Genomic DNA, 57671 nt, shown 5'->3' with positions numbered 1-57671 from the left:
TCGGCGGATTGCCCGCACCGCTGTTCCAGCCCTGGTTGAACGGCAAGAACCACGAGGTCTTGCCGGTGAGATGCGGGCAAAACCGCACCTCGGCATCGTCCACCGCCATGTGCGCCACGCAGCGCCCCAACTGGAACAGCAACTCGGCTGGATTGCGGTCGGTCTGGTACTGGGTGATGGCGTCGGCCACGGTTTGCTTGGTCAGCGAGTTCTTCAACTCGAAGGTCAGCACCGGCAGGCCGTTAATGAAGATGGCCATGTCCAGCGAACGCTGCGATTCGTCATTGCTGTAGCGCAACTGGCGGGTGACGCTGAAAATGTTCTTGCCAAAGTTCTCGGCGGCACTGACGTTGCCCGGCGTCGGCAGCAGCTTGTACAGATCGACGTGAACCGGGCCGTGGCCCACGCCCTTGCGCAGCACATCCACCACGCCGCGCTTGGCGATCTCGCCCTGGATGCGGTGCAGGAACTGCGTGCGCTTGATGCCCTCGCTGGCCAGCTCCAGTGTTTCGACCGCCTTGGGCTGGGTGGCCTGCAGAAACGCCAGCAACTGCACCACATCCACCGCCACGTCGCGGTTGTAGTCCGCCGCCCGGCCAAGCACGTAGCCGCCGGGTGCGTACACGGCCTGTGCATCTGCCGCCGTGTTGGTCGCGACTGACGGGTGCTCGCTGATACCCGCCAAATGGCGCACGATCAACTGCTCCAGCGCTCTTTCGCTGGTGTCGGTGGGTTTCATTCGGTGGCTCCCTTTGTCTCGTTCGGCAACAGGCCTCGCACTGCGCGTTCGCGCGCCAGCTCCACCGCGCGATGCAACTGGGCCTGCAATACCTGCATATCCGGGATGTGCGCCAGGTATTCCGCCACGCGGATATTGGACGCTTCCATGTCCAGCAATTTCACCTGCTCGGCGTCCTTGCTGGCGCACAAAATCAGGCCGATGGGCGGCTCCTCGCCCGCCGCGCGGTCGTACTGGTCGAGCCAGCGCAGGTACAGCTCCATCTGCCCCTTGTGCGCGGGCTGAAACTTCTCCAGCTTCAACTCCACCGCGACCAGGCGTTTGAGATGACGGTGATAGAACAGCAGGTCAAGGTAGAAGTCGTCCGCGCCGACGCTGATGCGCTTTTGCCGCGCCACGAAGGTGAAGCCCACGCCCAGCTCCAGCAGGAAGCGCTCCATCTCACGCAGGATGGCGTCTTCCAGATCGCGCTCGCTGAAGTCGTGCGGCAGGCCCAGGAAGTCCAGCATGTAGGGGTCGCGGAACACCAGCTCGGGCGTCATCTGGCCGCCGTCGCGAAGGTGGCTGATTTCCGCCTTCACCACGGCTTCGGGCTGCTTGGCGATGGCCGTGCGCAGGTACAACTGGCTGCCGATGCGCTCGCGTAGAGTGCGCACGCTCCAGCGCTCCACGCGGCATAGCTCGGCGTAGTATTCGCGCTCCAACGGCTGCTTGAGCGGCAAAATTTCGATGAAGTGGCTCCAGCTCAATTGTTGCGACAGCGTCGCAACAATTGCCTCGTCCGGGAACGCCTCTGAGAACTTGATCATGCGCGCCAGATTGCGTGCACTGAAGCCGCGCCCGTAATCACGCACCAATTTTGCCGACAGTGTCGGCAAAATCTCCTCGCCGTACTCGGCGCGACCGTTGCGCAGCACCTCGTGGCGGATACGCTGGCCTACATGCCAGTGCAGCACCGTCAGCGTGGCATTGGCGGTCTGCGCGACGTGCTGGCGGGCGGACTCGATCAGGCCGCGCAGTTCGGTGAGCAGGCTGCCTCCAGCCAAGGCGGGCTCAGTGTTCTTCGCCATCCTCGTCCTCCCCGTCGGTATCCATGTCTTCGTCGCCACCCAGTGCGGCCAAGTCTTCCTCGGCCACCCCATCATCCGGGCCCGGCACCCAGCCGCGCACGTCCACTTGGCCGGTGACGACATCGGCAATCTGCCGGTCGCGGTATTCGCGGATCAGTTTGATTTCTTCCTCTGCACGAGCGATGGCCTCGTCGAGTGGCTGGCACTCGTCGTCGATCCGCTTGCAGATGACCTTTTGTTCTTCGACAGGTGGCAGCGCAATGACAGCGTTCTTTACATCGTGCTTGCCGAGTGCGAAGCGCGTGACGCCTGTAGCGAGAACGTGAAATTGCTGCGCAATCCGCGCCGAGCCAATGGCGCGAAACAGGAACTCGCCTAGGACACGATCCGGTTCCGGTCGTAGCAAGCCGAGGTGATAGGCACACACCACGCCGGGCAAGCTTTTCGGCACCCACGCTGGTACGGCAATGTCGTTCGGTGTCTCAGAGTCCTTAGTGATGATGACGTCGCCAGCTTTCAGCGTGAGGCGGGCAATTTCCGCCGAAGTCGCTGTAGCGCGCATCAGATCCATATCGCCAGTAATGCGGTCGTTCTTGTAGACATCGGTGTAGTTGCACAGGCGAATCGGCGTTTCGTCATCGTGAGAATGTTTGTCCACGCCGCTAAAACGCACGTCTGCGATGTGCTTGAGAAATGCGACTTCCCAATGCTTTGGCACATCCCCCAGCCACTCGATGCCGGACGGCTTCAACGCGACCGAGGCATCGAGGCCGCGCGTGACGGCGTGGTCGATGATGCGCAGCTTCTGTTCGGTGAGCAGGCGGATGAGATCGCGCTTGGCCTTGATGAGCCGGGCGATGTGGCCGTCCTGCACGCGCAGGTAGGCGACGATCTGGTCTTGCTCGGGGCGGGGTGGAACCAAGGACGGCATTTGCTTGAACTCGTCCCAATAGAGCCGGTTGCGATCAGCCACGATGCCGCGTGAGAACTTGTTCACTTCGCGCATGTAAGCATCGGTGCGGAACAAGTAGCTGTAGTAGGCGCTGTTGGCCTCCTCGAAGGGTTTGACCACCACGTAGGCGGGGCTGACCAACCCGTCAACCGGGGCGGGACCGAGTGCGCCTTGCCACATCCGCATCATGTTGTAGGCGATGTCACCCTTGGCGGCGCGCTTGTACTTCTCCTTCTGGCTCATCACCTGTTTGCGCTTGAGGTTTTCCATGTCACGCACACGCACGCCCGTACGCAGGGACACCTCCAGAATCGGCAGCTCGGGGAAGCCGGTCTGCACCCGGTGCGCGAACAAACGACCGTTGCGCAGCACACTCCAGCCCTGTGGCACCTTGGGAGCCCAAGGCAATCCCGACTCTTGGTACGCGGGATACCTTGCCTGCACTCCCATCACGCCGCCCCCACGATCTTGTGCAGCAGACCGTCGGTCTGCTCTTCCAGCTTCAGAATGTCGGCACGAATCTGCTCCAGCGTGCGCAGCGGGGTCGGCTTGTAGAAGTAGCGGGCGAACGAGATCTCGTAGCCGATCTTGGTGGCGTCCATCGCGATCCACGCATCCGGCGCGTGGGGCAGCACCTCGCGCACAAAGAAGGCCTCGATGCCGCCGGCTTCCTTGAGCGGCACCTGTTCGGTGTCGCGCAGGTCGGTGTCGGCCTCGTACTCGACCATGAAGCGATCCTTGCCCACGGTCTGCAGGTACGCCCCGTCGTAGCCGGGTTCGAAATGGTCGCCCGCCTTGAGCTTGCTGCGCTTGGCAATGACCGGCGGTGCCGACTCGTCGCGCCAGCTCACCGCCTTGTAAATGGCCTTCTTTTCGGGCGCGCCCAGCTTCTTGCCGTGCGCCTTCATCGTGGCGTCAAAGCGCGTGCGGAATTCGTTGTGGTCGTCAAACACGCCTTCGCCCAGTTCCTGCTGCGCCAGCTTGGCCGTTTCCAGCAGGGACTTGTCGCGCAGCCAGGTCGCGGGGTCGAGCAGCTTCTTACGCCGCTTCTCCGGCACGGCCTTCTTGGTGATCTTGGCGTCTTCGTCATCCGACTCATCATCGGCATCGTCGTCGCCATCGTCACCTTTCAGCCACGCTTCGATTTCGGGCTTGAGCTTGGCGAATTCGGTGTACAGCTTGTCGCCGTGCTTGGCGTACATCTCGCTGCGCAGCGCCTCGTCACCGGTGGCAAAGCGCAGGCTTTCGATGGCGTTGCGTTTGAGTTGGCTCTTGAGGCGCAGCGGGCGATCAACTGTGATCTTCCAGTAGCCGAAGTCGGCGTTGTCGAACCACTTGCACTCAGGTGTTGCCTTCGCGGCCTCGGCATCGGTGGGCGGCTCGTCGAGGTAGTGCTTGAGGATGCGGTCAATATCCGCATCCGCCAGTTCGCAGTTCTTCTTGCCGAGGTTGCGCCGCATCGGCTGGAACCACTGCGAGGCGTCGATCAGTTGCACCTTGCCCCTGCGATGCGCGGCCTTCTTGTTGGCCAGCACCCAGATGTAGGTGGCGATGCCAGTGTTGTAGAAGATGTTGAGCGGCAGGGCGATGATGGCTTCGAGCCAGTCGTTCTCCAGCACCCAGCGGCGGATGTTGCTCTCGCCCTGGCCCGCGTCGCCGGTAAACAGCGCCGAGCCGTTATGCACCAGCGCGATGCGACTGCCCAGCGGCGTGTTGTGCTTCATCTTCTGCAGCTTGTTCACCAGGAACATCAACTGCCCGTCGCTGGAACGGGTGATGAGCTTGAATTCGGCATAGCCGCCGTGGTTGACGATGAAGCGCGGGTCGCTGAATTCCTTCTTGCCGCCCATCCGGTCGAGATCGGTCTTCCAGCTCTTGCCGTAGGGCGGGTTGGAGATCATGAAGTCGAACTCGCGTGAGCGGAACTGATCGGCCGACAGCGTGGACTTGTCCGCGCCGCCGACGATGTTCTCGGCCTCGTCGCCTTCGCCCTTGAGCAGCAAGTCGGCCTTGCAGATGGCGTAGGTTTCGGGGTTGATTTCCTGCCCGAACAGGTGAATCGAGACTTCCTTGTCGTGGCTCGCGGCCAGTTCCTGAAGCGCCTCGTCCGCCACGGTGAGCATGCCGCCAGTGCCGCAACTGCCGTCATACAGCAGGTAGGTGCCGGACTGGATCTGGTCGGCCACCGGCAGGAACAGCAGCTTGGCCATGAGGTTGACCACGTCGCGCGGGGTGAAGTGTTCGCCAGCCTCTTCGTTGTTCTCTTCGTTGAAGCGGCGGATCAACTCCTCGAACACGGTGCCCATGCCGTGGTTGTCAAGTGCGGGCAGCTTGATGCGGCCATCGGCATCCTTGACTGGCAAGGGCGAGATGTTGACCTCGGGGTCGAGGAAGTCGTTGATTAGATGGCCGAGGATGTCAGCCTCAACCATCGTCTGGATTTGGTCACGAAACTTGAATTTCGCCAGGATGTCCTGAACGTTGGGCGAGAAGCCGTTCAGGTAATCAACGAAGTTGTCGCGCAAACGCTGCCCCTGCCCACTGGCGGTGAGCGTCGCGAGGGTGAACTCTGACGTGTTGTAGAAGGCCTGCCCCGCCGCCATCCGCAGCGCTCCGTCCTGTTCGGCCACCTTGTGCGTGTCGAGAAACCTCTTGCGCTCCAGCACCGCCTGCTTGGTGGATTCCAGCACGGCGTCGAGCCGCCGCAGCACGGTAAAGGGGAGGATCACGTCACGGTACTTGCCGCGCACGTACACGTCGCGCAGGCGGTCGTCAGCAATGTTCCAGATGAAGTCGGCGACCCACTTCAGGTTGCTTTGGTCTTGTTGTTTTACGGGTTTCATCAAACCTGCCCTTGCATCGCTGTTGTGGTGTCAGCCGTTTTGCTGACTGAATCGGTTGGTGGCACGGCAAGGTTCCAGTGCTTTTCGAGCACACCGACGAGGCGCTTCTGCCGATCAATCAGCAGTGCCGGTGTCCACGTGTTTTCTGACCGAACTTCCTGCGTCAGCACGAAGGGTGATGCGGTGCCCTTGCCTCTGAAGTAGGCGTCCTTCTTCTTGGCAAAGTCGTAGTTGCTGGCGGACGAGTTCTTGTTCCTGTCCAGCGGAACCAGGTTGGCGAGGCGGTGCATCCAGCCATCGCGCTCGTCCTTGTCGGGGAACCACTGGAGCCAGTCCGAACCGTCGGACGGTGTTTGTGGCAGGACGTGTTCCAACGACACGGCATTCTGGAACTGCACGCCGGGGGCGCGCACCAAGGATTCAAGGCGCAAGACCAGCGCCATGCGTGCCTTGGGCAGATCGTCATAGATGTCCCCATCGAGTGCCGCGATGAACTTGCGCTTTTGCGCGTCAGTCAGAGCCAGCGTGGTGAGATCGGCCAAATCTCCCTTGAAAGTCTCCGGTTCGACTTCCTTGGTGAGCGCGGCGTAGGTTTCGATGCGCTCGTTGATGCCTACCTTGGTGACCAGCAGGAAATAGGTGAGGCGTTCCAGTGACGCGAAGAATTCCGCGAGCAGCGCGGGCTTTTGCCGGAAGCGCTTGAAATACACCAGCGCCGGGGGCACCCAGTCCTTGAAGTCCACGCGGCTGAGCCAGGACAGGTGCTGGTTGATCGTCTCGGCGTGCTCGGTGGCTTCGAAGTCTGCATCGCGCACGAAGTCCCACACTTCGGCGTAGGGCTTGATGACCTTGTCGACCAAGTCGATGGGAGCCTTGTACTCGGTGACGTGCTCCTGGAATTCCTTGACCAGCGTGGCCCGCTGCTTCTGCTTGGCGTAAATGGTGCGGATGTGGCCGAACAGGTCGCCAAAGGCGTCGCGGCCCAGGGCAGTCTCGATGCGGCTCCACTCTTTGGCGTAGGCACGGCTCTTGACGTCGCCTGCCGTAGTGCGGATCAGGCCCAGCACCTGCGCCTTGATGATGTCGATGGGCGCGAGATCGAGCCCCCGGTTGTTGAGCACCGAAAAGATGCGGTACGCGGCTTCGAGGTCGGGCGTGGAGATGACGACCAGCGAGCAGTCGTTGGCGAGAAACTGCCACAGCGCGATCAAATCGGCGGGCGGCAGCGCCTTGGCCTTGCCGAGCAGCAGCGTGGCGTTTTCGCGGTAGCGCAGGCGGCTGTCCTCCAGCTTGGAGGTGCTGTCGACCAGCTGCGCGATGCCACCCGGCTCTTGAACGTTGACGCGGAAGAAGGCGGCATCTTCTTCACGGGCGGTCAGGCGGTATTCGTTCTTCTCGCCGAGGCTGACCTTGCCCTTCTTGTAGAGGAAGTCGGTGATGTCGTCGGCTGCGTGCGGCATGGCCTCACGCAGCACGGCGAACAGCATCGTCAACGTGGACAGACGCTGCTGGCCATCGACCACCGACGACTTCGGCTCCCGGTCGTTCTTGATCAGAACGATGCTGCCGAGGAAATATTGACTGGTCGCGCCGGAGATACGGGCGTCCTGCATGGCCGAGATCAGATCGTCGAACAACTCGCCCGCCTGCTCGGTTGTCCAGGCGTAAGGGCGCTGGTAGTCCGGGATCTCGAACTGGTAGCTGCCTTCGAAAATTTCGCGGATCAGCTTGTCGTGCGCTTCAAGTGTTTTGGCCATTGCGCTTGTTCTTTCCTATCGTTTCTTGGGGCTGCTCGGCGCTTGGTAGCCGGGAGCCAGCTTGGCGTTCTCTACGCCGTACAGCGCCAACGGGTCGCTGAGCCACAGCCGGTACTCGGGGCCGCGCAGGCTATGGTCGGGGGAGCAGTCCACACTCCATTTGCGCAGGATGTAGCCAGCCGTAGCGGCACGCAGCTTCATGTGCAACACGCCGCCTTGCATGCAGTAGTCCATTTCGGTGATTTCTGGCCGGGGCTGATCCGGGTGAGGAACCAGCTCCAGCTCGACGATCCGGGTCCACTGAATGTCCTGATCGCTCATCTCGTGGGGCGCCACGGGCTGCCCCTTGCGCACCACCGGGCGCTTGATGCGGGTGATGACGAAATCCCGGAACTCCTGCGATTTGCGGTCGAAGGCGCGGACGTGCCAGCGCAGGCCGTTGTCGATCAGCGCGAACGGGACGATCTCCCGCACGGTGCGGCCGCTGGAGATGGAGTGGTACTCGATGCCGAGCGGGCATTCGTAGTGGATGGCACGGGTCACGCTCGCCAGGATGTTCAGGTCAGGGTGGGTGAGCCGGGACGGGCTTTCGCTGGCCACCCAGGCTTTGATGTGCATCGGTTCACCGTCGCCAAAACCCTGCGTCAGCCACGACAACACCCGCTCGGGCGGGAAATCGAAGATTGGCTGGAAGCTCGGGCCGAGGACGTAGAACTTGCCTTTGCCGTCGTAGTCGATGTTGCCCGGAGCCAAGTCCTTGTACAGCGCCAGGTCCCTGGACGCAGCAGCGGACTGGATACCAAACCGCGCGACCAAATCCTGGCGGCGCATCTCCCCAATGAAGCGCACGCGCAACTCCACGAACGCGAGCCGGTCGCGCTGTGGCTGGGTTAGATCGGCAAGCTGTTCGTGGGGCATCCTGGTTGGCTCGTTCGGGTTAGCGAATGCTTATGCAGATTTCCGCCGAAAGTATATGGTCTGTGTAGAAAGACGTCTATAAATCTAAGTTGATTTGTTAGTGCGCTGCATTATGATAACCATTTTTGAGGCGCAAATGAGTGATCTCGCATGGACGAGTAGGTGATGAGTCCAGCGGAGCGCACCAGGAACGCCGTGGAATAGCGTGCATCCAGCAGGCTTCTGCGGACGAAAGCTGGTGCGAATAGAGCCTTGATAGGGAACAGGAGCACGGCCCATGGAACTGCGACACCTTCGCTGCTTTGTGGCTCTCGCAGAGGAGCTGCACTTCACTCGGGCCGCCGAGCGCCTTCATATCGAACAGCCACCATTGTCCCGCGCCATCAAGGAGCTTGAGGACGACCTGGGCGCGGTGCTCTTCGTGCGCAACCGCCGAGGTACGGTGCTTACCGAGGCTGGCGCGACTTTCCTGCAAGACGTGCGCAGGGTGTTCGCCGCGCTGAAACAGGCTCAGGAGAATGTCCGGGCGGTCGCGGCGGGGCTGAGCGGAAGCCTTCGCATCGCCGTGTCCGACGGCGCCATCGATCCCCGGCTGTCAGCCCTCCTGGCCCGTTGCCGTGAGGAAGAGCCGGAGATCGAGATTCGCCTGTCCGAAGTGCCGCTGGCCGAGCAGTTGCGCGGGTTGCGCTCGGGCGATTTCTCGATCGGGTTCGCGCACACGGCGGAGGTCGGCGATGACATCCTGACCGAGCCGCTCTGGCACGACTCGCTGGCGGTCGCGGTGCCCGCCAGACACCCATTGCTTTCACACAAGGCCGTTCCGCTGCATCAGCTTGCGAGCTACCCACTGGTCTTATGCGATCCGCAGATATGCGAAGGCTGCTACCGCGAACTGGTGCGGCTCCTGCGGCCGCTAGAGCGTGAGCCCGACGTTGTCGAGCATGTGTCTTCGCTGGACATGATGCTTACCCTGGTCGGTGCGGGCTACGGGGTAGGCTTCATCACGGCAACCAGGGTCGCGGCGAGCCCGCGCCCCGATGTGGTGATCCGTCCCCTGGCTATGGATTCCGCGATCATCACGACCTACTTGCTGCGACCTACCAGCGAGAGCATGCCGGTGTCGGTGGAGCGGTTCATCGCGCGCCTGCGCGAGCACTCGGGCGATTGATCGGGCAGTTCTTCGCAGGGAAAGTCTCGCCAATGATGTTCACTGGTGGTAAAATTTCGAGATACTTATGCTCGTCGCAACCCGTGAGAAGGCAAGCGTCATGAATGTTGGACAAGCCATTCGACTGTGCCGAACGCAACGGGGGGACTCTCAAAGCACCATTGCGAACCGAGCCAATTGTTCCGTGTCGTACTTGTCGATGCTTGAGAACAATAAGCGCGACCCGACACTTTCGACGGTCACCAGGATCGCCGAGGCATTGCATGTGCCTGTCGGCCTGCTGTTCGTTCTGGCTGCCGACTCGAATGAGCTGGGTGCGATCGACGAGCACGTCGCCGATCAATTGATGCAGTCTGCGCTGGCATCACTGGAAACATCGGCCAACATGACAGCGCAGGTGGGAGGTCACTATGGCTAATGCCGAACAACTCAAGGCGTTGGTGAAATCCCATATCGAGCGGGATGATCAGCACTTCTATTCTGTCGCCATGCAGGTCGCGGCCCGTGAAGCGAAGGTCGGTCACGGCAAGCTTGCCGAAGAACTGCGCGACATGATCGACGCGGCGAAAGCCCGTGTCTCACCGAATGGCACCGAGGGTAAGCTGGTGCCGTTGGCCCGTCCGCGCGGTGAGCTAGCGAACTTGCTGACGGTTTCCTATCCGAAGAATCGTCTGTCGGACATGGTGCTCGATGCGGAGATGGTCGAACAGCTTGGCCGCATCATGAAAGAGCAGAAGCACCATTTGCGCATCCGCGAGCATGGCCTGTCGCCGAGACGCAAGCTGCTGCTGGTCGGCCCGCCGGGTACCGGCAAGACGATGACGGCCTCCGTACTGGCTGGTGAGCTTGGTATCCCGTTGTTTGCCGTTCGACTGGATGCCTTGATCACCAAGTTCATGGGCGAGACCGCCGCCAAGTTGCGCCAAATATTCGATGCCATCAATGATGTGAGAGGCGTTTACTTCTTTGACGAGTTCGACGCCATCGGCTCACAAAGAGGACTGGCCAACGATGTGGGAGAGATTCGGCGAGTACTGAACAGCTTTCTGCAAATGATTGAGAGCGACCAATCCCATAGTTTGATCGTCGCGGCGACGAACCATGCGGAGATCCTTGACTACGCACTGTTTCGCCGGTTTGATGACGTGATCGAGTATCGGCTTCCAAGCGCGCCGCAGGCTGCCAAGCTGATCCAGTCGCGACTCGGGAAGTTCGCGCCCAAGCCCTTTCCACTCAAGGCCATCACAGCCAAGGCGGACGGGTTGAGTTACGCGGAGATCAGACGCGCTGTGGATGAATCCATCAAAGAGGCAGTGATGCACGACGAGGAGCGCGTGAAGGCAGATGTGCTGAAACGCGCTTTCGATGAGCGCCGCAAATTCAGCCTCAGTATGAACAATAAGAAGGTCGCGCCGAACCATGCCGGATCAACCGCAAGCTAAACGCCCGCATTTCATTCTTCGAGATACATCCCAAGCCGTCGAATTCAAAGCGCACTCTGCTGGAGGTGGATCGACACGCAACGTGCCGACCTTGCCCCGGCAGCAGCACGGGGCATCCCTTCGCGGCCAGGTTGAAAACTTGAAGCCCGTAGCAGCAGAAGCGGCTCAAGGTCAGCGAGACCTGCAACTGGAAAGCGGATTGGGCTTACAAATCCAGTTTTCCAGCCAGCCTGATGTCGAGTTGGCGTTCGAGAGCTTGGCGAACGAAACCAAGAAGATTGAACTTCTCAGTGTTCGCCGCGAGGGCAATCAAACCTTCGCTAATGTCTTCGTCCCTGATGGAAAGCTGGCGCATTTTGAAAAATACATCTCCGACTATCTGGAGGAGAAGAAGGATAGTCGCGGTCAAGCACGCGATCACAGGAAGCTGTTGGATGCAATCGAATCCATTCGAGCAGCAGAAATCAGGGCTCTGTGGACTGACGTCCCCGAACTACTGCCTGACGATCTCGCTACCGCCTTCTGGTGGGAGGTATGGCTTCCGGTTCGAGGGGCGGGACAGCGGCAAGTCGTTGTAGGGGACTTCAAGAAGCTCGCCCGCTTGGCAGAATGTGTCGTCAGCGACAAACAGGTCAACTTCCCCGAGCGCACTGTGCTGCTGATGTACGGATCGCAGCAGCAGCTTTCTCGGTCAGTAATGACGCTGAATTGTGTTGCCGAACTTCGCTATGCCAAGGAAACCGCCGAATTCTTCGATGGCATGGATGTGGGTGAGCAACGTGAATGGGCGGACGATTTGCTGCGTCGCGCCCAGTTGCCGCCGTCGGATGATGCAGCCCCCCGCGTATGTTTATTGGACTCCGGCGTGACGCGCACGCATCCGCTGCTGGAGCCTCTGATGGATGCGGGAGACCTGCATACGGTGGAGCCGGCATGGGGCGTGGAAGACGAGGCGAATCACGGCACAGGGCTGGCTGGCCTGGCGGCCTATGGCGATCTCACAGATATCCTTTCATCTGCTGACTCGATCAGCGTTCCGCATCGGTTGGAGTCGGTCAAGCTGGTGCCTACGGAAGGCGCCAACGAAGGCGATGCGCGTCACCATGCTTATCTTTTTACCGAAGGTGTCGCACGCCCTGAAATTTCAGCCCCGAATCGGACGCGCGTGTTTGCATCAGCAGTGACGGCTTCGGACTACCGTGATCGTGGCCGTCCTTCGTCATGGTCTGCTGCCGTCGATGGTCTTGCAGCAGATACCGATGGGGCGGGTGACAGTCCACGTCTGTTCGTGCTGTCCGCAGGCAACACGCGCGATCCCAATGCATGGGCCGGGTATCCCGATAGCCTCGCCACCAATCTTGTCCATGACCCCGGCCAGGCATGGAATGCCATCACGGTAGGGGCGTGCACTGACAAGATCGACACGGAAGGCCATCCTTCCTTGAATCACGTCGCAGAAGCCGGTGGCCTTAGCCCCTTTACCACAACGACCCGGACATGGGACCGAGCGTGGCCCTTGAAACCCGAAGTGGTGCTAGAAGGAGGCAATGCAGCCAAGGATGAGCTGGGTGCGGTAGGCATGGCCAGTCTGAACTTGCTGACGCCCCATAACCAGCCGCTGGATCGCTTGTTCACCACCAGCAACGCCACCAGTGCCGCATCTGCATTGTGTGCGGGAATGGCAGCTCAGATCATGGCAGCCTATCCGAACCTCCGGCCGGAAACCGTGCGTGCGTTGCTGGTGCATTCGGCACAATGGAGCGAGAGCATGCGCGGGATGTTCTTGCCCGCAGTGCCGAACAAGGACGATTATGTTCACCTGATTCGTCATTGCGGCTGGGGAGTCCCGGACTTGAACCGGGCGCTCTGGAGCGCGGGAGACTCGCTGACCCTACTGGTTGAAGACGTGGTACATCCTTATGCAAAGGTTCAGGGCAAGGGCATCGTAACGCGCGACATGAATCTGCACTCCTTGCCTTGGCCGAAGGATGAGTTGGAGGCACTGCAGGACACGCCCGTCGAGATGCGCATCACGCTCTCCTACTTCATCGAACCCAACCCTTCGGCGCGCGGTATCGCCTCGAAGTATCACTACCCTTCGCATCGTCTGCGATTCGATGTGCAGCGTCCGCTTGATGCATCCACCGAGAATTTTGTCGCACGGGTAAATGCGGCGGCCCAGCGCGAGGATGAGGGTGACCCTGTGAACCCATCCGACCCCAACTGGCTGTTGGGCGAACGGCAGCGGCATCGTGGTTCGCTGCACCAGGATGTCTGGAAGGGCACAGCGGCTGAATTGGCCAGCCGCGGATTCATTGCTGTCTATCCTTCGGCTGGATGGTGGCGGACACGACCTGCGCTGGAGCGCTATGGCCTGCCGGCGCGATATAGCTTGGTGGTATCCATTCAGACCCAGCAGATGGACGTTGATCTTTACGCTGCTGTTGCCCAGAAAATCCCTGCGGTTAACGTCGTTGCCGTGAATACGTAAGGAGCACACCGGCGTTCCGCCGCCGGGTTCACGGGCTGCGCCCTTTGCCTCGTGCCGAGTCGCTATGCCGAGCCTTGCGGCTCACTACCAGCGCTGAGGTTCCTTTCAGTCGCTGCCATCAACTCGCTGGCGCTTATCCCGAGTGCGGCAGCAATTTTCAGTATCAGGGGAAGCGTCGGCACATGCTCCCCGCGTTCGATTTTGCCCATGTGCGAACGCGATATTCCAGCCTGAAATGCAAAGTCGTCTTGAGCGACGCCTTGCGCGACGCGAGCGGCACGCACGGCCCGCCCGAAAGCTAATGCTGGTTCGGATTCATAGGTGGGTGTGCCAGGTGGACGACCTGGCTGAATAGTACGCTTCTGCATCGACAGAAGCGTCGAACAATCCTCTTAAATTAACCACGTTAAACATATAGACGTTAAAGTTCTCTCTTTACTATGATGCTGGTTTGCCCTTGACCTGCTTCGTCGCTTCTGTGGGTTCTCCATGGACAACATCACCAGCCAACCTGCCCACCTCAGGCTTGCGATAGCGCCAGGCGTATCGTCATCTCAGCTTTCGGCGCTGCTCGCGCTGCAACGTGCGCAAGAGCCAGAGGTCAGCATCGCGTTCCTTGAGGTTGCAGGCGACGAGTTGCTTGATGGACTCCGTGAAGGCCGCTATGACGTAGGGGTGTCGCTTCAAGGGTCGAGCGATCCGGCCATCCAAACCCAGCCTTTGTGGGTTGAGAGCATGGCCGTTGCGATACCGCTGCGGTTTCCCTTGCTGGATCAGGCATCGCTCACCGTCGCCGATCTACAGGACTACCCGATCTTTCGCTGGAGGGCTGAGGCTTGTTCTTCGCTGGATCATCGGCTGCTCTCGCTCTTGCCTGCTGACCAGCAGAATCTTCAGTACGTCACGTCTTTCGAGCTGATGGCGCTATGGGTTTCTGCCGGCTACGGCGTCGGGGTATCCGCGCAATCGCGCATCAAGCGCGCCCATGGATGGGGAATCAGCACGCGCCCCCTGGACGACGGCCCCTACGAAATCGTGACGCACCTGCATAGGCTCCAAGGGCAAGCGAACTCTGTTTCCGAGCGATTCGAGCGAAGGGCACTACAGATCGTAAAATCGGTCGCTTCCTGATCGCAGTGGCTGTCGGTGGCCGCCAGCGGAAGGCGGTGGATGTACGTCTTTCGCCAAGAGGGTCGGGGTGGTACACTTAGAGGCCATTTCTGGCTTGGGTAACCAGAAAAAATCGTTATTAATCAATGGGTTGGTTGCCTTGGGTGATTCCCATCACCCGCTCCACATCGCATTCCCGCATGGCGTTCCAGCAACGTCATCGCAGTCAAAAGGAGCCATGGCTCCTTTTTTCGTTTCTCCCCCTCTGCTTTGATCTGGCCCATGGCCATTTACCCGCCGATCCGCTTCAATGCGCAGCGGGCGTATGCGCGTGCAAGCGAAACGGCTTTTGGCGGATATGCTCAATGGATTCGTGAAACATTTCGAAAGGACAACGCATGTTTCTCTCCCGCTGGTTACCAGGCCTTGCCAACTTGCTGCATTACCGCCGCGAGTGGTTCCACGCCGACATGCAAGCTGGCCTGTCGGTAGCCGCGATCCAGATCCCCATTGCCATCGCCTACGCACAGATCGTCGGCCTGCCACCGCAATATGGCCTTTACGCCTGTGTGCTGCCGATGATGGTCTACGCGCTGATCGGCAGCTCACGCCAATTGATGGTCGGCCCCGACGCCGCTACCTGCGCGATGATTGCCGGCGCCGTGGCGCCGCTGGCCATGGGCGACCCGCAGCGGATTGCCGAGCTGTCAGTTATCGTCACGGTGCTGGTCGGGGTGATGTTGATCGCCGCAGGCTTGGCGCGGGCCGGTTTCATCGCCAGCTTCTTCTCGCGGCCAATCCTGATCGGGTACCTCAACGGTATCGGCCTCAGCCTGATCGCCGGCCAGTTGTCCAAGGTAGTGGGGTTCAAGATCGAGGGCGACGGCTTCATCCTCAGCCTGATCAACTTCTTCCAGCGCCTGGGCGAAATCCACTGGGTAACATTGATCATCGGCCTGGCCGCCCTGGGCTTGCTGATCTGGCTGCCACGTCGCTACCCGCGCCTGCCTGCAGCCCTCACGGTGGTGGCGCTGTTCATGCTGCTGGTCGGCCTGTTCGGCCTTGACCGCTTTGGCGTTGCCATCCTCGGTCCGGTGCCTGCCGGCATCCCGAAACTGGCCTGGCCGCACAGCAACCTGGCGGAAATGAAGAGCCTGCTGCGCGATGCCTTGGGTATCGCAACCGTCAGTTTCTGCAGCGCCATGCTCACTGCACGCAGCTTTGCCGCCCGGCATGGCTATGCGATCAATGCCAACCACGAATTCGTCGCCCTGGGTGTGAGTAACCTGGCGGCCGGTATTTCCCAGGGCTTTGCCATCAGCGGCGCCGACTCGCGCACCGCGGTCAACGACATGGTCGGTGGCAAAAGCCAGCTGGTGGGCATCATCGCTGCACTGGTGATTGCCCTGATCCTGCTGTTCTTCACCGCGCCCATGGCGTGGATCCCGCAAGCGGCGCTGGGCGCCGTGCTGCTGATGGCCGGCTGGGGGCTGATCGACATCAAGTCGCTGGGGCGTATCCGACGCCTAAGCCGCTTCGAGTTCTGGCTGTGCCTGCTGACCACGGCGGGAGTGCTGGGCCTGGGCGTGCTGCCCGGCATCGTGTTTGCCGTGACCCTGGCGATCCTGCGCCTGCTCTACAGCATCTATCAGCCCACCGATGCCGTGCTGGGCTGGCTGCCGGGCACCGAAGGCCAGGTCGACATCCGCAAATTCAAGGACGCGCGCACCGTGCCTGGCCTGGTGGTGTACCGCTTCGACGACGCCATCCTGTTCTTCAACGCCGACTACTTCAAGATGCGCCTGCTAGAAGCCGTGCAAAGCCAAAACCAGCCAAAGGCCGTGCTGTTCGATGCCGAAGCCGTCACCAGCATCGATGTCAGCGGCATCGCCGCCCTGCGCGAAGTGCGCGACACCTTGGCCGCCCAGGGCATTTTCTTCGCCATCGCGCGCGCGCGGGGTACCTTCCTGCGCATGCTGGTGCGCTCGGGGATGGCGCGGGAGATGGAAGACAAACTGCTGTTCGGCTCGGTGCGGGCAGGCATTCGGGCGTATCGGGTTTGGCGCAACAGAAATCGAAGTGTGCAAACAGCTGAACAGCGCTGACGGGAACTGGACAGCGGCTCTCGAGAACCTCGCTCGACATGCTAAAGTCGCCCCGTTCCCCGCTCCACCCAACGGACCCCAGCATGCCCGCACTCGACGCCACCCTCACCTCCTGGCCAGCACTCGCCGCCCGCCACCCCTGCGACGCCCTGCTGCTGGGCAACGGCGCCAGCCGCGCAGTGTGGAAACCGTTCGGCTACTTCTCGCTGTTCGAGGAAGCGCAACGCGCCGGCCGCAAGAAAGGCCTGGCGGTCAGCGACCAGGCATTGTTCAAATCCTTGGGCACGGAGCTGTTCGAGCCCGTACTCAGCACCCTCAACATCACAGTACGCGCCAACGCCGCACTGGCCATCAACTCCACCGCGCCGCTGAACCGCTACTACTCGATCAAGGAAGCGCTGATCCACGCCGTGCGTACCGTGCACCTGCCCTGGCCACTGATGCCTGCCACCACCCTGGCCGCGCTCAACCAGGCCCTGCGCGGCTACCGCAGCGTCTACACCAGCAACTACGACCTGCTGCTGCCGTGGGCCGTGCAATACGCCCCGCAGGGCTTCGCCGAACTGTTCGACGAGCAAGGCTACTTCGACGTGCGCCGCACCCGCAGCGAAGGCACCCGCGTGCTGCACCTGCATGGCGGCCTGCACCTGCTCAAGCTGCCCGACGGCACCACCCGCCAACGCAGCGCCGAAAGCGCCGAGCTGCTCGATGGGTTTGCCGTGAACATCCCAGGTGAAGTACCGCTGTTCGTCAACGAAGACCGCAGCGACGAGAAACTGCGTGCCATCCGCCACTCGGACTACCTGAGCTGGTGCCTGGGGCAGCTGGCACGGGAAAGCCAGGGGCTATGCCTGTTCGGGCAGCATCTGGACAGCAGTGACCAGCACCTGCTCGACGCCATTCGCCTGGCTCGGCCGAAGCAGCTTTCGATTGCTATCCGGCCGTTGAGCGAGGCTTCGGTGATCAACCAGAAGCAGCATTTCGTGGATCGGTTCGCCGACTTGGTGAGTACCACGCTGCACTTCTTTGATGCCAGTACGCATCCGCTGGGGCAGGCGACATTGGCGATCGAGCCACCCTCTGCTCGACGCTGACACGTCCTCCACAGACCTGCAGGTGGGTGGCCGTCAGAGCAACCCATCCGCCCGCAACAACGTCTCCAGGCAATGCTCCTGCACCCCGTAGAACGCCTTGAGCTGGGCGATCTTCTCCAGCAGCGCGCCGTTGTCCACCGCCTGCCGCCGCTTCACCGCAAGAATCATCTTGTTCTTGTTGGTGTGCTCCAGCGAGATGAACTCGAACACCTTGGTTTCATAGCCGCAGGCTTCCAGGTACAGCGCGCGCAGGCTGTCGGTGAGCATTTCGGCCTGCTGGCCCAAGTGCAGGCCGTACTGCAGCATCGGTTGCAGCAACCCTGGGCTGTGCAGTTGCGGACGGATCTGTTTGTGGCAGCACGGCGAACACATGATGATCGCAGCGTTGCAGCGGATGCCGGTGTGAATGGCGTAGTCGGTGGCGATGTCGCAGGCATGCAGGGCGATCATCACCTCAATGGCCGCAGGCACTACGCTGCGCACGTCACCGCACTGGAACTCCAGCCCTGGGTGCTCAAGGCGCGAGGCGGCGGCGTTGCACAGGTCGACCATGTCCTGGCGCAACTCCACGCCAGTCACCTGTGCATCGCGGCCCAGGCTGTTGCGCAGGTAGTCATGCATGGCGAAGGTCAGGTAACCCTTGCCCGAACCGAAGTCGGCGACCCGCAGCGCCTGCTGCGCCGGCACCGGCGCGCTGGCCAGGGCGTGGTCGAAGACCTCGATGAACTTGTTGATCTGCTTCCACTTGCGCGACATGGACGGGATCAATGCGCCTTGTGCGTCGGTCACGCCAAGGTCGCGCAGGAACGGCCGCGACAGCTCCAGGTAGCGCTTTTTCTCGCGGTCGTGGCCGCTGCCTGCGACGGCCTCGCGCGGTGCTTGTGCACCGTGACGCTGAAGCATCGGTTTGCCCTTCTTGCTGAATGTCAGCTGCACTTCGCCGTCAGCGTCGAACAGGTGGGCATTGCGAAAGCTGTCCGGCAGCAGCTCGGCGACCAGCACCTGGGCCTGCTCCAGCGGCAGGTTGCGGGTGATGTCGCGTGTCTGGTGGCGGTAGACCAGCGACAGGCATGGCTGGCCCTTGACCTGCAGCGGCTTGGCAATGATCCGTTGCAAGGTCTGGTCGGCACCGACATGGCGCGCCAGCACCAGCTTGACCAGGGTGTTGCCGTGCAAGGCGGCGTTCAGCAGGTCGAGAAACTGGGTGCGCGCATCTGGCGCACAGGGGGCGGAAGTACTGGCGGACATGGAGAAACGGTGCCTCGAATAGCGGGAAGCGCATTCTACACCCTATGCTGCCGGCTTCCGACTCAATCGAGAATCACCAGGCGGTTGGGCAACTCGTTACGGGCATGGGTTGGCGGCACGTGCTCGCTCAATAACTCGCCGCAGGCCTCGATGCACTCGACAAAGCCCTGCAAGGTCCGGCCCTGGCGCACCTGCTCGGCAAAGCGGGCCACGATGGCCGCGCGGGCGGTGGTATCCAGGTAATGTTCGATACCACGGTCGACCAAAATCTCCACATGCCGCTCCGCTTCGCTGACAAAGATCAGCACGCCCGTGGCGCCTGCAGTGCGCTGCAGGTTCTGCTCGCGAAACTGCTGCCGGGCCAGGCGCGAGGCACGCCAGCGGCGCAGGCCCCGAGGGATCAGCCAGCCGGCCAGGCGTGGGTTGCGCAGCAGCAGGCACAGGCCGACGAACAGCAACACATTGGCCACCAACAAGCCTCGCACGCCAGGCCAGCCCAGCAGCCAGTGCAACAGCCCAGGCACGGCCAGCGCCAGTACGGCGGCCCAGAACAAAGGCCAATAGGCGTAGTCATCGGCACGGCGGGCCAGCACCGTCACCAGTTCGGCATCGGTACGCCGTTCGGCACGGGCAATGGCTTCGGCAATCTGCCGCTGATGGTACTCATCGAAAGGGGTCATGCCGTCGGTCTCTTGAGCGTTCTTATAGTTGTTGTCCCGGCATTCGGGGCTTCATCCGCTAGCGACATATTCAGGCATAATCCGCCGCTGGAAGAAATGCCTGCAAATCGTACAACAATAGCCGCCTGAAAACTTCGGTCGCGCACGTATCACCGTGGATACGGCAGAGGCCCCACAACGGAATTGATGATGAAACTGTCTTTGCTGGGCCTGGCCATGGGCCTTGCCAGTCAGGCGGCCCTCGCCGCCCCCACCGCCCCGCCCCTGCAGGACAAGCAGGCATTCATCGACCATCTGATCAGCCAGATGACCGAAGCCGAGAAAATCGGACAGTTGCGCCTGATCAGCATCGGTCCAGAAATGCCCCACGACAAGATTCGCGAGGAAATCGCCGCCGGCCGCATCGGTGGCACTTTCAACTCACGCACCGCCCCGGAAAACAGGCCGATGCAAGACGCCGCCATGCGCAGTCGCCTGAAGATCCCGATGTTCTTCGCCTACGACACCATCCACGGCGAACGCACCATCTTCCCGATCGGCCTGGGCATGGCTGCCACCTGGGACATGGACGCGGTTGCCAAGGTCGGTCGCACCGCCGCTATCGAAGCCTCGGCCGACGCCTTGGACATGACCTTCGCACCGATGGTCGATATCGCCCGTGACCCGCGCTGGGGCCGCACCAGTGAAGGCTTCGGCGAAGACACCTACCTGACCTCGAAAATCGGCCAGGTGATGGTGCGCTCGTTCCAGGGCAGCAGCCCGGCCAACCCCGACAGCATCATGGCCATCGTCAAGCACTTCGCCCTGTATGGCGCGGTGGAAGGCGGGCGCGACTACAACACAGTCGATATGAGCCTGCCGAAAATGTACAACGACTACCTGCCGCCCTACCGCGCCGCACTCGATGCAGGTGCCGGCGGGGTGATGGTGGCGCTGAACTCGATCAATGGCGTGCCAGCCACCTCCAACACCTGGCTGATGAACGACCTGCTGCGCAAGGAGTGGGGCTTCAAGGGCGTGACCATCAGCGACCACGGTGCAATCCAGGAGTTGATCCGCCACGGCGTCGCCCGCGACGGCCGTGAAGCCGCCAAGCTGGCGATCAAGGCCGGCATCGACATGAGCATGAACGACACCCTGTACGGCGAAGAGCTGCCGGGCTTGCTGAAGTCTGGCGAAGTGACCCAGCGCGAGCTGGACCAGGCGGTGCGTGAAGTGCTGGGTGCCAAGTACGACATGGGCCTGTTCAAAGACCCGTACGTGCGTATCGGCAAGGCCGAAACCGACCTGAAAGACTACTACGGCAACGACCGCCTGCACCGCGAAGCCGCGCGTGACGTGGCCCGCCGCAGCCTGGTGCTGCTGGAAAACCGCAACCAGACCCTGCCACTGAAAAAAGCCGGCACCATTGCCTTGGTCGGCCCGCTGGCCGATGCCCCGATCGACATGATGGGCAGCTGGGCCGCCGACGGAAAACCCGTGCACTCGGTGACCGTTCGCGAAGGCTTGCGCCGTGCCATGGAGGGCAAGGCCAAGCTGGTCTATGCCAAAGGCTCCAACGTCACGGGCGACAAGGCGATCCTCGATTACCTGAACTTCCTCAACTTCGATGCCCCGGAAATCGTCGACGACCCACGTCCGCCTGCGGTGCTGATCGATGAAGCGGTCAAGGCGGCCAAGCAGTCCGATGTGATCGTGGCAGTGGTCGGCGAGTCGCGCGGCATGTCCCACGAGTCGTCGAGCCGTACCACCCTGGAAATCCCGGCCAGCCAGCGCGAGCTGATCAAGGCCCTCAAGGCAACCGGTAAACCACTGGTGCTGGTGCTGATGAACGGCCGCCCGCTGTCGATCAGCTGGGAACGCGAGCAGGCCGACGCGATCCTCGAAACCTGGTTCGCCGGCACCGAAGGCGGCAATGCCATCGCCGACGTACTGTTTGGCGATTACAACCCCTCTGGCAAGCTGGCCATCACCTTCCCGCGCTCGGTCGGGCAAATCCCGATGTACTACAACCACACCCGTATCGGCCGGCCATTCACGCCGGGCAAGCCGGGCAACTACACCTCGCAGTACTTCGAAGAGCCCAACGGGCCGCTGTACCCGTTCGGCTATGGCCTGAGCTACAGCAGCTTCGAGTTGTCGGGCCTGGCGCTGTCGAGCAAAGACCTCAAGCGCGGCGATACGCTGGAAGCCAAGGTAACGGTCAAGAACACCGGCAAGGTGGCAGGCGAGACGGTGGTGCAGCTGTACCTGCAGGATGTGTCCGCCTCGATGAGCCGCCCGGTGAAGGAGCTGAAAAACTTCCAGAAGCTTATGCTCAAGCCTGGCGAGACGCGCACATTGACCTTCAGCATCAGCGAGGACGACCTGAAGTTCTACAATGGCCAGCTACAGCGGGTTGCCGAGCCCGGGGAATTCAATGTCCAGGTCGGGCTGGATTCCCAGGCGGTGCAGCAACAGAGTTTCGAGCTGCTGTAACTGAAAGGTCGCCTGTACCGGCCCTTTCGCGGGCTTCCCCGCGAAAGGGCTGGCCCCGACATCCCAATCATCCGGATCCGCCCCCATGCCCTTTTCCTTTCGCGCCCTGCGTCTGGGGCTGATCACCCTGCTGATCGTGCTGGGTACCGCCCTCAGTGCCGGCTGGGCCATGCACCAGGCCAAGCGCCAGGCCATGGAAGACGACGCCCAGCGTGCCAGCCAGCAGTTGGGCCTGTACGCCAACGCCCTGCACACCCTGATCGACCGCTACCGCGCCCTGCCCGCCGTGCTGGCGCTGGACCCGGAGCTGATCGCCGCGTTGCGCGGTCCGGTCACCGAACACGTACAGGACGCCCTGAACCACAAGCTCGAACGCATCAACGGCGCCGCCAATTCCTCCACCCTCGAACTGCTCGACCGCACCGGCCTGGCCATTGCTGCCAGCAACTGGCGGCTGCCCAGCAGCTACGTGGGTTCCAACTACGGCTTCCGGCCCTACTTCAAGCAAACCCGCAGCCAGGGCAGCGGCCGCTTCTACGCCGTGGGGGTGACCAGTGGCGTGCCGGGTTACTTCCTCGCCAGCGCGGTCAACGATGAGCATGGCCGCTTCCTCGGCGCCATGGTGGTGAAGCTGGAGTTCCCCGAACTGGAACGCGAATGGCGCCAGGGCAGCGATACCCTGCTGGTCAGCGACGCCCGCGGCATTACCTTCATTGCCAACCAGGACGGCTGGCGCTACCGCGAGCTGCAGCCGCTCAGTGGCGCCGACCGGGCCGAACTGGCCGAAACCCGCCAGTACGACAAGCAACCGTTGGTGCCGCTGCAACATCAGGTGCTGACGCGCTTTGCCGCCAACAGCACCCTTAGCCGCGTGCAAGGCCCGGAGGGCAGCGCCGAGTACTTGTGGGAGAGCCTGCCGCTGGAAGGCGAAAACTGGACGTTGCACCTGCTGCGCAAACCGCAGGTCGCCGCCGATGGCCGCAATGCCGCCCTCGGCGCCGCCGCCGTCTGGCTGAGCCTGGTGTTCGCTGCGCTGTTCGTCAGCCAGCGCCTGCGCCTGGCCCGCCTGCGCCAGCGCAGCCGACAAGAGCTCAAGCGCCAGGTCGAGGAGCGCACGCGCGAGCTGCGTACCGCCCAGGAAGGCCTGGTGCAATCCGCCAAACTGGCCGCGCTCGGGCAGATGTCGGCGGCCATGGCCCACGAAATAAACCAACCGCTGACCACCCAACGCATGCAGCTGGAAACCCTGCGCCTGCTGCTTGACCATGGCCGCCATGACGAAGCGCGGCAGGCGCTGGAGCCGCTGGAACAAATGCTCACACGCATGGCAGCGCTTACCAGCCACCTGAAAACCTTCGCCCGCAACAGCCCGGTGGGCCTGCGCGAGCGCCTCGACCTGGCCACCGTGGTCGACCAGGCCTTGCACCTGCTCGAAGCGCGCATTCGCAGCGAAGAAGTAGAGGTGGCCCTGTACCTGGCACGCCCGGCCTGGGTACGTGGCGATGCCATCCGCCTGGAGCAGGTACTGATCAACCTGCTGCGCAATGCCCTCGACGCCATGGCCGACAAGCGCTACAAACGCCTGGAAATCCGCATTGAGCCCGACGGCGAGCTGTGGCGCCTTAGCGTGCTCGACTCCGGTGGCGGCATTGCCGAAGCCGACCTGGCCAAGGTCTTCGACCCATTCTTCACCACCAAGCCAGTGGGTGAAGGGCTGGGGCTGGGCCTGGCCATTTCCTATGGCATCGTGCACGAGGCCGGTGGCCAGCTACAGGCCGAAAACCTGCCCGGCGGCGCGCGCCTGAGCCTTACCCTGCCCCGTGACCTGGAGCCTGTATGTTGAATTCGGTGATCGTCGTCGATGATGAAGCCAGTATCCGCACGGCTGTCGAGCAATGGCTGAGCCTGTCCGGCTTCAGCGTGCAGTTGTTCGCCCGCGCCGAAGAGTGCCTGGCACACCTGCCGCGGCACTTTCCCGGGGTGATCATCAGCGATGTCCGCATGCCGGGCATGGATGGCCTGCAATTGCTCGAACGCCTGCAGGCGGATGACCCCGACCTGCCCGTGATTTTGCTCACCGGCCACGGTGATGTGCCCATGGCGGTAGAAGCCATGCGCAACGGGGCCTATGACTTCCTTGAAAAACCCTTTACCCCGCAACACTTGCTGGGCAGCCTGCGCCGAGCCCTGGAGAAGCGCCAGCTGGTGCTGGAGAACCGCCGGTTGCACGAGCAGGCCGACCTCAAGTCACGCCTGGAGGGGACGCTGCTTGGCATGTCCCAAGGCCTGCAGCAGCTGCGCCGGCAAGTGCTGGAGCTGGCCAGCCTGCCGGTCAATGTGCTGATTCGTGGTGAAACCGGCAGTGGCAAGGAGCGTGTCGCCCGCTGCCTGCACGATTTTGGCCCGCGCGCCGACAAGCCGTTCGTTGCCCTCAACTGTGCAGCAATCCCAGAGTCGCTGTTCGAGGCCGAGCTGTTCGGTCACGAGAGCGGCGCCTTTACCGGCGCCCAGGGCAAGCGCATCGGCAAGCTGGAGTACGCCAACGGTGGCACGGTGTTCCTTGACGAAATCGAGAGCATGCCACTGGCGCAGCAGGCCAAGCTGCTACGGGTGATTCAGGAACAGAAGGTGGAGCGCCTGGGGGCCAACCAGAGCATCAGCGTCGACTTGCGAATCATTGCCGCGACCAAGCCCGACCTGCTCGACGAAGCCCGTGCCGGGCGCTTTCGCGAAGACCTGGCCTACCGCTTGAACGTGGCCGAGCTGCGCCTGGCACCATTGCGTGAACGGCGTGAGGACATCGCGCTGCTGTTCGACCACTTTGCCCGTGCAGCAAGCGAAAAGCTTGGGCGTGCCGCGCCGCCGCCGTCGGGAGCACAGCTGGCGCAACTGCTGTCGCATGACTGGCCGGGCAATGTGCGTGAACTGGCCAATGCGGCGGAGCGGCATGCATTGGGTTTGGGTTCGCCGAACATCGAGGTGGCGCCTGCCGGGCAATCGCTGGGCGAGCAAATGGAAGCGTTCGAGGCGCAATGCCTACGCGCGGCGTTGCGCCAGCATGGTGGGGCGATCAATGCAGTGATGGAGGCGTTGCAGCTGCCGCGGCGCACACTGAACGAGAAGATGCAGCGGCATGGTTTGGTACGTGAGGATTTTGTCGGGCGCGAATGAGCGGAAATCCGCTTATTGGTAATGACTAATAAGCAAACATCCGCTTACTTCTCGGCGATCTTGGGGCTGCTTTGCAGCCCATCGCGACGCAAGGCCGCTCCTACAAGGCCACTAACATGCGGGGTCTGGGCAGACTACGCCCTCAAATGAATCAGCCTGCACCCATTTGGCACACCTTCTGCAATCACCTGTGCAAGCTGCGCCACGGCGCGCTCCACAAAAACAACGAGAAGGTATCCCTGATGGATAACGCCACCTCCCTGCCCGCCGGGGCGGCCACCGCGCCTGCCGCAGAAAAAACCACCGCCAGCCGCCTGAAGTCGATTTTCAGCGGGTCCATCGGCAACATGGTCGAATGGTACGACTGGTACGTCTACGCCGCGTTCTCGCTGTACTTCGCCAAGGCCTTCTTCCCGGCCGGCGACTCCACCGCACAACTGCTCAACACCGCCGCGATCTTCGCCGTGGGCTTTCTGATGCGCCCGATCGGCGGCTGGCTGATGGGCCTGTACGCCGACCGCAAGGGCCGCAAGGCCGCGCTCATGGCTTCGGTACTGCTGATGTGCGCAGGCTCGTTGGTCATCGCCCTGACCCCGGGTTACGAAACCATCGGCGTCGCCGCGCCTATCCTGCTGGTCATCGCACGCCTGCTGCAGGGCCTGTCGGTAGGTGGTGAGTACGGCACCTCGGCCACCTACCTCAGCGAAATGGCCAGCAAGGAACGCCGTGGCTTCTTCTCCAGCTTCCAGTACGTGACCCTGATCTCCGGCCAGCTCATCGCCCTGGCGGTATTGATCGTCCTGCAGCAGACCCTGACCACCGAGCAGCTGTATGCCTGGGGCTGGCGCGTGCCGTTCGTGATCGGTGCGCTGTGCGCCGTAGTGGCCCTGTACCTGCGTCGCGGCATGGAAGAAACCGCATCGTTCACCAAGAAGGAAAAGGCCAAGGAAAGCCTGATGCGCACCCTACTGCGTCACCCCAAGGAGCTGATGACAGTGGTCGGCCTGACCATGGGCGGCACCCTGGCCTTCTACACCTACACCACCTACATGCAGAAGTACCTGGTCAACACCGTGGGCATGAGCATCAGCGACTCGACCACCATCTCGGCCGCCACGCTGTTCCTGTTCATGTGCCTGCAGCCGGTGATCGGCGGGCTGTCCGACAAGATCGGCCGACGTCCGATCCTGATCGCCTTCGGTGTGCTCGGCACCCTGTTCACCGTACCGATCCTCAGCACCCTGCACACCATCCAAACCTGGTGGGGCGCGTTCTTCCTGATCATGGCTGCTTTGATCATCGTCAGCGGCTACACCTCGATCAACGCCGTGGTCAAGGCCGAGCTGTTCCCAACTGAAATTCGCGCACTGGGCGTAGGCCTGCCATATGCGCTGACCGTGTCGATCTTCGGCGGTACCGCTGAGTACGTGGCCCTGTGGTTCAAGAGCGTCGGCATGGAAAGCGGCTTCTACTGGTACGTTACCGCCTGCATCGCTTGCTCGCTGCTGGTTTACGCAACCATGAAGGACACCAAGCAACACTCGCGAATTACTACTGATTGACGCAGGCCTGGTAATACTGAAAGGGGCGCACCATTGTATGGGGCGCCCCTTTTTTATGCCCGCTCTGATAAAGCATCTCGGCTGCCAAGTGCTTGTCAAAACAGGTTTATCGCCTTCGAGATCGAGCGCCGCGCGCGGCGCTCGATTTCAGCAACACCGCAAACATCAAGCCATACCTCCAAAGCCCCTGATGAGCCGATTCAAGACACCTCCAACGCCTGACGCGGTTCACGGCGCTGGTACCAGTTGGCCATCAGCACCAGCACCAGCAGCACCCCGCCCAGCACTGCCGAAGAGCCGACCGTGCCAAAGTCCAGGCCGCCCTTCTCATGCGGCTTGGTCAGGAAGTCACCCAAGGTGGCGCCAAACGGCCGGGTGAGCACGAACGCGACCCAGAACAACACAACGCCTGGGATGCGGGTCCAATATCGAGCCACCACCACCAATGCAATGGCACTGCCAATCAACAGTGCGCCACCGGCAAAGCCCAGCCCCGAGTCATCGGCCAGGTAATCGCCCAGCGCGGTGCCGAGGGTGTTGGAAAACAGGATTGCCACCCAGTAGAACAGCTCGCCCGTGCGGTTCTTGATACGGGTGACATCCAGCGGGTTGCCACTCAGACGCCAGACCAGGAAGGTCAGTAACAGGATGCCGATGAGCAGCGCCGAACCCGTGGCATAACCCAGCCCCAGGGTACGGTCCATGAAATCGGACATGGTGGTGCCAGCGGTACTGGTGGAGAGAATAACCAACCAGTACAGCATCGGGTGATAGCGGCGCGAGTACAACTGGCCCAGCAACGTCAGCAGAAACACGCTGATCAGCAGCAGCGAGCTAAGTGCATAGCCGATGTTCAGGGTCATCGACAGCAAGTCGCCTGCTGTTTCACCCAGGGTGGTAGCGCAGATCTTCATGACCCAGAAGGCCAAGGTGATTTGCGGGAGTTTGTTCATTGTTGTGCCGCTCCAGTTTTAGGTGCGGCGATGGTGCTGAGCAGCGTCTGAAAAATCGGTTGGTGATAGATGAAAAATACGTTCATCGGCCATCTGCTTCAGATTTTTCCTTCTTAACGCCCTATTAATTCCACCTCATCAAGCTGCAATGGCTGGCAGAACGTTGGTGCAAGCACCGACGTACCTTGGGCCAGGCTGCTGCCTGATTGATGGTATGCGCACCCATATATATCTATTTATTAGATTTTTAACCGCTATTTTTTGCGCTTTTTAATCTAATTAATAGGCGTAGCATTTAACCCATAGAAACAAACAACTCACGAACCCCTGGAGCAACGACCATGAAAAACAAACTGATCCTCACCCTGGCCCTCTCGGTTCTCGCAACGGGCGCCTTTGCCGAAGATGGCTTCGATCGCACCAACGCCCACACCTTCGCCGCAGCCCAGACTCAATCCGCTAGTTACGTTGAAGACGGCTTTGACCGCACCGGCGGCCAACGCTTCGCCGAAGACGGCTTCGACCGCACCGGCGGCCAACGCTTCGCCGAAGACGGCTTCGACCGCACCGGCGGCCAACGCTTCGCCGAAGATGGCTTCGACCGCACCAACGCCCACCGCATCAGCTGATCCCTGATGCGAGCACCCAGCCCGGCTTTAGCCGGGCTTGATCATTTGCAGGCGAGCTCAGGCTTGGCACACTAGGCACCTTGTCCACCAGGAGGTAGGGCCAGCAAGCCCAGCACAGATGTATTACTACGAACCCGCCAAAGGCCACGGCCTGCCCCACGACCCGTTCAATGCCATCGTCGGTCCCCGCCCTATCGGCTGGATCTCCTCTCAAGACCGCGACGGTCGCCTGAACCTGGCGCCATACAGCTTCTTCAACGCCTTCAACTACATCCCGCCGATCATCGGTTTCTGCAGCGTCGGGCGCAAAGACAGCCTGAACAACATCGAGCAGACCGGTGAATTCGTCTGGAACCTGGCCACCCGCCCACTGGCCGAGCAAATGAACCTGAGCTGCGCGCCAGTTGCTGCCGATGTGAGCGAATTTGAACTGAGCGGCCTCACTGCCGCACCGTCGAGCATCGTCAAGGTGCCGCGCGTGGGCGAAACCCCGGTAGCCTTCGAGTGCAAGGTCAGCCAGATCGTCCAGCTCAAGCGGGCCGACCAGGCATTGGTGCCTAGCTGGCTGATCCTCGGGGAAGTCGTGGCGGTGCACATTGCCGAGCACCTGTTGAACAACGGCATCTACGATACCGCTGCCGCCGAGCCGATCCTGCGTGGCGGTGGCCCGGCGGACTATTTCGAACTGGGCAATCTGTTCAAGATGGCCCGGCCGCCAGCCTGATCACCAGACCAGCTCGCCCTCTTCGCTGACGCCCTGCAGGCGTTGCAGCTCGGCGGTGGCCGCTTCGTCGGCGGCCACGGCGCCCTTGAACACCTGCCCGTCGAGCACCTTGTGAAAGCGTGGTGCACCGCCCATGCCCAGGGCCTTGACCGCGATGGCCGCGTTGTAGCCACCCCCCTCCACCGGCACCATCGCCGAAACCGCTTCGAAATGAGTAAATTCCCTACGTGCCATGTCGCTATCCGCTTGGTTGAACAAGTGCGTCACTTTACCTCATCCACCCTCAATCGAAGGTATGCAAGTCCAGGCTACTGACCACACGCGCCTGCACCAGCTCACCAAACACCTCCAGCGTCGGCGAAGCAAAGTAGCCACTCATCGCCTGCTGGTCCTGCCAGCTACCACTGAGCAGCCACAGGTCAGCATCAGCCTGCGAACGCTGCACGGTGAAACTCAGGCAACCCGGCGCACGCAGCGAGGGCTCGAGCAGGTCACGCAGGCGCGCGCCCAGCTCTGCAGAACGCCCGCTGCTGGCACGAATGAAAGCAAGATGGGTGACCGGTTGTTTTAGGGTCATTGCACAATCTCCTTGAAGCGGGCGGACGGAAAAGCCAGGCTGCCAAGGTTAGGGGCTCACCCGCGCGGCGCGTTAGGCCAATACTGCACGTCGATTGCCTGATCCTGCAGCGCTGCAGGATCAGGCAATCGACGTGCAGCTTTCGACTAGCGCCCGTCTGTGCCCAAACCTATGCTGCGTCGGTCAGTAGAGGAAAGCCATCATGACCACCGCCACGTCCACCGACCCCACCCTGGAACTGCAGCGCCTGGAACTGGCCGAATTGATTACCCGCCACGCCGGCGAGCCCCACGGCCCGGCCTCGGCCATCGATGACCTGTACCTGGTGCGCTACACCGAGAACGTGCGCTCGGTGCCGACCCTTGCGCAACCCGCCCTGTGCATCCTTGCCCAAGGCAGCAAAAGCCTGTTTCTCGGCGACGAGCAGTACGCCTACGACCCACTGCATTACATGGTGGTCTCGGTGACCTTGCCGCTAAGCGGCGTGAAGCTCGATGCCAGCCCGGAGAACCCCAGCCTGGGCCTGCGCATGGACCTGGACCCGGCCGAAATCAGCCAGCTGATCGCCGAGAGCGGACCGATGCTGGTACCCAATAGACCTTCGGGCCGTGGCTTGTACGTGGAAAGGACTGATGCGGCGTTGCTTGACGCCCTGCTACGGCTGATCCGCCTGCTGGACACACCGCGTGATATCGCGATGTTGGCACCGCTGTTCCGCCGCGAGATTCTCTACCGTTTGCTGCGTGGGCCGCAGGGTTGCAGGCTGTATGAAATCGCGTTGGCCAACAGCCAGACCCACCGGGTTTGCCAAGCCATAACCTGGCTTAACAACAACTACCAGCAGCCGCTGCGTATCGAGGACCTGGCCCGTGAGGTCAACCTCAGCACCTCGACCTTGCACCACCGCTTCAAGGCCGTGACGTCGATGAGCCCGTTGCAGTATCAGAAGCAGTTGCGCCTGCAGGAGGCCCGGCGGCTCATGCTGAACGACGGGCTCGAGGCGGCGGTGGCGGCCTATAGGGTGGGGTATGAAAGCCCGTCGCAGTTCAGCCGTGAATACAGCCGGCTTTACGGCGCGCCACCGATTCGGGATGTGGCCAGGTTGCGGGCTACTGCTGGCTAAAGTCGGGCTGATCCTGTACTGGCCACTTCGCGGGTAACCCCGCGAAGTGGCCGTAACAGGTTAAGCGCTACATCATCGCAGCACTGTTTCTTGCCACTGGTTCTGGTCAACCTGGATCAAGGTCGGCCCCTTGCGCTCCAACGCCAGCCCCAGTGCTGCCTGTAGCTGCACCACATCCGTCACATGCTCCGCCGCCGCGCCCAACGCCCGCGCCACACCGATGAAGTCCGGGGTATGGATATCCACGCCTACCGGCTCGATCGCCCGGTTGACCATGTACTTCTTGATCTCCTCGTACCCCTGGTTATTCCACAACAGCACGACCAGCGGCACCTGCGCCTCCACCGCACTGGCCAGCTCCGGCAGGGTGAACTGCAAGCCGCCATCACCAATCAAGCACACCGCTGGCGCACGTTGGTCGGCCTGTTCGGCACTGCCCAACCAGGCGCCCATGGCCGCAGGCAGTGCATAACCCAGGGTGCCGTAACCGGTCGAGGCATTGAACCAGCGACGCGGCTGGTGCATGTCCAGGGTCAGGTTGCCGGTGTACACCGGTTGGGTGGAATCGCCCACCAGAATGGCATTGGGCAGGCGTTCGAGAATGGCGTTCAGCAAACGCGTCTGGCTCAAGGTCGGCTGGTCCCAATCTGCTGCCAGAGCCTGGCGTAGCTTGGCCACGCGGGCCTCACCCCAAGTGCTTTCGTGCACCGGTTGCGGCTGGGCCTGCAAGGCACCGAACAACGCTTCGGCGGCCAGCTCGGCATCGGCGACCAGCGCCAGCTCCGGCAGGTAGTTGCGCACCGTCTGGTCCGGGTCGATATCGATGCGCAGCAGGCTGCCCGGGATCTCGAAACCGCCCTTGAAGGTCACGTCGTAATCGGTTTCGGCAAGTTCGGTGCCAATCGCCAGCACCACGTCGGCCTCGGCCACCAACTCACGTGTGGCCGGCAGCGACTGGGTCGAACCGATCTGCAACGGGTGGCTGGCCGGCAGCAAGCCTTTGGCATTGATGGTCAGCGCCACCGGGGCCTGAAGGTGTTCAGCCAGGCGTGCCAGCGCAGCCCCCGCAGCCAATGCCCCGCCACCGGCAAGAATCAGCGGCCGACGTGCACTGGCCAGGCGCTCAGCCATCTGCGCCACCGCCTGCGGAGCCGCTCCTGCCCGGCTGCCACGTACCGGGCGGCCCGGCAACAGGAAGTCAGCCGGTTCGACCAGTACATCGAGCGGTATCTCGATGTGCACCGGGCGCGGCCGGGCACTGTCGAACACGGCAAATGCTCGGGCCAGCACCTGCGGCAAGTCTGCGGCACTCATCAAGGTGTGGGAAAACGCAGCCACACCCGCTACCAGCGCGGCCTGGTTGGGCAGCTCATGCAGCTTGCCACGGCCACCGCCCAACTGGTCGCGGGTCTGCACGCTGGAAATTACCAGCATCGGAATCGAATCGGCATAGGCCTGGCCCATGGCCGTGGTGATGTTGGTCATGCCAGGGCCGGTGATGATGAAGCACACCCCGGGTTTGCCACGGGTGCGCGCATAGCCGTCAGCCATGAACCCGGCCCCCTGCTCGTGACGCGGGGTGATGTGGCGAATGGACGAACCCGCCAGGCCACGGTAGAGCTCCACGGTATGTACACCGGGAATGCCGAAGACATGGTCCACGCCATAGCCTTCAAGGAGTTTGACCAGTACTTCACCGCAGGTTGCCATTGGGGTTCACCATGAATCTTGTTGGGTTATGCCCTTATTGGACCCAAGCCACGGCTATCCCCACAATGTAAAAAAACACATACTAGCCATGTCCTGTGATCATGGCTTACTGCAATGAAACGCCTCCCGCCTCTGCCTACCCTGTACACCTTTCTGGTCACTGCCCAGCACTGCAATTTCACCCGTGCAGGGCAACAGTTGCACATCACCCAGGGCGCCGTCAGCCGGCAGATCGCAGCCCTCGAAGAGCACCTGGGTTATGCGCTGTTCAAGCGTGAGGCCCGCGGTTTGAGCCTGACCCGTGAAGGCCAGGACTGGCTGCCTCGGGTGCAGCAGGTGTTCGCGCTGATCGATCAAGGCGTGCGCGAGGTGGGCGAGCACAGCACGACCTTGCAGCTCAAGGCGCCGACCTGCGTGATGCGCTGGCTACTGCCACGCCTGATGGAATGGCAAGCCCTGCGCCCGGACATACCGGTCGAACTCACCACCACCGTGCAGCATGGGGTGGATTTTCGCCGCGAGGGCTTTGACGCCGCGGTGGTCTATGGCGATGCACCGAACCACGGGCTGCACGTGCGCAAGTTGTTCGATGAGCAACTGACACCGGTATGCGCACCGTCACTGCTTCAAGGGCCGCTGCCCTTGCAGCAGGTGGAAGACCTGGCGCGGCACATGCTGCTGCACCCGTCACGAGATGAGCATGATTGGCGGTTGTGGTTGCAGGCAGCAGGTGTGACGCTGGCCAGTCATGGGCCCAAGCAGCATTTCGAGACGCTGGACATGGCAATGGCCATGGCCTCGCAGGGGACTGGCGTGGCTATCGGTGATTGGTCGCTGATTGGCGATGACTTGCGCGGGGGGCGGCTGTGCATGCCGTTTGCGCTGAAGGTGCTGACGGGTAAAGGTTATTACCTGGTAAGCCAGGCCAGAAGCTTGCCACCGGGTTTAGTGGAGTTGCTGGATTGGCTGCAGCGCCAGGCTAGCCAGTGAGGGCCCATACACGGGCACGCACGCTCCCACAGGTACAGCACAGGGCTTGGAATTTGTGCAATACCTGTGGGAGCGTGCGTGCCCACGAAGCAGGCGACTCAGTAACCGACTGTGAAGCGCTGCCGTGAATGCGCAGGCTTTTCCAGCTCGTCGAGCATGGCAATCGCATAATCGGCAAAGGTGATCCAGCTCTTGCCGTCCGCACCGATCAGCAGGTGATCCTTACCCAACGTGTAGCGCCCGCTACGTTCACCTTCAACGAACTCCGCCGACGGCGAGAGAAAGGTCCAGTCCAGGTTTGGCTCGCGCTGCAACGCCTCCAGAAAACGCACCCCGGCAGTGGCCTCGGCCTTGTAGGCTTCCGGGAAGTCCGGGCTGTCGATCACCCGGTGCCCCGACGGCAACAACAGGCTGCCGGCCCCCCCCACCACCAGCAACCGCTTGACCCCGGCGCGCTTGACAGGCTCGATGATCGCGTGCGGCTCGATGGTCGAAAAATGCGCCGCGCTCAACACCGCGTCCACACCCTCGACAGCCGCTTGCAGGGCCGCGCTATCCTTGGCATCCAGCGCTTTGACGGTCACCCCGTCACGCCCCTGCAAACGGGAAGGGTCGCGGGCAATGGCCAGCACACTATGGCCACGGCGCAGGGCCTCTTCCAGCAACTGGCTGCCAGCGCGGCCAGTGGCACCGATGATTGCAATCTTGCTCATGGGAAACTCTCCATCAGTTGAACGGAATTACCACTTCATCTCGCCCTTGGCGACCTTGGCCCCAAGCTCCAGGGAGCTTTCATCGGCCAGGCCTGGGTAACGATGCTTCATGGCCTCGATCAAGGCGCCAGCATCTTTTGCTTTGACGGTTTCGGCATCGAAATCACGAATGTAGTTCGCAGTGAAACGCACAGCTTGCAATGAACGGCTGCTGTCCCCCAGATAATGGCCCGGGACGACTGTGCGCGGCGCCAGCGCTTCGATCCGCGCCAGGGTGGCGAGCCAATCGGCATGCGACTTGGCTGTTTGGGTATCGGCCATCCACACATGAATATGCTCGGACACCACTACCCCACCGACCACCGCCTTGATCGACGGGATCCAGACAAAGCTGCGGTCTGGCTGTGGGCCGTCAAGGCCAACCACGTCCAAGGCCTGCCCTTCCAGCATCAGGCGGTTGCCTTCGAGCACTTGCGGCAGCACCAGCCGCGCGGGCTTGTCCGCCCCCATCTGCGGCCCCCAGTACGCCAGCTTGGCGTCCATGGTCTGGCGAATATGCGCAACGGTCGCGGCCGAAGCCAGCACCTTGGCGTCGGGGAAAGCCTGGGTCAGGGTATCCAGGCCGAAATAGTAATCCGGGTCGCCATGGCTGATGTAGATGCTGGTCAGGTGCTTGCCACCGGCTCGCAAGCGCTGTACCAACTGCTCGGCCTGGGCTTTGCCGAACTGGGCATCGACCAGCACGGCGTCATGTTGGCCACTGACGATCACCGAGCTGATCGGGAATATCGCTTCGTGCCCGGGGTTGTAGACTTCCAGCTGCAAGGGCTCGGCAGCCAGCACCGGGCCGGCCAGGGTAACGCAGGCCAGCAGCAGGCCACGCAAAGGAGAGAACAGGGACATGAGCAACGCCTTCAGCTGAACAATGCCCAACAGCTTAGTTGCCCAATCCGTCACAAAAAATGCGATGCTCGAACATAGTTTGTTTCTGAAATCGGGCAAATCATGGACCGTCTGAACGCCATGCGCGTATTCGTAACCGTCGTCGACCTGGGCAGCCAGTCGGCGGCAGCGGATCATCTGCAATTGTCGCGACCGGTAGTATCGCGCTATCTGGCCGAGCTGGAGGACTGGGTTGGCGCGCGGCTGATGCAGCGCACCACGCGCAAGCTCAGCCTCACGGCCGCCGGCCAGGAAACCCTGCCCCGCTGCCGGCAACTGCTGGACCTGGCCGGCGACCTGCAGGCCGCCGTGCAGCAGCCGGAAGACGCACCAAAGGGTGCACTGCGTATCAGCGTCAGTACCTCATTTGGCCAAGCACAGTTGGTGGACGCCGTAGCAGCCTACGTGCAGCGTTACCCTGGAGTGAAGGTGGAACTGCAAATGCTCGACCGCACCGTCAACCTGGTGGACGAGCGCATCGACCTGGCCATTCGTACCAGCAACGACCTGGACCCCAACCTGATCGCCCGGCGCCTGAGCGTGTGCCGCTCGGTGGTGTGCGCGGCACCGGCCTACCTGCACGAGCACGGCACGCCACAACGGGTCGAGGAACTGAGCCGACACAACTGCCTGACCCACGCCTACTTCGGCCACAGCCTGTGGCATTTCGAGGTGGCCGGGCAGCACGTCGCCGTGCCGGTGGCGGGGAACATCAGCGCCAACGAGGCGATGACCCTGCAGAAGGCAGCACTGGCTGGCGCGGGTATCGCCATGCTGCCGACCTATCAGGCAGCCGAGGCCCTGCGCCGAGGCGAACTGATTCGCCTGCTGCCCGAGGCGAGGCCGCGTGAATTGAACCTGAATGCGGTGTACACGTCGCGCAAACACATGCCGGCAACCTTGCGGAGCATGCTGGATTTTCTAGTGCTGCGGTTCAAGGACGAGCCGGAGTGGGACCAGGATCTATACTAATGCTGTACACCCCTATCGCTGTAATGGGAGGTGAGCACCATGGGTATCAAATCAAGAAGAGTCGCCGTTGTCATGGCCCTGACCGCAGTCGCAGGGCTGTATGGCTCGGCCTGCTGGCGCGTCGAGCTGCTGCGCAGCCAGCCTAGCGCCGCCAACAGCTGCGAGCGGGCACATTGCGTGCCCCACACCGCAACCTTGAGCGCCGTCCGTTGAGTCGACGGCGCCCTGCCGGTCACTCTTCGACGCTCATGTATTCCTTGGCCCAGCGGATGTAATCCTCAGGCTGGGTGTAGGTGTGCGAGAGTTCGGTGGCACTGAGGTTTTCCGACTTGTTCTGCTGGCCACGCTGCAGCCGCAAGCAATCGTAGGTGGCCTTGATCGCGGCAAAGTAGGCCGCGTGACCATCGACCACAATGCGCACGCCCAAGCGCGCCAGGCGCTCGTCGTCGCGCAGGTTCGGGTTGCCATAGGTGACCAGCATCAGCGGCACAGTCAAGTGCTCGGCAATCTGCTCGAGCTGTTCGAAGTCCTTAACCCCCACCATGCAGATAGCATCGGCACCGGCCTTCTGGTAGCTCTGGGTACGCACAATGATTTCTTCGGTGCTGAGTACCCCAGCGTTGGTACGGGCAATGATCGACAGCGACGAATCGACCCGCGCCTCCAGGGCCGCACGGATCTTGCCAACGCCCTCTTCGACCGGGATCAGGTCGGTGGACTTGCGCCCGAACTGGGCTGGCAGCAGCGTGTCTTCGATGGTCAGTGCGGCCACACCGGCGCGCTCCAGTTCGATCACCGTGCGCATCACGTTCAGCGCATTGCCATAGCCGTGGTCAGCGTCGGCCAGCACCGGCAGTTGCGCGACCCGACCGATACGGGTGGCCTGCTCGACGAACTCGCTGAGGGTGATCAGGGCGAAGTCCGGTGCGGCCAGCACCTGCAAGGATGCAACGGAACCACCGAGGATACCGACCTCGAAGCCCAGGTCTGCGGCAATGCGTGCCGACATCGGGTCGAACACCGATGCCGTGTGGAAACAGGAACCTGAAGCGAGCAGCTCGCGGAAGGCAAAACGCAGATCTTGATGGGAAGCCTTGGGCATGATCACTCCGCAATTAAGTTGAAATTTGAACGGTAACTACCGACCCCTGTAATCGGGTCTACCTGACCTGTTCCAACCGTCGCCATCTGGGCGGTCATGCTCGACATGCAGGCAGAGGAATAAAAGGTGTGGGAGACAGCGGCCTGAAAAACCTGCGGCAGAATGTTGCACCAACCTGGTGCAAGCCCCGGATTTCAGCCCCTGTGGCATACCAACGATATCACGCGGCCATGCAGCACTGGATGAATGCGCCAATGCCGATTCGGCATAGGGGATGCAGATAGTACATAGGAAGCTACCTAACTCAGGTTACAATTCGTGGGCCTCTATGGGAGTGGGCTTGCCCACAAAGAGGCTTGCATAGACAAGACAAGGTATTCCCGTGACTGCTGCCCTGCCCCCCACCACCCTGCGCAACGTGCTCACTGCCCTGATGCTGGCCATCTTCCTCGGCGCACTGGACCAGACCATCGTCGCCGTCTCGCTGCCGGCCATCTCGGCCCAGTTCAACGACGTCGGCCTGCTGGCCTGGGTGATCTCCGGGTACATGGTGGCAATGACCGTGGCCGTACCAATCTACGGCAAGCTGGGCGACCTTTACGGCCGGCGCCGGATGATCCTCACCGGGATCAGCTTGTTCACCCTGGCCTCGATTGCCTGTGCCATGGCCCAGGACATGCAGCAGTTGGTGCTGGCCCGGGTACTCCAGGGCATTGGCGCGGGCGGTATGGTCTCGGTGAGCCAGGCGATCATCGGCGACTTCGTACCGCCGCGTGAACGCGGCCGCTACCAGGGCTATTTCAGCAGCATGTACGCCGTGGCCAGCGTCGCCGGGCCAGTGCTGGGCGGCTGGCTGACCGAGTACTTGTCGTGGCGCTGGGTATTCTGGATCAACCTGCCGCTGGGGCTGGTCGCCTTGTGGGCCATACGCCGCGCCCTCGCCAGCATGCCGGTGCAGCGTCGCGAGGCCCAGGTCGACTACCTTGGCGCCGTGCTGTTGATCCTCGGCCTTGGCAGCCTGCTGCTGGGGATCACCTTGGTCGGCCAGGGCCACGCCTGGGCCGACCCGGCCGTGCTGGCGCTGTTCGCCTGCGCCCTACTCGGCCTGGCGTTGTTCATCGCCCACGAGCGCCGCTGCCCAGAGCCGCTGCTGCCGCTCGGGCTGTTCGGCAACCGGGTGGCGGTACTTTGCTGGGGGGTGATCTTCTTCGCCAGCTTCCAGTCGATTTCCCTGACCATGCTCATGCCCTTGCGCTACCAGGGCATCACTGGCGCCGGTGCCGACAGCGCTGCCCTGCACCTGCTGCCACTGGCCATGGGGTTGCCCATGGGGGCCTTTACAGGCGGGCGCATGACCAGCCGGACCGGGCGCTACAAGCCGCAGATCCTGGCCGGTGCGCTGCTGATGCCAGTGGCCATTTTCGCCATGGCACTGACGCCGCCGCAGTCAACGTTGCTCAGTGCACTGTTCATGCTGCTGACCGGCATTGCTTGCGGGCTGCAGTTTCCGACCTCGCTGGTGGGCACGCAAAGCGCGGTGGCCAGCAAGGACATTGGCGTGGCCACCAGCACCACCAACCTGTTCCGCTCGCTGGGCGGGGCCATGGGCGTGGCGTGCATGTCCAGCCTGTTGCTGGCACTGCTGCACCAAGGTGGTTTCGAATTGCTGGGTAACCCGTTGCTGGGGAGCCTGAAGGCCGGTGAAGTGGACCTGGTGACACAGGGACGCTTGCTGGAGACATTCCGGCAGTTGCTGATGGGCAGCGCGCTGATTGCGGTACTGGGGCTTTTTGCCGCATTGGCGTTGCCTGACAGACAACTGCGCGGGTACTAATATCCCAGGGGCTGCAAGGCGGCCACGCTGTTAATCCCCTCTTAACACAAAGGGGAAACACTCCCTCACAATCCTTAACAAAGTGTCATTTGCGCAACGCCGGGCTCAAGCGCAGCATATCCAGCCCGGTGTCGACCCACTTTTCGACATCACCCAACAGATCGACACTGTCAGGCAGCAGCAGCCAGCGCCCGATCAGGCCATCGACATAGGCGAACATGGCCACCGCCGCGCGCTCGACATCCAGCTCGCCAGGCAACTGGCCCCGGCGTACGGCATTGGCCAACGCCAGGGTGATGCCCTTGTGGCAATCCAGCACCGCACCCTGGCGCTGCTGGCGAATTTCACACATGTCATCGGTGAACTCGCACTTGTGATGCAGGATTTCATTGATACGCCGGGTTCGGGCATCGAGCACCAGCTCGTTGAACACTTGCAACAGCAGCTTGCGCATGCAGCCAAGCGGGTCGAGTTCGTCCTCGCTTTCGCTCGCCCGCGCCAAATGGTCATGGGTCTCGTGCAGGCTGTCGAGCAACGCCTGCACCAACTCGGCCTTGTTGTTGAAGTGCCAGTAGATAGCCCCGCGCGTCACACCCGCGAGTTCGGCGATGTCAGCCAGTGTGGTTCGCGCAACCCCGCGCTTGTAGAAGGCCTTTTCCGCCGCCTCGATGATCTGGGCGCGGGTTTCCTGGGCTTCTTCTTTGGTTCGACGGACCATGGCAGTACAACCTCATCTGGCCCGAACGCGCAGCGCGTGCGGGGAACGCTCCGGTGGCACCTCTGCAGGGGGCCTCACGGATGAGCTAATCAAGGGCTGTGGCAGTACCCAAGTACAACCCAGCGGTATTTACAAACAACCATGAATGTAAGTATATTCCTTAGCAAGCTATTTATCCACCGGATAGCAATTTTTCCAGATCAAGTCTCTTCCATTACTCTTGAGCGTCTCCCTGCTCCTGCGACCCGAGGATCCTCATGCAATTCAAGCCAGCCGTTACCGCTCTGGTTTCCGCCGTCGCCCTGGCAACCCTGCTCAGTGGCTGCAAGAAAGAAGAAGCAGCGCCAGCGGCGCAGGCTCCTCAGGTCGGCGTCGTGACCATCCAGCCCCAAGCCTTCACCCTGACCTCGGAATTGCCGGGGCGTACCACTGCCTACCGCGTCGCCGAGGTGCGCCCGCAGGTCAACGGCATCATCCTCAAGCGCCTGTTCAAGGAAGGCAGCGACGTCAAGGAAGGCCAGCAGCTGTACCAGATCGACCCTGCCGTGTACGAAGCCACCCTGGCCAATGCCCAGGCCAACCTGCAGGCTACCCGCTCACTGGCCGAGCGCTACAAGCAGCTGATTGACGAGCAAGCCGTCTCCAAACAGGAATACGACGACGCCAATGCCAAACGATTGCAGGCCGAGGCTTCGCTCAAGAGCGCCCAGATCGACCTGCGCTACACCAAGGTTCTGGCACCGATCAGCGGCCGTATCGGTCGTTCTTCGTTCACCGAAGGTGCACTGGTGAGCAACGGCCAGACCAACGCCATGGCCACCATCCAGCAACTCGACCCGATCTACGTCGACGTTACCCAGTCCACCGCCGAGCTGCTCAAGCTGCGCCGTGACCTGGAGAGCGGCCAGTTGCAGAAGGCCGGCGACAACGCCGCCTCGGTTCAGCTGGTGCTGGAAGACGGCAGCCTGTTCAAGCAGGAAGGTCGCCTGGAGTTCTCCGAAGTCGCGGTCGACGAAACCACCGGCTCGGTCACCCTGCGCGCCCTGTTCCCCAACCCTGACCACACCCTGCTGCCAGGCATGTTCGTGCATGCGCGGCTGAAGGCCGGGGTCAACGCCAACGCCATCCTGGCGCCGCAACAAGGCGTGACCCGCGACCTGAAAGGCGCGCCGACCGCACTGGTGGTCAACCAGGAAAACAAGGTCGAACTGCGTCAGTTGAAGGCCAACCGTACCCTGGGCAGCGACTGGCTGATCGAAGAAGGCCTCAACCCAGGTGACCGCCTGATTACCGAAGGGCTGCAGTACGTGCGCCCAGGTGTCGAGGTGAAGGTCAGCGAAGCCACCAACGTCCAGAAGCCGGCCAGCCCTGATCAGGCCAACGCGGCAAAAGCAGACGCCAAAGCGGAGTAAACCATGTCGAAGTTCTTTATCGATCGCCCGATCTTCGCCTGGGTGATCGCCTTGGTGATCATGCTGGTCGGGGCCTTGTCGATCCTGAAGTTGCCGATCAACCAGTACCCCAGCATCGCACCGCCGGCCATCGCCATCGCCGTGACCTACCCGGGCGCCTCGGCGCAAACCGTGCAGGACACCGTAGTGCAGGTGATCGAGCAGCAGCTCAACGGTATCGACAACCTGCGTTATGTGTCGTCGGAAAGTAACTCCGACGGCAGCATGACCATTACCGCCACCTTCGAACAGGGCACCAACCCTGACACCGCCCAGGTTCAGGTACAGAACAAGCTGAACCTGGCCACCCCACTGCTGCCACAAGAAGTGCAACAGCAAGGTATCCGCGTCACCAAGGCTGTGAAGAACTTCCTGCTGGTGATCGGCCTGGTGTCCGAAGACGGCAGCATGACCAAGGATGACTTGGCCAACTACATCGTCTCCAACATGCAGGACCCGATCTCGCGTACAGCGGGTGTGGGTGACTTCCAGGTGTTCGGCGCACAGTACGCCATGCGTATCTGGCTCGACCCGGCCAAGCTGAACAAATTCCAGCTGACCCCGGTCGACGTCAAGACCGCCGTGGCCGCGCAGAACGTGCAGGTGTCCTCCGGCCAGCTCGGCGGCCTGCCGGCCATGCCGGGCACCCAGCTGAACGCCACCATCATCGGCAAGACCCGCCTGCAAACCGCCGAGCAGTTCGAGAAGATCCTGCTCAAGGTCAACAACGACGGTTCGCAGGTGCGTCTGGGTGATGTCGCCCAGGTAGGCCTGGGGGGTGAAAACTACGCGGTCAGCGCTCAGTTCAACGGCAAGCCGGCTTCCGGCCTGGCAGTAAAACTGGCTACCGGCGCCAACGCCCTGGACACCGCCAAGGCACTGCGCGAAACCATCAAAGGCCTGGAACCGTTCTTCCCGCCTGGGGTGAAAGCGGTATTCCCGTATGACACCACTCCGGTGGTCACCGAATCGATCAGCGGCGTGATCCACACCCTGATCGAAGCCGTGGTCCTGGTGTTCCTGGTGATGTACCTGTTCCTGCAGAACTTCCGCGCTACCATCATCACCACCATGACCGTACCGGTGGTGTTGCTGGGTACCTTCGGCATCCTTGCCGCCGCGGGCTTCAGCATCAACACCCTGACCATGTTCGCCATGGTCCTGGCCATCGGTTTGCTGGTGGACGACGCCATCGTCGTGGTGGAAAACGTCGAGCGGGTGATGTCCGAGGAAGGCTTGCCGCCCAAGGAAGCCACCAAGCGTTCGATGGAACAGATCCAGGGTGCCCTGGTGGGTATCGCCCTGGTGCTGTCGGCCGTACTGCTGCCGATGGCGTTCTTCGGCGGTTCCACGGGTGTGATCTACCGGCAGTTCTCCATCACCATCGTCTCGGCCATGGGCCTGTCGGTGCTGGTTGCGCTTATCTTCACCCCGGCGCTTTGCGCCACCATGCTCAAGCCGCTGAAGAAGGGCGAGCACCACACTGCCAAAGGCGGCTTCTTCGGTTGGTTCAACCGCAACTTCGACCGCAGCGTGAACGGCTACGAGCGCAGCGTGGGCACTATCCTGCGCAACAAGGTGCCGTTCCTGCTGGCCTATGCGCTGATCGTGGTCGGCATGATCTGGCTGTTCGCTCGCATCCCAACCGCGTTCCTGCCCGAGGAAGACCAGGGCGTGCTGTTCGCCCAGGTGCAAACCCCGGCAGGCTCCAGTGCCGAGCGCACCCAGGTGGTGGTCGACCAGATGCGTGAGTATCTGTTGAAGGATGAAGCCGACACCGTAGCGTCCGTGTTCACCGTCAACGGCTTCAACTTTGCCGGTCGCGGGCAGAGTTCGGGCATGGCATTCATCATGCTCAAACCCTGGGATGAACGTTCCAAGGAGAACAGCGTGTTCGCCCTGGCCCAGCGTGCCCAGCAGCACTTCTTCACCTTCCGTGATGCAATGGTGTTCGCCTTCGCCCCACCTGCGGTACTCGAACTGGGTAACGCCACCGGTTTCGACGTGTTCCTGCAGGACCGCGGTGGTGTCGGCCACGAGAAGTTGATGGAAGCGCGCAACCAGTTCCTGGCCAAGGCCGCGCAGAGCAAGATCCTCAGCGCTGTGCGCCCTAACGGCCTGAACGATGAACCGCAGTACCAGTTGACCATCGATGACGAGCGTGCCAGCGCCCTGGGCGTGACCATTGCCGACATCAACAACACCCTGTCGATTGCCCTGGGTGCCAGCTACGTCAACGACTTCATCGACCGTGGCCGAGTCAAGAAGGTGTACATCCAGGGCGAACCCAACGCCCGAATGAGCCCTGAAGACCTGCAGAAGTGGTACGTGCGCAACGGCAAAGGCGAGATGGTGCCGTTCTCCTCCTTCGCCAAAGGCGAATGGACCTACGGCTCGCCGAAACTGTCGCGTTACAACGGCGTCGAGGCGATGGAAATCCTCGGTGCGCCGGCGCCGGGCTACAGTACCGGTGAAGCCATGGCCGAGGTCGAGCGCATCGCTGGCGAACTGCCAAGCGGCGTAGGCTTCTCCTGGACCGGCATGTCCTACGAGGAAAAGCTCTCCGGTTCGCAGATGCCGGCGCTGTTCGCCCTCTCGGTACTGTTCGTGTTCCTGTGCCTGGCAGCCCTGTACGAAAGCTGGTCGATCCCGATCGCCGTGGTACTGGTAGTACCGCTGGGTATCATCGGTGCACTGATCGCCACCAGTCTGCGCGGCTTGTCCAACGACGTGTACTTCCTGGTCGGCCTGTTGACCACCATCGGCCTGGCGGCGAAAAACGCCATTCTGATCGTCGAGTTCGCCAAGGAACTGCACGAGCAAGGCCGCAGCCTGTACGACGCGGCGATCGAGGCGTGCCGCATGCGTCTGCGCCCGATCATCATGACCTCGCTGGCGTTCATCCTTGGCGTGGTACCGTTGACCATCGCCAGCGGCGCCGGCGCCGGCAGCCAGCACGCCATCGGTACGGGTGTGATCGGCGGCATGATCAGTGCGACCGTACTGGCTATCTTCTGGGTACCGCTGTTCTTCGTCGCAGTGTCGTCGCTGTTCGGCAGCAAAGAGCCGGAAAAAGACGTCACCCCTGAAACTCCACGTTATGAGGCTGGGCAATGACCAAGTCTTTGTTGTCCCTGGCGGTAACCGCTTTCATTCTTGGCGGCTGCTCGCTGATCCCTGACTACCAGACCCCGGAAGCGCCGGTGGCTGCGCAGTGGCCGCAAGGCCCTGCGTACTCGCCAACGCAATCGGCGGATGTTGCCGCCGCCGAACAGGGCTGGCGCCAGTTCTTCCACGATCCGGCACTGCAACAGCTGATCCAGACCTCGCTGGTGAACAACCGCGACCTGCGCGTCGCGGCGCTGAACCTGGACGCCTACCGCGCGCAGTACCGCATTCAGCGTGCCGACCTGTTCCCGGCGGTTTCGGCCACCGGCAGCGGCAGCCGCCAGCGCGTCCCGGCGAACATGTCGCAAACCGGTGAATCTGGCATCACCAGCCAGTATTCGGCCACCCTGGGTGTCAGCGCCTACGAGCTGGACCTGTTCGGCCGCGTGCGCAGCCTGACCGAGCAAGCCTTGGAAACCTATCTGTCCAGCGAGCAGGCGCGTCGTTCCACGCAAATCGCCCTGGTGGCCAGCGTGGCCAATGCCTACTACACCTGGCAGGCCGACCAGGCCCTGTTCAAGCTGACCGAAGAAACGCTGAAGACCTACGAGGAAAGCTACAACCTCACCCGTCGCAGCAATGAAGTCGGCGTCGCTTCTGCACTCGACGTCAGCCAGGCACGCACCGCCGTGGAAGGCGCCCGGGTCAAGTACTCGCAGTATCAGCGCCTGGTCGCCCAGGACGTCAACAGCCTGACCGTGCTGCTGGGCACCGGCATTCCAGCCGACCTGGCCAAGCCGCTGGAACTCAATGCCGACCAGTTGGCCGAAGTGCCGGCCGGCCTGCCGTCGGATATCCTCCAGCGCCGCCCGGACATCCAGGAAGCCGAGCACCTGCTCAAGGCCGCCAATGCCAACATTGGCGCGGCCCGCGCAGCGTTCTTCCCGAGCATCAGCCTGACCGCCAACGCGGGCAGCCTGAGCCCCGACATGGGCCACCTGTTCGCAGGCGGCCAGGGCACCTGGCTGTTCCAGCCGCAGATCAACCTGCCGATCTTCAACGCCGGCAGCCTGAAGGCCAGCCTGGATTATTCGAAGATCCAGAAGGACATCAACGTCGCCAAGTACGAAAAAACCATCCAGACCGCCTTCCAGGAAGTCTCCGATGGCCTGGCGGCGCGCAAGACCTTCGAAGAGCAGCTGCAGGCCCAGCGCGACCTGGTGCAGGCGAACCAGGATTACTACCGCTTGGCCGAACGCCGTTATCGCATCGGGATCGACAGCAACCTGACCTTCCTCGACGCCCAGCGCAACCTGTTCAGCGCCCAACAGGCACTGATCGGCGACCGTCTTTCGCAGCTGACCAGCGAGGTCAACCTGTACAAGGCGCTCGGCGGTGGCTGGTACGAGCAGACCGGGCAGGCCAACCAGCAGGCATCGGTGGATGCACCGAAAGGCTGATTGAGTTCGCAGCAACGTCAAGCCCACCTTCACGGTGGGCTTTTTATTCGTCGGTACAGAAAGAATTAACCAACCGGAACATTCCGTTCGATTATCGCCCCGTTCCGTTTGCGGCGAATTGCCTCACCCCCGCCCAACCCCGCACCATCCCCCCACGCAACGTTGCCCAAGTTCATCACTAAAGACCCGCACCTGCCGGCTCGATCCAGCAGTGCACCGGCTCGCCCCATAAAAACAAGAGATCCACGACAGATGAGCACTTTGCAACCCGCACGCCAGCTGCTGCCCGGCCTGTTGGCCATGTCCTGCGCCCTCCCCGTGTTCGCCGCCAACGAAGGTGGATTCATGGAGGATGCCAAGGCCACCCTCAACCTGCGCAACTTCTACATCAACCGCAACTTCGTCGACCCGGCCCATCCGCAGGGCAAGGCCGAGGAATGGACGCAAAGCTTTATCCTCGACGCCCGTTCCGGGTTTACCCAGGGCACCGTCGGTTTCGGCGTGGACGTCCTGGGCCTGTATTCGGTCAAGCTCGACGGTGGCAAAGGCACCACCAACACTCACCTGCTGCCCGTGCATGACGACGGCCGCCCTGCCGATGACTTTGGCCGGTTGGGTGTAGCACTGAAAGCCAAGCTGTCCGAAACCGAACTGAAAGTCGGCGAATGGATGCCGGTACTACCGATCCTGCGCTCGGACGATGGCCGTTCGCTGCCGCAAACCTTCCGCGGTGGCCAGCTGACCTCCAAGGAAATCGCCGGCCTGACCCTGTACGCCGGCCAGTTCCGCGGCAACAGCCCGCGCAATGACGCCAGCATGGAAGACATGTCGCTGAACGGCAAAGCCGCGTTCACCTCCGACCGATTCAACTTCGGCGGCGGTGAGTACACCTTCAACGACAAGCGCACCATGATTGGCCTGTGGGACGCCCAGCTCAAGGACATCTACCGCCAGCAGTACCTCAACCTGACGCACAGCCAGCCGCTGGGCGACTGGACCCTGGGCGCCAACCTGGGCTACTTCATCGGCAAGGAAGACGGCGGCGAACGTGCCGGCAAGCTGGACAACCGCACCGCTTCCGCCCTGCTTTCGGCACGCTACCAAGGCCATACCTTCTATGTCGGGCTGCAGAAGGTGAGCGGCGACGATGCCTGGATGCGGGTCAATGGCACCAGTGGCGGCACCCTGGCCAACGACAGCTACAACTCGAGCTTCGACAATGCCAAGGAGCGCTCCTGGCAGGTTCGCCATGACTTCAACTTCGCCACCGTCGGCGTACCCGGCCTGACCCTGATGAACCGCTACATCAAGGGTGACAACGTGACCGTTGGCAACGTGGACGATGGCAAGGAATGGGCACGGGAAACCGAGCTGGCCTATGTGGTGCAGTCGGGCAGCTTCAAGGACCTGTCGGTGAAATGGCGCAACTCCACCATGCGCCGGGACTTCAGCACCAATGCGTTCGATGAGAACCGCCTGATCGTGAGTTACCCGCTGAATCTGCTTTGAATCTGCTGGCCTCTTCGCGAGGAACTCGCGAAGAGGCCAGAGATACAACAAAATAACCAAAAGAAATAAACAAATCCTTAAAGCTTCTTTGACGATATAAGCTGTAACCGCTTGAATAGAGCCCTGATCCCCGCCCCAGAGCCGTGACATGGACCTCCGCCAGCTGCGCTACTTCATTGCCCTCACCGAATACCGCAGTTTCGTTCGGGCCGCCGAGGCCATGGGCATCACCCAACCCGCCTTCAGCCGCGCCATCCAGGGCCTGGAACACACGTTCGGCTGCCCACTGGTCGACCGCGCCAGCAAAGCCCTGCCGCCCACCCCAGAAGGCCTTGTGGTGCTGCAACATGCCCGGCGCCTGGTACAGGGGGCTGCGCAGTTGAGCAACGAAGTGCTGCAAATGACCAAGCTCGACGCCGGCGAACTGCACTTCGGCAGTGGCCCGGCGCTGGCCGTACGCCTGGTGCCCGATGCCTTGCGCCACTTCATCGAACGCCACCCAGGCATCCGCACCTCGCTGCTGGTGGACAATACCGAACGCCTGGGTCAGGCCCTTCGCCGTGAACAGATCGAGTTTTTCGTCGACGATATCCGCCCGTTCGAAGCCGACCCCAACTTCCACCCCGAAGCCTTGTCACCCCGCCCCGGCCTTTTCTTCTGCCGCCCTGGCCACCCGTTGCTGGCCAAGGACAGCCTGTCGACCAACGACCTGTTCAGCTACCCGCTGGCCAGCGCTTTGCTTAACCCCGGTGTACGCAAACGCCTGGCCAACCTCAGTGGGCGAAGCGACTTCACGCCGCACCTGCAAACCGAGCACCTGGCCATACTGCGCAGCGTGGTGCAGGCCAGCGATGCTATCGGCACTGCCAGTGAAGAGGCCGTGGCCGATGACCTGGCCAACGGAAGCCTGGTGCGCCTGCACTGGCGCAACCTGCCGCCGGCGCTGGAAGTGTTGAGCGTTCGCTGTGGCGTGGTCAGCCGCAGTGGCTACCGTCTGTCGCCAGCGGCGCGGGCGATGATCGAGACACTGGTGGGGCTGGATACGCCTGTACGGGCTGCTGCCATTCGCTGAGCTGATGATGGTGGTAGCCGCAGGCTATCCTGAGCTATATCGGTTGCCTGTACCGGCCTCTTCGCGGGTACAGGCAATACACCCCGATCAGGCAAACCAGGGAGGCATAACAATGAAAACCCTCGTCGACCACCTGAGCCAGTACGCCAGCTACCACCGCGACCCACGCAACATCATCACTCACTTCATCGGTATCCCTATGATCGTGCTGGCGGTCACCATCCTGCTTTCACGCCCAGGCTGGGAATTTGCCGGCATGTGGCTTTCCCCTGCCCTGCTGGCAGCGGCGGCATCGGTATGGTTCTACCTGCGCCTGGACCTGCGCTTCGGCCTGGTGATGGGTGCATTGCTGGGGCTATGTCTGTGGGTCGGCCAGGTGCTGGCAGTGCAAACGACTGCACTGTGGCTCAGCGCCGGGCTAGGGGCATTCGTGGTGGGTTGGATCATCCAGTTCGTCGGCCACTACTATGAAGGCCGCAAACCGGCCTTCGTCGACGATGTCAGCGGCTTGATCATCGGGCCGCTGTTCGTGGTGGCAGAAGCCGCGTTCATGCTGGGCCTGTGCCCGGCCCTGAAACAGGCCGTAGAAAACAACGCAGGCCCTGTTGTGATGCGGTCTGTGTAGGAGCGACCGCGTAGCACTCAGCTACGCGACTCTACACCCAGTTCGTCCCACACCGACTCAGCCATGTGGAAGGTGGCATTGGCTGCCGGAATGCCGCAGTAAATCGCGCTCTGCATCAGCACTTCCTTGATCTCGTCGCGGGTCACGCCGTTGTTGGCCGCCGCCCGCAGGTGCAGCTTCAGCTCGTCGTTGCGGTTCATGCCGATCAGCATGGCGATGGTGATCAGGCTACGGGTATGGCGCGGCAGGCCTGGGCGGGTCCAGATATCACCCCAGGCGTGGCGGGTGATCATTTCCTGGAATTCGCCGTTGAAGTCGTTGAGCTTCTCCAGGCTGCGGTCCACATGGGCATCGCCAAGCACCGCACGGCGCACTTGCATGCCGGCGTCGTAACGCTGTTTTTCATCCATGGCGTTGCCCTCAGTGAGCCAGCAGGAAGTCGAGCACGCGGCGGCTGAACGCCTCGCCAATTTCGACGTTGGACAGGTGCGCTGCCGGGAAGTCGACGTACTCGGCACCTTGGATACCGGCCTGCATGAAGCGGCCATGTTCAGGGGTGGTGACCACGTCTTCGGTGCCGGCAACGATCAGTGCAGGCACCTGGATGCGGCCCAGTTGCTCACGGTAATCGGCGTCACGCACTGCTGCGCAGTTACCGGCATAGCCCTGCGGGCTGGTTTGCGCCAGCATCTGGCAAATGCGCTGGGCTTGCTCTGGCTGGGCCTGGGCAAAGCCTGGGGTGAACCAACGGGCGATGGAACCATCGCGCAGATCGACCATGGCCTGCTGGCCACCTTTGAGCACGGTGTCGATACGGGTGTTCCACACCTCGTCATTGGCGATCTTGGCGGCGGTGTTGCACAGGGTCAGGCTGTGCAGGCGCTCGCCGGCGTTGATGCCCAGCCACTGGCCGATCAGCCCCCCCATCGACAGGCCGACGAAGTGCGCTTTCTGGATGTCCAGGCCATCGAGCAGGGCCAGCACGTCACGGCCCAGCTGTTCGATGCTGTAAGGGCCTTCGGTGACCAGCGATGCGCCATGGCCACGGGTGTCGTAGCGCAGCACACGGAAGTGCTGGCTCCACAGCGGAATCTGGGTGTCCCACATGCCCAGGTCGGTACCCAGCGAGTTGGACAATACCAGCACCGGGGCGTTGTCCGGGCCATCGATCTGGTAGTTCAAAACGCCATCGGCCAGTTGCAAATGCGCCACAGCAGTCTCCTTCAGGCAGTGAAATGTTGATGTTCGGATACGGCGCGCGCCACCCAGACGCGGGCCTGGCCCAGGTAATGGGCAGGGTCGAGCAGGCGATCGAGTTCTTCGCCAGACAGCTCGGCGCTGACCTGCGGCTCGTCACCCAGCACAGCACGCAGGTGGCGCTGTTCAGCCACCGCGCGCTGGCAGCATTGTTCCAACAGGTGGTGAGCACGGTCACGGCCCAGGCGTTGGGCGAGGACGATGCTCACCGCTTCGGCCAGCACCAGGCCTTGGGTCAGATCGAGGTTGTGGCGCATGCGCACGGCATCCACCTCCATGCCCTCGGCAATCACCTGGGCCTGGCGCAGGGCGCCAGAGACCAGGCAGCAGATATCCGGCAGGGTTTCCCATTCGGCGTGCCACAGGCCGAGGCTGCGCTCGTGCTCCTGGGGCATGGCGGCGAACAGCGTCGACAGCAGGCCCGGCACGCGAGTGGCAGCACCGATCAACACCGCGGCACCGACCGGGTTGCGCTTGTGCGGCATGGTCGAAGAACCGCCCTTGCCTGGTGCGGAAGGTTCGAACACCTCCTCCGCCTCGGTTTGCATCAGCAGGCTGATATCGCGGCCGAACTTGCCCAGGCTGCCGGCAACCAGGCCCAGTACCGAGGCAAATTCCACCAGGCGGTCGCGCTGGGTGTGCCAGGGTTGCTCGGGCAGGGTCAGCTTGAGTTGCTCGGCCAGCGCTTCAGCCACCGGCATCGCCTTGCTGCCCAGTGCCGCCAGGCTGCCCGAGGCACCGCCGAACTGCAGCACCAGCAGGCGCGGACGAAGTTCCCGCAGGCGCTGACGGTGGCGGGTCAAGGCGCCCAACACACCGGCCAGTTTCATGCCCAGGGTCACAGGGGTGGCGTGCTGCAGCCAGGTGCGGCCCACCAATGGCGTATCGGCATGCTTCAAGGCCTGCTGCGACAGGGTGTCGGCCAGTTTGCCAAGGTCGGCTTCGATCAAATCGAGGGCATCGCGCAACTGCAACACAAGACCGGTGTCCATCGCGTCCTGGCTGGTAGCCCCCAGGTGCACATAGCGCTCGGCTTCAGGCACGCCCGTGGCAATCACCTTGCCCAACGCCTTCACCAGCGGGATCGCCGAGTTACCAGCGGTGGCGATGGCATTGGCCAGCGCGCCAACGTCATAGCGCTCGGCCTGGCACGCCGCCTCGATGGCCGCCACAGCGCTGTGCGGGACCAGCCCGGCAGCGGCCTCGGCATGGGCCAGCGCGGCTTCGAAATCGAGCATGCCCTGCAGCCGGCCACGGTCGGAAAAAACCTCGCGCATGGCCGGCGCGGTGAAGTAGGCGTCGAACAGTTGGTTGCTCATGCAGCGTCCTTAATCATCATGGTGCAGGTACGCCGCCTGCTTCGGCAGGCGCAGGCTGAACAGGAAGGCAATCGCCATCATCGCCGTCACGTACCAGTAGAAGGTGTTTTCCATGCCCAGGGTTTTCAGGCCCAAGGCCACGTACTCGGCCGAACCGCCGAATGCCGCGTTGGCCACCGCATAGGCCAGGCCCACACCCAGCGCGCGTACTTGCGGCGGGAACATCTCGGCCTTCACCAGGCCGCTGATGGAGGTGTAGAAACTGACGATACACAAGGCCAGGCTGATCAGAACGAAGGCCATGAACGGGCTGGTCACGGTTTTCAGCGCCATCAGCAATGGCACGGTGAACAGGGTACCCAAAGCGCCGAACAGCAGCATCGAGTTGCGCCGACCGATGCGGTCCGACAACATGCCGAAGAACGGCTGCAGCACCATGAACAGGAACAGCGCACCGGTCATCACGTAGCTGGCGTTTTTCGCCGTCATGCCTGCAGTGTTGACCAGGTACTTCTGCATGTAGGTGGTGAAGGTGTAGAAGATCAACGAGCCGCCAGCGGTGTAACCCAGCACCGTGATGAACGCCGCTGCGTGGTTGCGGAACAGGCCACCAATCGAACCTGCATCCTTGTCATTACGGGTTTCGGCGCTGCTGGTCTCGTGCAGCGAGCGGCGCAGCATCAGCGAGATCAGCGCGGCGATGGCGCCCACCACGAATGGGATGCGCCAGCCCCAGGCCCGCAGTTCATCTTCAGTCAGCAGTTGTTGCAGGATCACCACCACCAGCACCGCCAGCAACTGGCCGCCAATCAGGGTGACGTACTGGAACGAAGCAAAGAAACCGCGCTGGCCGCGCAGGGCCACTTCACTCATGTAGGTGGCGGTGGTGCCGTATTCGCCACCCACCGACAGGCCCTGGATCAGGCGGGCCAGCAACAGCAGCGCCGGGGCCCAGGTGCCGATGCTGGCATAGGTAGGCAGGCAAGCGATCATCAAGGAGCCGAAACACATCATCAGCACCGAGATCATCAAGGAATTCTTGCGACCGTGGCGGTCAGCGAGACGGCCGAAGATCCAGCCACCGATGGGGCGCATCAAAAAGCCTGCAGCGAACACGCCTGCCGTGTTCAACAGCTGCACGGTAGGGTCATCGGAGGGGAAGAAGGCCGGGGCGAAGTAGATCGCGCAAAAGGCGTAGACGTAGAAGTCGAACCATTCCACCAGGTTGCCTGATGAGGCACCGACAATGGCGAAGATGCGCTTGCTGCGTTCTTCGCCGGTGTAATAGGTTGAGGTCATGACGGTTTTACTCCTGGAGGGTCCTAGGTAAGTCTAGACATACCTGGTAACACACTCGTTCCGCTATCAGGCTGGCAATTGGCCTTGTGTCTAACAGGTCCGGCCTCTTCGCGGGCAAGCCCGCTCCCACAGTAGGAGGCGTGGTTCCACCTGTGGGAGCGGGCTTGCCCGCGAAGAGGCCGGTACAGGTCAAACCCGCTCGATGGCCAGTGCCAGGCCCTGACCGACACCCACACACATGGTTGCCAGGCCCTTGCGCCCACCACTCCTCTCCAACTGATGCAGTGCAGTCAGCACCAGGCGCGCACCGCTCATGCCCAGCGGGTGACCCAGGGCGATCGCGCCGCCGTTAGGGTTCACCTGCGGCGCGTCGTCGGCCACACCCAGCTCACGCAACACCGCCAGGCCTTGGCTGGCAAACGCTTCGTTAAGCTCGATCACATCGAAATCACTGACCGCCACACCCAGGCGCTCGGTCAACTTGCGCACCGCCGGCACCGGGCCAATGCCCATGACACGTGGCGCAACGCCGCCACTGGCCATGCCCAACACGCGGGCACGTGGGGTCAGGCCGTGTTTCTTCACCGCTGCGGCCGACGCCAGGATCAGCGCCGCCGCACCGTCGTTCACACCCGAGGCGTTGCCAGCGGTGACCGTCTTGTCAGGGCCATTGACCGGCTTGAGCTTGGTCAGCGCTTCCAGCGTGGTTTCCGGGCGCAGGTGCTCGTCACGCTCAACGATGGTTTCACCCTTCTTGTGCGCAATGCGCACCGGCACGATCTCTTCGGCGAAGTAGCCCGCCGCTTGGGCGGCTGCAGCTTTCTGCTGGCTGCGCAGGGCGAAAGCGTCCTGGTCAGCACGCGAAACCTGATAGTCGTCGGCCACGTTGTCGGCGGTCTCCGGCATGGAATCCACGCCGTACTGGTGCTTCATCAGTGGGTTGATGAAGCGCCAGCCGATGGTGGTGTCTTCCAGCTTCATGTTGCGCGAATAACCGCTTTCGGCTTTGCCCATGACGAACGGGGCGCGCGACATCGACTCGACACCACCGGCAATCACCAGCTCCATTTCGCCACTGGCAATGGCGCGGAAGGCGGTGCCGATGGCATCCATGCCCGATGCGCACAGGCGGTTCAGGGTGACGCCGGGGATGCTGTCCGGCAGGCCGGCCAGCAGCAGCGCCATGCGTGCCACGTTGCGGTTGTCTTCACCGGCCTGGTTGGCGCAGCCGAAGAACACCTCGTCCACCTGGTCCCACTGCACGCCGGGGTTGCGCTCGATCAGCGCCTTCAGCGGCACGGCGGCCAGGTCATCGGCCCGCACGCTGGCCAGGGCGCCGCCGAAGCGGCCGATCGGGGTGCGGATGGCGTCACAGATGAATACGTCGTGCATCAGGCTTTCTCCTGCCACTTGGCCATGGGCTGCGGCGGTACGGGCTTCGAGGTCACACAGGGTGGACAGCTCGACTTGGGTGGGTTCGGTAATGGTCTGCACGTGGCATTTGGAGGCTCCTGGTCAGGGTGCTTCGGTGGCCCCAGATTAAGGAGACTGGCAGGTAGCTTTCAATTCGATAATCGACTATATGTGCGATTATCGAACCATTTGTTGCTTGCCTAAGCATCGAGCCGTTGCTGCGAATGGGCCGCATAGCGGCCCACCGCTTATCACGTCGCGTCCGCGTGACTCACCAGGCCCTTCACGATCACACCCACGGCCGCCAGCGCCGCCGGCACCAACAGTGCGGTCAGCACTTGCTCGAAGTTCCAGCCCAGGCCCAGCAGCGTCGCGCCGCTCCAGGCCCCCAGAATGGCGCCAAAGCGGCCGATACCCAGCATCCACGATACACCGGTGGCCCGGCCCTGGGTGGGGTAGAAGCGTGCCGCCAAAGATGGCATCGCCGACTGTGCACCGTTCACGCACATGCCGGCGATCAGCACCAGCGTGGCCAGCAAGGTGATGTTGCCCAGGCTCTGCCCCACGGCGTAGGCGAACACCCCGGCCAGCAGGTAGAAAATGCCGATCACCTTGTGTGGGTTGAAACGGTCCATGGCCCAACCCACGCCAACTGCACTGAGCACGCCACCGAACTGGAACAGCGCGCCGATGAACGCGGCCTGTTCCATGCTCGCGCCGCTGTCACGCATCAGGGTGGGTAGCCAACTGGTCAGCAGGTAGACGATCACCAGGCCCATGAAATAGGTCAGCCACAGCAGCACGGTGCCCAGCCCATAGGTGCCAGAGAAGATCACCGCAAACACGTTGCGTGCAGCCACCGCCTTTTGCTCCGGCACGCTGAAGCTGCCGGCCTCGGCCACTACGTGCGGCGCAATCGGCGACAAAGTCTTGCGCACCTTGTCGGTGCCTCGGTTGCGTACTACCAGGAACCGCGCCGACTCCGGCAGCCAGAGCATCAACACCAGTGCCAGCAGCAACGGCAACACGCCACCGATCACCAGCAGGCTGTGCCAGCCGTAGGCCGGGATCAGCTTGGCGGAGATGAAGCCACCACCCGCCATGCCCAGGTTGAAACCGCAGAACATGCTGGTCACCAGCAACGACTTGAGGCGTTCAGGGGTGTATTCGGACAGCAACGTGGTGGCATTGGGCATACCTGCCCCCAGGCCCAGCCCTGTCAGGAAGCGCAACACCAGCAGTTGGTCGACGTTGGTGGCATAGGCCGAGGCCAGGCTGAAGCCACCGAACACCAGCACAGCACCCACCAGCACGCCTTTGCGGCCGAAACGGTCAGCCAGCGGCCCGGAGCCCAAGGCGCCGAACACCATCCCGATCAATGCGGCACTCATCACCGGGCCGAGGCTGGCGCGATCGATCCCCCACTCCTGCGACAGGGCCGGGGCAATGAAACCCATGGCGGCGGTGTCCAGGCCATCGAGAAAAACGATCAGGAAGCACAACAGCACGACCCGCCACTGATAGCGGGACAGCGGCTGCTGATTGATGAACGACTGAACGTCGAGGCTTTTGCCGACGTTGGTTTGTGCTTGGTTCATTGTTGTTATCCAGAATGTGGGGCACAGCAAGGCCACTGCACGCGAATAACCGGTGCAAGAGGGCGATGATTGGAAATAGGGCCTGCGTCAGCCTGGATACAACGGTACTGCGTGCGGGTGCGGCCGCAGCAGCGAGGTGACAGTATTCATGGGTAAGTGCCTCTTATGTTTTTCTTGTTCGGTCGGCAAGCCGACCGCTGCGAGAAACATTAATCAGCGGGCGTAGGTGAAGCAATTCACCCGGAACGACACTGTGCGTTTATCGCACAAGAAACGGTTTTGCCTGTTCTATTTTGGGGCCGCTTTGCGGCCCCTGCGGCCTCACCCGAACAACTGATGGCAAAGGTCGCGGCTGGCCGCCAGCAGAATCGGCAAGAACCGCTGCTCCAGCTCGCTGCGCGTCACCCGGCCAACATGGGTACTCACGTTCAATGCCGCCAACACTTGCCCCGAAGCGTCGTAAACCGGCACGGCAATCGAGCGCAACCCCTGCTCCAGCTCCTGGTCCACCACGCACCACCCTTGGGCGCGTACCTGCTGAATGCAGGCAAACAATGACTCTGGGTCATTCAGCGTCCGACTGGTGCGCGCCTTCAGGTCGGCACGGTCCAGGTACTCACGCAGGCTGGTGTCGTCCATGGCCGCCAGCAGAATGCGCCCCATCGACGTGCAATACGCCGGCAAGCGACCGCCCACCGACAGGTCGACCGAAATCAGCCGCTCCACCGTGGCCGAACGCGCTATATAAAGGATGTCGTCACCTTCGAGGGTGGCCATGTTGGCCGCCTCATGCAACTGATCGCTGATGCGGTCCAGGTAGGGTTGGGCAGAAATCGCCAGCGGCGTCGACGACAGGTACGCATGCCCCAGGGTCAGCACTTTGGGCAGCAGCGAATAGGTACGCCCGTCTGTGGTGGCATAACCGAGCTTGATCAACGTGTGCAGGCAACGGCGCACCGCTGCGCGGGGGATTTCGGTGCGGTGGCTGATCTGGGCGATGGTCAGGTGGCGTTTGCGCTCCTGGAACGCCTGGATCACGGCCAGGCCACGCGCCAGGGAGGTCATGAAGTCCGGATCACCGGTAAAGGCCTGGATGCGCTTGGCCGGGGAGGCCACGATCGGCGGCGCCATGGCAGCCGAAGCAGGTCGTGCTGCCTCCGGATTGCCGGAATCGTTGCCCAGGGTTTCGTCACTCATCGCACACCTCAAAAAAAACGCCGGTTCGTGCGATTATCGAACAAACGGCCGATAATCGCAATTGACCGCCGACACTTTTGCTTATACCTTTCTCATGCCACTTGTGGCTTCTTTGGAGAGACTGGTCAGGTACCCACCGTAGAAGTCCCCAGGCAACGGCCTCGCCTTCCGGCGAGGCCGTTTTTCATTACAGCCGCGCTCCGGCAATGCAGCGAACTTTTATCGGTGATGCCTTTCAAACTTGTACGAAAGGTCCAAACTGATTCCGAACACATCCCAGTACTTGCATCAGCTGATGTCAGGTTTGGTAAATAACGATGTTCGGCAAATTATCGATTGCTATAATCGATTACGCAGGCCCCCACGCTACCGTGGTAATGGAACCTTCCGCTGTATCAAGCCGTTGCGGCCAGCAAGGCATGTGCATGTGCACCATGCATAACAACAGTCATTACTCTTCATTCAGGTACTGCATGTGACGAAAGATGAACTGCGCGCAGAACTCGAGCGCCAGGCTGAACGTTACAAGGATGTTTACGGTGGCGAAG

At 62.2% G+C, this 57671-nt stretch carries 48 protein-coding genes and 1 pseudogene (2 of these 49 only partly in view); 25 read left to right on the top strand and 24 right to left on the bottom strand.

Translation table 11 applies throughout. The annotated features are described in order from the left end of the window. From Q9451_RS07775 to Q9451_RS07750, 6 genes and pseudogenes are all read right to left on the bottom strand, one after another. Positions 1–739 (bottom strand): annotated as a pseudogene (locus Q9451_RS07775) (type I restriction endonuclease subunit R) (it extends 2319 nt beyond the left edge of the window). Then, positions 736–1809, bottom strand: a complete 1074-nt coding sequence (locus Q9451_RS07770; protein WP_051429146.1) for a PDDEXK nuclease domain-containing protein — start codon at positions 1807–1809, stop codon at positions 736–738. Before Q9451_RS07770 ends, Q9451_RS07775 begins: the two are co-directional and overlap by 4 nt. Next, on the bottom strand, positions 1793–3133 hold the full coding sequence (locus Q9451_RS07765; RefSeq protein ID WP_223724521.1) for a restriction endonuclease subunit S: 1341 nt from the start codon (positions 3131–3133) through the stop codon (positions 1793–1795). Before Q9451_RS07765 ends, Q9451_RS07770 begins: the two co-directional genes overlap by 17 nt. A 77-nt stretch (positions 3134–3210) precedes the next feature. Beyond that, positions 3211–5604: a class I SAM-dependent DNA methyltransferase gene (locus Q9451_RS07760; RefSeq protein WP_026383946.1), complete on the bottom strand. Its 2394-nt coding sequence runs from the start codon at positions 5602–5604 to the stop codon at positions 3211–3213. Then, positions 5604–7361, bottom strand: coding sequence for a DUF262 domain-containing protein (locus tag Q9451_RS07755; protein ID WP_026383947.1), 1758 nt, complete (start codon positions 7359–7361; stop codon positions 5604–5606). The genes Q9451_RS07760 and Q9451_RS07755 overlap by 1 nt, the downstream gene beginning before the upstream one ends. 15 nt (positions 7362–7376) lie before the next feature. Then, a complete protein-coding gene (locus tag Q9451_RS07750; protein WP_026383948.1) occupies positions 7377–8279 on the bottom strand; it encodes a WYL domain-containing protein in 903 nt (300 codons plus the stop codon). Between the two features lie 277 nt (positions 8280–8556). Between Q9451_RS07750 and Q9451_RS07745 the strand changes: the two genes are divergently transcribed. From Q9451_RS07745 to Q9451_RS07730, 4 genes are all read left to right on the top strand, one after another. Beyond that, complete coding sequence (locus Q9451_RS07745; protein ID WP_026383949.1) at positions 8557–9447, top strand: LysR family transcriptional regulator; 891 nt, start codon at positions 8557–8559, stop codon at positions 9445–9447. A gap of 67 nt (positions 9448–9514) precedes the next feature. Then, complete coding sequence (locus Q9451_RS07740) at positions 9515–9865, top strand: helix-turn-helix transcriptional regulator (protein WP_196994086.1); 351 nt, start codon at positions 9515–9517, stop codon at positions 9863–9865. Next, a complete protein-coding gene (locus tag Q9451_RS07735; protein ID WP_026383951.1) occupies positions 9858–10889 on the top strand; it encodes an AAA family ATPase in 1032 nt (343 codons plus the stop codon). The genes Q9451_RS07740 and Q9451_RS07735 overlap by 8 nt, the downstream gene beginning before the upstream one ends. Beyond that, positions 10867–13380: a S8 family peptidase gene (locus tag Q9451_RS07730; protein ID WP_026383952.1), complete on the top strand. Its 2514-nt coding sequence runs from the start codon at positions 10867–10869 to the stop codon at positions 13378–13380. The genes Q9451_RS07735 and Q9451_RS07730 overlap by 23 nt, the downstream gene beginning before the upstream one ends. A 62-nt stretch (positions 13381–13442) precedes the next feature. On the opposite strand, the gene Q9451_RS07725 is transcribed toward Q9451_RS07730, so the two are convergent. Beyond that, positions 13443–13748 (bottom strand): helix-turn-helix transcriptional regulator, encoded by a 306-nt coding sequence (locus tag Q9451_RS07725; RefSeq protein WP_079384800.1) that lies wholly within the window; start codon positions 13746–13748, stop codon positions 13443–13445. Positions 13749–13869: 121 nt separating this feature from the next. Here Q9451_RS07725 and Q9451_RS07720 point away from each other — a divergent pair, with 121 nt between their 5' ends. The 3 genes from Q9451_RS07720 to Q9451_RS07710 all read left to right on the top strand — a co-directional run bounded on the left by Q9451_RS07720 (position 13870) and on the right by Q9451_RS07710 (position 17689). Then, complete coding sequence (locus Q9451_RS07720; protein WP_026383953.1) at positions 13870–14511, top strand: substrate-binding domain-containing protein; 642 nt, start codon at positions 13870–13872, stop codon at positions 14509–14511. Positions 14512–14888: 377 nt separating this feature from the next. Beyond that, a complete protein-coding gene (locus Q9451_RS07715; protein ID WP_012273954.1) occupies positions 14889–16595 on the top strand; it encodes a SulP family inorganic anion transporter in 1707 nt (568 codons plus the stop codon). 83 nt (positions 16596–16678) lie between these two features. Beyond that, the gene (locus Q9451_RS07710) at positions 16679–17689 is read left to right on the top strand and encodes a DUF4917 family protein (RefSeq protein ID WP_041166582.1); all 1011 of its coding nucleotides are present in this window, start codon (positions 16679–16681) and stop codon (positions 17687–17689) included. A 33-nt stretch (positions 17690–17722) separates the two neighbouring features. On the opposite strand, the gene Q9451_RS07705 is transcribed toward Q9451_RS07710, so the two are convergent. Together Q9451_RS07705 and Q9451_RS07700 are read right to left on the bottom strand one after the other, a co-directional pair. After that, the gene (locus tag Q9451_RS07705) at positions 17723–18937 is read right to left on the bottom strand and encodes an SAM-dependent methyltransferase (protein ID WP_012273956.1); all 1215 of its coding nucleotides are present in this window, start codon (positions 18935–18937) and stop codon (positions 17723–17725) included. Between the two features lie 62 nt (positions 18938–18999). Then, positions 19000–19617: a TPM domain-containing protein gene (locus Q9451_RS07700; RefSeq protein ID WP_012273957.1), complete on the bottom strand. Its 618-nt coding sequence runs from the start codon at positions 19615–19617 to the stop codon at positions 19000–19002. A 186-nt stretch (positions 19618–19803) separates the two neighbouring features. On the opposite strand from Q9451_RS07700, the gene bglX reads away from it, so the two are divergent. From bglX to Q9451_RS07680, 4 genes are all read left to right on the top strand, one after another. After that, positions 19804–22095, top strand: coding sequence for a beta-glucosidase BglX (gene bglX / locus Q9451_RS07695; protein ID WP_012273958.1), 2292 nt, complete (start codon positions 19804–19806; stop codon positions 22093–22095). Positions 22096–22180: 85 nt separating this feature from the next. Continuing rightward, positions 22181–23938 (top strand): ATP-binding protein, encoded by a 1758-nt coding sequence (locus Q9451_RS07690; RefSeq protein ID WP_012273959.1) that lies wholly within the window; start codon positions 22181–22183, stop codon positions 23936–23938. Further along, positions 23932–25266 carry a sigma-54 dependent transcriptional regulator gene (locus Q9451_RS07685; RefSeq protein ID WP_012273960.1) on the top strand — a complete coding sequence of 445 codons (1335 nt, stop codon included), beginning with the start codon at positions 23932–23934 and terminating at the stop codon, positions 25264–25266. The genes Q9451_RS07690 and Q9451_RS07685 overlap by 7 nt, the downstream gene beginning before the upstream one ends. 242 nt (positions 25267–25508) lie before the next feature. Beyond that, complete coding sequence (locus tag Q9451_RS07680) at positions 25509–26828, top strand: MFS transporter (protein ID WP_012273961.1); 1320 nt, start codon at positions 25509–25511, stop codon at positions 26826–26828. A 200-nt stretch (positions 26829–27028) separates the two neighbouring features. On the opposite strand, the gene Q9451_RS07675 is transcribed toward Q9451_RS07680, so the two are convergent. Beyond that, the gene (locus Q9451_RS07675; protein WP_012273962.1) at positions 27029–27781 is read right to left on the bottom strand and encodes a membrane protein; all 753 of its coding nucleotides are present in this window, start codon (positions 27779–27781) and stop codon (positions 27029–27031) included. 341 nt (positions 27782–28122) lie between these two features. On the opposite strand from Q9451_RS07675, the gene Q9451_RS07670 reads away from it, so the two are divergent. Next, positions 28123–28410 carry a hypothetical protein gene (locus Q9451_RS07670; RefSeq protein WP_012273963.1) on the top strand — a complete coding sequence of 96 codons (288 nt, stop codon included), beginning with the start codon at positions 28123–28125 and terminating at the stop codon, positions 28408–28410. Between the two features lie 118 nt (positions 28411–28528). Then, a complete protein-coding gene (locus Q9451_RS07665; protein WP_012273964.1) occupies positions 28529–29134 on the top strand; it encodes a flavin reductase family protein in 606 nt (201 codons plus the stop codon). On the opposite strand, the gene Q9451_RS07660 is transcribed toward Q9451_RS07665, so the two are convergent. Further along, positions 29135–29401: a hypothetical protein gene (locus Q9451_RS07660; protein ID WP_012273965.1), complete on the bottom strand. Its 267-nt coding sequence runs from the start codon at positions 29399–29401 to the stop codon at positions 29135–29137. A gap of 16 nt (positions 29402–29417) precedes the next feature. Further along, positions 29418–29711 (bottom strand): antibiotic biosynthesis monooxygenase family protein, encoded by a 294-nt coding sequence (locus tag Q9451_RS07655; protein ID WP_012273966.1) that lies wholly within the window; start codon positions 29709–29711, stop codon positions 29418–29420. Between the two features lie 202 nt (positions 29712–29913). On the opposite strand from Q9451_RS07655, the gene Q9451_RS07650 reads away from it, so the two are divergent. Next, a complete protein-coding gene (locus Q9451_RS07650; protein ID WP_012273967.1) occupies positions 29914–30834 on the top strand; it encodes an AraC family transcriptional regulator in 921 nt (306 codons plus the stop codon). A 72-nt stretch (positions 30835–30906) separates the two neighbouring features. Here the strand turns inward: Q9451_RS07650 and Q9451_RS07645 are convergent, their stop codons facing one another. Continuing rightward, positions 30907–32544: a 5-guanidino-2-oxopentanoate decarboxylase gene (locus tag Q9451_RS07645; protein WP_012273968.1), complete on the bottom strand. Its 1638-nt coding sequence runs from the start codon at positions 32542–32544 to the stop codon at positions 30907–30909. Between the two features lie 114 nt (positions 32545–32658). Between Q9451_RS07645 and Q9451_RS07640 the strand changes: the two genes are divergently transcribed. After that, positions 32659–33534, top strand: coding sequence for a LysR substrate-binding domain-containing protein (locus Q9451_RS07640; protein WP_012273969.1), 876 nt, complete (start codon positions 32659–32661; stop codon positions 33532–33534). 98 nt (positions 33535–33632) lie between these two features. On the opposite strand, the gene Q9451_RS07635 is transcribed toward Q9451_RS07640, so the two are convergent. Both Q9451_RS07635 and Q9451_RS07630 read right to left on the bottom strand, forming a co-directional pair. Next, the gene (locus Q9451_RS07635; RefSeq protein WP_012273970.1) at positions 33633–34247 is read right to left on the bottom strand and encodes an NAD(P)-dependent oxidoreductase; all 615 of its coding nucleotides are present in this window, start codon (positions 34245–34247) and stop codon (positions 33633–33635) included. Between the two features lie 27 nt (positions 34248–34274). Next, positions 34275–35150 carry an MBL fold metallo-hydrolase gene (locus Q9451_RS07630; protein WP_012273971.1) on the bottom strand — a complete coding sequence of 292 codons (876 nt, stop codon included), beginning with the start codon at positions 35148–35150 and terminating at the stop codon, positions 34275–34277. Between the two features lie 102 nt (positions 35151–35252). Between Q9451_RS07630 and Q9451_RS07625 the strand changes: the two genes are divergently transcribed. Continuing rightward, positions 35253–36161 carry a LysR family transcriptional regulator gene (locus tag Q9451_RS07625; protein ID WP_012273972.1) on the top strand — a complete coding sequence of 303 codons (909 nt, stop codon included), beginning with the start codon at positions 35253–35255 and terminating at the stop codon, positions 36159–36161. Positions 36162–36233: 72 nt separating this feature from the next. Then, positions 36234–36374: a hypothetical protein gene (locus tag Q9451_RS07620; RefSeq protein ID WP_012273973.1), complete on the top strand. Its 141-nt coding sequence runs from the start codon at positions 36234–36236 to the stop codon at positions 36372–36374. 19 nt (positions 36375–36393) lie between these two features. Here Q9451_RS07620 and Q9451_RS07615 read toward each other — a convergent pair whose 3' ends face one another. Continuing rightward, positions 36394–37263: an oxaloacetate decarboxylase gene (locus Q9451_RS07615; protein WP_012273974.1), complete on the bottom strand. Its 870-nt coding sequence runs from the start codon at positions 37261–37263 to the stop codon at positions 36394–36396. 382 nt (positions 37264–37645) lie between these two features. Here Q9451_RS07615 and Q9451_RS07610 point away from each other — a divergent pair, with 382 nt between their 5' ends. Continuing rightward, complete coding sequence (locus tag Q9451_RS07610; protein ID WP_012273975.1) at positions 37646–39097, top strand: MDR family MFS transporter; 1452 nt, start codon at positions 37646–37648, stop codon at positions 39095–39097. Positions 39098–39182: 85 nt separating this feature from the next. Here Q9451_RS07610 and ttgR read toward each other — a convergent pair whose 3' ends face one another. Beyond that, positions 39183–39815, bottom strand: a complete 633-nt coding sequence (gene ttgR, locus Q9451_RS07605; protein WP_012273976.1) for an efflux transport transcriptional regulator TtgR — start codon at positions 39813–39815, stop codon at positions 39183–39185. Positions 39816–40072: 257 nt separating this feature from the next. On the opposite strand from ttgR, the gene ttgA reads away from it, so the two are divergent. The 6 genes from ttgA (at position 40073) to Q9451_RS07575 (ending at position 49040) form a co-directional block, all read left to right on the top strand. Next, a complete protein-coding gene (ttgA, locus tag Q9451_RS07600; protein WP_012273977.1) occupies positions 40073–41227 on the top strand; it encodes a toluene efflux RND transporter periplasmic adaptor subunit TtgA in 1155 nt (384 codons plus the stop codon). 3 nt (positions 41228–41230) lie between these two features. Next, the gene (gene ttgB, locus Q9451_RS07595) at positions 41231–44383 is read left to right on the top strand and encodes a multidrug efflux RND transporter permease subunit TtgB (protein WP_012273978.1); all 3153 of its coding nucleotides are present in this window, start codon (positions 41231–41233) and stop codon (positions 44381–44383) included. Then, complete coding sequence (locus tag Q9451_RS07590) at positions 44380–45834, top strand: adeC/adeK/oprM family multidrug efflux complex outer membrane factor (RefSeq protein WP_012273979.1); 1455 nt, start codon at positions 44380–44382, stop codon at positions 45832–45834. The genes ttgB and Q9451_RS07590 overlap by 4 nt, the downstream gene beginning before the upstream one ends. Positions 45835–46086: 252 nt before the next feature. Then, positions 46087–47343, top strand: a complete 1257-nt coding sequence (locus Q9451_RS07585; RefSeq protein ID WP_012273980.1) for an OprD family porin — start codon at positions 46087–46089, stop codon at positions 47341–47343. Positions 47344–47491: 148 nt separating this feature from the next. After that, entirely contained in the window at positions 47492–48415 is a 924-nt protein-coding gene (locus Q9451_RS07580; protein WP_345960897.1) for a LysR family transcriptional regulator, read from the top strand. 112 nt (positions 48416–48527) lie between these two features. Then, the gene (locus tag Q9451_RS07575; RefSeq protein ID WP_012273982.1) at positions 48528–49040 is read left to right on the top strand and encodes an Mpo1-like protein; all 513 of its coding nucleotides are present in this window, start codon (positions 48528–48530) and stop codon (positions 49038–49040) included. A 17-nt stretch (positions 49041–49057) separates the two neighbouring features. Here Q9451_RS07575 and pcaC read toward each other — a convergent pair whose 3' ends face one another. The 7 genes from pcaC to pcaR all read right to left on the bottom strand — a co-directional run bounded on the left by pcaC (position 49058) and on the right by pcaR (position 57123). Beyond that, positions 49058–49450, bottom strand: coding sequence for a 4-carboxymuconolactone decarboxylase (gene pcaC, locus Q9451_RS07570; RefSeq protein ID WP_012273983.1), 393 nt, complete (start codon positions 49448–49450; stop codon positions 49058–49060). 10 nt (positions 49451–49460) lie between these two features. Beyond that, positions 49461–50252, bottom strand: a complete 792-nt coding sequence (gene pcaD / locus Q9451_RS07565) for a 3-oxoadipate enol-lactonase (protein ID WP_012273984.1) — start codon at positions 50250–50252, stop codon at positions 49461–49463. 11 nt (positions 50253–50263) lie between these two features. Then, a complete protein-coding gene (locus Q9451_RS07560; protein WP_012273985.1) occupies positions 50264–51616 on the bottom strand; it encodes a 3-carboxy-cis,cis-muconate cycloisomerase in 1353 nt (450 codons plus the stop codon). A 9-nt stretch (positions 51617–51625) separates the two neighbouring features. Continuing rightward, positions 51626–52915, bottom strand: a complete 1290-nt coding sequence (locus Q9451_RS07555) for an MFS family transporter (protein ID WP_012273986.1) — start codon at positions 52913–52915, stop codon at positions 51626–51628. A 189-nt stretch (positions 52916–53104) separates the two neighbouring features. Further along, positions 53105–54310 (bottom strand): 3-oxoadipyl-CoA thiolase, encoded by a 1206-nt coding sequence (gene pcaF, locus Q9451_RS07550; protein WP_171577222.1) that lies wholly within the window; start codon positions 54308–54310, stop codon positions 53105–53107. Between the two features lie 269 nt (positions 54311–54579). Beyond that, positions 54580–55926, bottom strand: a complete 1347-nt coding sequence (locus Q9451_RS07545) for an MFS transporter (RefSeq protein ID WP_012273988.1) — start codon at positions 55924–55926, stop codon at positions 54580–54582. 321 nt (positions 55927–56247) lie between these two features. Continuing rightward, positions 56248–57123, bottom strand: coding sequence for a pca regulon transcriptional regulator PcaR (gene pcaR, locus Q9451_RS07540; protein ID WP_012273989.1), 876 nt, complete (start codon positions 57121–57123; stop codon positions 56248–56250). Positions 57124–57598: 475 nt separating this feature from the next. On the opposite strand from pcaR, the gene Q9451_RS07535 reads away from it, so the two are divergent. Further along, positions 57599–57671, top strand: partial view of a hypothetical protein gene (locus Q9451_RS07535; RefSeq protein ID WP_012273990.1) — the beginning only. Its footprint extends 128 nt past the window's final position; the window shows 73 of its 201 coding nt (coding positions 1–73); its start codon is at positions 57599–57601; its stop codon lies off the right edge, out of view.

This window comes from Pseudomonas sp. NY8896, from assembly GCF_039634505.1.
The sequence above is the reverse complement of the archived record's forward strand: the minus strand, read 5'-3'. Positions and strand labels throughout refer to the sequence as shown.

Excerpts from the sequence above, each read along its gene's own strand:
- Q9451_RS07770 (WP_051429146.1), bottom strand. The coding sequence starts at position 1,809 with ATGGCGAAGAACACTGAGCCCGCCTTGGCTGGAGGCAGCCTGCTCACC.
- Q9451_RS07760 (WP_026383946.1), bottom strand. The coding sequence starts at position 5,604 with ATGAAACCCGTAAAACAACAAGACCAAAGCAACCTGAAGTGGGTCGCC.
- Q9451_RS07755 (WP_026383947.1), bottom strand. The coding sequence starts at position 7,361 with ATGGCCAAAACACTTGAAGCGCACGACAAGCTGATCCGCGAAATTTTC.
- Q9451_RS07750 (WP_026383948.1), bottom strand. The coding sequence starts at position 8,279 with ATGCCCCACGAACAGCTTGCCGATCTAACCCAGCCACAGCGCGACCGG.
- Q9451_RS07745 (WP_026383949.1), top strand. The coding sequence starts at position 8,557 with ATGGAACTGCGACACCTTCGCTGCTTTGTGGCTCTCGCAGAGGAGCTG.
- Q9451_RS07740 (WP_196994086.1), top strand. The coding sequence starts at position 9,515 with ATGCTCGTCGCAACCCGTGAGAAGGCAAGCGTCATGAATGTTGGACAA.
- Q9451_RS07735 (WP_026383951.1), top strand. The coding sequence starts at position 9,858 with ATGGCTAATGCCGAACAACTCAAGGCGTTGGTGAAATCCCATATCGAG.
- Q9451_RS07730 (WP_026383952.1), top strand. The coding sequence starts at position 10,867 with ATGCCGGATCAACCGCAAGCTAAACGCCCGCATTTCATTCTTCGAGAT.
- Q9451_RS07725 (WP_079384800.1), bottom strand. The coding sequence starts at position 13,748 with ATGCAGAAGCGTACTATTCAGCCAGGTCGTCCACCTGGCACACCCACC.
- Q9451_RS07720 (WP_026383953.1), top strand. The coding sequence starts at position 13,870 with ATGGACAACATCACCAGCCAACCTGCCCACCTCAGGCTTGCGATAGCG.
- Q9451_RS07715 (WP_012273954.1), top strand. The coding sequence starts at position 14,889 with ATGTTTCTCTCCCGCTGGTTACCAGGCCTTGCCAACTTGCTGCATTAC.
- Q9451_RS07710 (WP_041166582.1), top strand. The coding sequence starts at position 16,679 with ATGCCCGCACTCGACGCCACCCTCACCTCCTGGCCAGCACTCGCCGCC.
- Q9451_RS07705 (WP_012273956.1), bottom strand. The coding sequence starts at position 18,937 with ATGTCCGCCAGTACTTCCGCCCCCTGTGCGCCAGATGCGCGCACCCAG.
- Q9451_RS07700 (WP_012273957.1), bottom strand. The coding sequence starts at position 19,617 with ATGACCCCTTTCGATGAGTACCATCAGCGGCAGATTGCCGAAGCCATT.
- bglX (WP_012273958.1), top strand. The coding sequence starts at position 19,804 with ATGATGAAACTGTCTTTGCTGGGCCTGGCCATGGGCCTTGCCAGTCAG.
- Q9451_RS07690 (WP_012273959.1), top strand. The coding sequence starts at position 22,181 with ATGCCCTTTTCCTTTCGCGCCCTGCGTCTGGGGCTGATCACCCTGCTG.
- Q9451_RS07685 (WP_012273960.1), top strand. The coding sequence starts at position 23,932 with ATGTTGAATTCGGTGATCGTCGTCGATGATGAAGCCAGTATCCGCACG.
- Q9451_RS07680 (WP_012273961.1), top strand. The coding sequence starts at position 25,509 with ATGGATAACGCCACCTCCCTGCCCGCCGGGGCGGCCACCGCGCCTGCC.
- Q9451_RS07675 (WP_012273962.1), bottom strand. The coding sequence starts at position 27,781 with ATGAACAAACTCCCGCAAATCACCTTGGCCTTCTGGGTCATGAAGATC.
- Q9451_RS07670 (WP_012273963.1), top strand. The coding sequence starts at position 28,123 with ATGAAAAACAAACTGATCCTCACCCTGGCCCTCTCGGTTCTCGCAACG.
- Q9451_RS07665 (WP_012273964.1), top strand. The coding sequence starts at position 28,529 with ATGTATTACTACGAACCCGCCAAAGGCCACGGCCTGCCCCACGACCCG.
- Q9451_RS07655 (WP_012273966.1), bottom strand. The coding sequence starts at position 29,711 with ATGACCCTAAAACAACCGGTCACCCATCTTGCTTTCATTCGTGCCAGC.
- Q9451_RS07650 (WP_012273967.1), top strand. The coding sequence starts at position 29,914 with ATGACCACCGCCACGTCCACCGACCCCACCCTGGAACTGCAGCGCCTG.
- Q9451_RS07645 (WP_012273968.1), bottom strand. The coding sequence starts at position 32,544 with ATGGCAACCTGCGGTGAAGTACTGGTCAAACTCCTTGAAGGCTATGGC.
- Q9451_RS07640 (WP_012273969.1), top strand. The coding sequence starts at position 32,659 with ATGAAACGCCTCCCGCCTCTGCCTACCCTGTACACCTTTCTGGTCACT.
- Q9451_RS07635 (WP_012273970.1), bottom strand. The coding sequence starts at position 34,247 with ATGAGCAAGATTGCAATCATCGGTGCCACTGGCCGCGCTGGCAGCCAG.
- Q9451_RS07630 (WP_012273971.1), bottom strand. The coding sequence starts at position 35,150 with ATGTCCCTGTTCTCTCCTTTGCGTGGCCTGCTGCTGGCCTGCGTTACC.
- Q9451_RS07625 (WP_012273972.1), top strand. The coding sequence starts at position 35,253 with ATGGACCGTCTGAACGCCATGCGCGTATTCGTAACCGTCGTCGACCTG.
- Q9451_RS07620 (WP_012273973.1), top strand. The coding sequence starts at position 36,234 with ATGGCCCTGACCGCAGTCGCAGGGCTGTATGGCTCGGCCTGCTGGCGC.
- Q9451_RS07615 (WP_012273974.1), bottom strand. The coding sequence starts at position 37,263 with ATGCCCAAGGCTTCCCATCAAGATCTGCGTTTTGCCTTCCGCGAGCTG.
- ttgR (WP_012273976.1), bottom strand. The coding sequence starts at position 39,815 with ATGGTCCGTCGAACCAAAGAAGAAGCCCAGGAAACCCGCGCCCAGATC.
- ttgA (WP_012273977.1), top strand. The coding sequence starts at position 40,073 with ATGCAATTCAAGCCAGCCGTTACCGCTCTGGTTTCCGCCGTCGCCCTG.
- ttgB (WP_012273978.1), top strand. The coding sequence starts at position 41,231 with ATGTCGAAGTTCTTTATCGATCGCCCGATCTTCGCCTGGGTGATCGCC.
- Q9451_RS07590 (WP_012273979.1), top strand. The coding sequence starts at position 44,380 with ATGACCAAGTCTTTGTTGTCCCTGGCGGTAACCGCTTTCATTCTTGGC.
- Q9451_RS07585 (WP_012273980.1), top strand. The coding sequence starts at position 46,087 with ATGAGCACTTTGCAACCCGCACGCCAGCTGCTGCCCGGCCTGTTGGCC.
- Q9451_RS07580 (WP_345960897.1), top strand. The coding sequence starts at position 47,492 with ATGGACCTCCGCCAGCTGCGCTACTTCATTGCCCTCACCGAATACCGC.
- Q9451_RS07575 (WP_012273982.1), top strand. The coding sequence starts at position 48,528 with ATGAAAACCCTCGTCGACCACCTGAGCCAGTACGCCAGCTACCACCGC.
- pcaC (WP_012273983.1), bottom strand. The coding sequence starts at position 49,450 with ATGGATGAAAAACAGCGTTACGACGCCGGCATGCAAGTGCGCCGTGCG.
- Q9451_RS07560 (WP_012273985.1), bottom strand. The coding sequence starts at position 51,616 with ATGAGCAACCAACTGTTCGACGCCTACTTCACCGCGCCGGCCATGCGC.
- Q9451_RS07555 (WP_012273986.1), bottom strand. The coding sequence starts at position 52,915 with ATGACCTCAACCTATTACACCGGCGAAGAACGCAGCAAGCGCATCTTC.
- Q9451_RS07545 (WP_012273988.1), bottom strand. The coding sequence starts at position 55,926 with ATGAACCAAGCACAAACCAACGTCGGCAAAAGCCTCGACGTTCAGTCG.
- pcaR (WP_012273989.1), bottom strand. The coding sequence starts at position 57,123 with ATGAGTGACGAAACCCTGGGCAACGATTCCGGCAATCCGGAGGCAGCA.